The sequence below is a fragment of the Sphingobacterium paludis genome (assembly GCF_004364125.1).
Lineage (GTDB): Bacteria > Bacteroidota > Bacteroidia > Sphingobacteriales > Sphingobacteriaceae > Sphingobacterium > Sphingobacterium paludis.
In genome coordinates this window covers 634,386-692,056 of sequence record NZ_SNZV01000002.1, presented here as the reverse complement: position 1 = coordinate 692,056, position 57,671 = coordinate 634,386, and the positions used below count along the sequence as shown (strand labels likewise).

54 protein-coding genes and 1 tRNA gene (1 of these 55 only partly in view) are annotated in these 57,671 nt (G+C 43.3%); 23 read left to right on the top strand and 32 right to left on the bottom strand.

What is annotated here, in order from left to right:
* Window positions 1-37: 37 nt before the first annotated feature.
* A complete protein-coding gene (locus B0I21_RS05905) occupies window positions 38-1,162 on the top strand; it encodes an MFS transporter (protein WP_317130168.1) in 1,125 nt (374 codons plus the stop codon).
* A 24-nt stretch (window positions 1,163-1,186) separates the two neighbouring features.
* Window positions 1,187-2,464 (top strand): AI-2E family transporter, encoded by a 1,278-nt coding sequence (locus B0I21_RS05900; protein ID WP_133639527.1) that lies wholly within the window; start codon window positions 1,187-1,189, stop codon window positions 2,462-2,464.
* Here B0I21_RS05900 and holA read toward each other — a convergent pair.
* Window positions 2,461-3,471: a DNA polymerase III subunit delta gene (holA, locus tag B0I21_RS05895; RefSeq protein ID WP_133639526.1), complete on the bottom strand. Its 1,011-nt coding sequence runs from the start codon at window positions 3,469-3,471 to the stop codon at window positions 2,461-2,463. The genes B0I21_RS05900 and holA overlap by 4 nt on opposite strands.
* Before the next feature lie 82 nt (window positions 3,472-3,553).
* On the opposite strand from holA, the gene B0I21_RS05890 reads away from it, so the two are divergent.
* The 6 genes from B0I21_RS05890 to B0I21_RS05865 all read left to right on the top strand — a co-directional run bounded on the left by B0I21_RS05890 (window position 3,554) and on the right by B0I21_RS05865 (window position 9,112).
* Window positions 3,554-4,021, top strand: a complete 468-nt coding sequence (locus tag B0I21_RS05890) for a type I restriction enzyme HsdR N-terminal domain-containing protein (protein WP_133639574.1) — start codon at window positions 3,554-3,556, stop codon at window positions 4,019-4,021.
* Window positions 4,022-4,081: 60 nt separating this feature from the next.
* Window positions 4,082-4,780 (top strand): ATP-dependent Clp endopeptidase proteolytic subunit ClpP, encoded by a 699-nt coding sequence (clpP, locus tag B0I21_RS05885; protein ID WP_133639525.1) that lies wholly within the window; start codon window positions 4,082-4,084, stop codon window positions 4,778-4,780.
* A gap of 12 nt (window positions 4,781-4,792) precedes the next feature.
* A complete protein-coding gene (gene clpX / locus B0I21_RS05880; protein ID WP_133639524.1) occupies window positions 4,793-6,043 on the top strand; it encodes an ATP-dependent Clp protease ATP-binding subunit ClpX in 1,251 nt (416 codons plus the stop codon).
* Window positions 6,044-6,137: 94 nt separating this feature from the next.
* Window positions 6,138-6,953, top strand: a complete 816-nt coding sequence (locus B0I21_RS05875; RefSeq protein ID WP_133639523.1) for an AMP nucleosidase — start codon at window positions 6,138-6,140, stop codon at window positions 6,951-6,953.
* 39 nt (window positions 6,954-6,992) lie between these two features.
* A complete protein-coding gene (locus B0I21_RS05870) occupies window positions 6,993-8,357 on the top strand; it encodes a pyridoxal-phosphate dependent enzyme (RefSeq protein WP_133639522.1) in 1,365 nt (454 codons plus the stop codon).
* A 53-nt stretch (window positions 8,358-8,410) separates the two neighbouring features.
* Window positions 8,411-9,112 carry an FkbM family methyltransferase gene (locus B0I21_RS05865; RefSeq protein ID WP_133639521.1) on the top strand — a complete coding sequence of 234 codons (702 nt, stop codon included), beginning with the start codon at window positions 8,411-8,413 and terminating at the stop codon, window positions 9,110-9,112.
* A 33-nt stretch (window positions 9,113-9,145) separates the two neighbouring features.
* Here the strand turns inward: B0I21_RS05865 and B0I21_RS05860 are convergent, their stop codons facing one another.
* Window positions 9,146-9,448, bottom strand: a complete 303-nt coding sequence (locus B0I21_RS05860) for an FtsB family cell division protein (RefSeq protein WP_133639520.1) — start codon at window positions 9,446-9,448, stop codon at window positions 9,146-9,148.
* Window positions 9,449-9,712: 264 nt separating this feature from the next.
* On the opposite strand from B0I21_RS05860, the gene B0I21_RS05855 reads away from it, so the two are divergent.
* On the top strand, window positions 9,713-10,072 hold the full coding sequence (locus tag B0I21_RS05855) for a hypothetical protein (RefSeq protein WP_133639519.1): 360 nt from the start codon (window positions 9,713-9,715) through the stop codon (window positions 10,070-10,072).
* A gap of 99 nt (window positions 10,073-10,171) precedes the next feature.
* Here B0I21_RS05855 and eno read toward each other — a convergent pair whose 3' ends face one another.
* From eno to B0I21_RS05815, 8 genes are all read right to left on the bottom strand, one after another.
* Window positions 10,172-11,470, bottom strand: coding sequence for a phosphopyruvate hydratase (gene eno, locus B0I21_RS05850; protein ID WP_133639518.1), 1,299 nt, complete (start codon window positions 11,468-11,470; stop codon window positions 10,172-10,174).
* Window positions 11,471-11,694: 224 nt separating this feature from the next.
* Window positions 11,695-12,795 carry a glutamine-hydrolyzing carbamoyl-phosphate synthase small subunit gene (gene carA, locus B0I21_RS05845; protein WP_133639517.1) on the bottom strand — a complete coding sequence of 367 codons (1,101 nt, stop codon included), beginning with the start codon at window positions 12,793-12,795 and terminating at the stop codon, window positions 11,695-11,697.
* Window positions 12,796-13,117: 322 nt separating this feature from the next.
* A complete protein-coding gene (locus B0I21_RS05840) occupies window positions 13,118-13,321 on the bottom strand; it encodes a YwbE family protein (RefSeq protein ID WP_133639516.1) in 204 nt (67 codons plus the stop codon).
* Window positions 13,322-13,393: 72 nt separating this feature from the next.
* Window positions 13,394-14,713: an RIP metalloprotease RseP gene (rseP, locus tag B0I21_RS05835; protein WP_133639515.1), complete on the bottom strand. Its 1,320-nt coding sequence runs from the start codon at window positions 14,711-14,713 to the stop codon at window positions 13,394-13,396.
* 150 nt (window positions 14,714-14,863) lie between these two features.
* Entirely contained in the window at window positions 14,864-16,024 is a 1,161-nt protein-coding gene (locus B0I21_RS05830; RefSeq protein ID WP_133639514.1) for a 1-deoxy-D-xylulose-5-phosphate reductoisomerase, read from the bottom strand.
* A gap of 13 nt (window positions 16,025-16,037) precedes the next feature.
* Window positions 16,038-16,829 carry a hypothetical protein gene (locus B0I21_RS05825; protein ID WP_133639513.1) on the bottom strand — a complete coding sequence of 264 codons (792 nt, stop codon included), beginning with the start codon at window positions 16,827-16,829 and terminating at the stop codon, window positions 16,038-16,040.
* Between the two features lie 64 nt (window positions 16,830-16,893).
* On the bottom strand, window positions 16,894-19,014 hold the full coding sequence (locus B0I21_RS05820) for a S9 family peptidase (RefSeq protein WP_133639512.1): 2,121 nt from the start codon (window positions 19,012-19,014) through the stop codon (window positions 16,894-16,896).
* Window positions 19,015-19,136: 122 nt separating this feature from the next.
* Window positions 19,137-19,472: a DUF3276 family protein gene (locus tag B0I21_RS05815; protein ID WP_133639511.1), complete on the bottom strand. Its 336-nt coding sequence runs from the start codon at window positions 19,470-19,472 to the stop codon at window positions 19,137-19,139.
* Between the two features lie 272 nt (window positions 19,473-19,744).
* Here B0I21_RS05815 and B0I21_RS05810 point away from each other — a divergent pair, with 272 nt between their 5' ends.
* The 4 genes from B0I21_RS05810 to B0I21_RS05795 all read left to right on the top strand — a co-directional run bounded on the left by B0I21_RS05810 (window position 19,745) and on the right by B0I21_RS05795 (window position 23,992).
* Window positions 19,745-20,635 carry a LiaF transmembrane domain-containing protein gene (locus tag B0I21_RS05810; protein ID WP_133639510.1) on the top strand — a complete coding sequence of 297 codons (891 nt, stop codon included), beginning with the start codon at window positions 19,745-19,747 and terminating at the stop codon, window positions 20,633-20,635.
* Window positions 20,636-20,646: 11 nt separating this feature from the next.
* Window positions 20,647-21,684, top strand: a complete 1,038-nt coding sequence (locus tag B0I21_RS05805) for a sensor histidine kinase (RefSeq protein ID WP_133639509.1) — start codon at window positions 20,647-20,649, stop codon at window positions 21,682-21,684.
* Window positions 21,677-22,420 carry a LytR/AlgR family response regulator transcription factor gene (locus tag B0I21_RS05800; protein ID WP_133639508.1) on the top strand — a complete coding sequence of 248 codons (744 nt, stop codon included), beginning with the start codon at window positions 21,677-21,679 and terminating at the stop codon, window positions 22,418-22,420. Before B0I21_RS05805 ends, B0I21_RS05800 begins: the two co-directional genes overlap by 8 nt.
* 123 nt (window positions 22,421-22,543) lie before the next feature.
* Entirely contained in the window at window positions 22,544-23,992 is a 1,449-nt protein-coding gene (locus B0I21_RS05795; RefSeq protein WP_133639507.1) for a serine hydrolase domain-containing protein, read from the top strand.
* Window positions 23,993-24,201: 209 nt separating this feature from the next.
* Here B0I21_RS05795 and B0I21_RS05790 read toward each other — a convergent pair whose 3' ends face one another.
* A complete protein-coding gene (locus B0I21_RS05790) occupies window positions 24,202-24,684 on the bottom strand; it encodes a peroxiredoxin family protein (protein WP_133639506.1) in 483 nt (160 codons plus the stop codon).
* Window positions 24,685-24,801: 117 nt separating this feature from the next.
* Between B0I21_RS05790 and purN the strand changes: the two genes are divergently transcribed.
* The gene (gene purN / locus B0I21_RS05785; RefSeq protein WP_133639505.1) at window positions 24,802-25,377 is read left to right on the top strand and encodes a phosphoribosylglycinamide formyltransferase; all 576 of its coding nucleotides are present in this window, start codon (window positions 24,802-24,804) and stop codon (window positions 25,375-25,377) included.
* Window positions 25,378-25,407: 30 nt separating this feature from the next.
* Here the strand turns inward: purN and B0I21_RS05780 are convergent, their stop codons facing one another.
* Window positions 25,408-26,586, bottom strand: a complete 1,179-nt coding sequence (locus B0I21_RS05780) for an esterase (RefSeq protein ID WP_133639504.1) — start codon at window positions 26,584-26,586, stop codon at window positions 25,408-25,410.
* A gap of 191 nt (window positions 26,587-26,777) precedes the next feature.
* Between B0I21_RS05780 and purH the strand changes: the two genes are divergently transcribed.
* Window positions 26,778-28,304, top strand: a complete 1,527-nt coding sequence (purH, locus tag B0I21_RS05775) for a bifunctional phosphoribosylaminoimidazolecarboxamide formyltransferase/IMP cyclohydrolase (protein ID WP_133639503.1) — start codon at window positions 26,778-26,780, stop codon at window positions 28,302-28,304.
* A gap of 329 nt (window positions 28,305-28,633) precedes the next feature.
* Here the strand turns inward: purH and B0I21_RS05770 are convergent, their stop codons facing one another.
* The 7 genes from B0I21_RS05770 to B0I21_RS05740 all read right to left on the bottom strand — a co-directional run bounded on the left by B0I21_RS05770 (window position 28,634) and on the right by B0I21_RS05740 (window position 34,651).
* A complete protein-coding gene (locus tag B0I21_RS05770; RefSeq protein WP_133639502.1) occupies window positions 28,634-29,581 on the bottom strand; it encodes an MBL fold metallo-hydrolase in 948 nt (315 codons plus the stop codon).
* Window positions 29,578-30,180 carry a dephospho-CoA kinase gene (gene coaE / locus B0I21_RS05765; protein ID WP_133639501.1) on the bottom strand — a complete coding sequence of 201 codons (603 nt, stop codon included), beginning with the start codon at window positions 30,178-30,180 and terminating at the stop codon, window positions 29,578-29,580. Before coaE ends, B0I21_RS05770 begins: the two co-directional genes overlap by 4 nt.
* A gap of 10 nt (window positions 30,181-30,190) precedes the next feature.
* A complete protein-coding gene (locus B0I21_RS05760; protein WP_243835959.1) occupies window positions 30,191-31,078 on the bottom strand; it encodes a YbbR-like domain-containing protein in 888 nt (295 codons plus the stop codon).
* Between the two features lie 395 nt (window positions 31,079-31,473).
* On the bottom strand, window positions 31,474-31,794 hold the full coding sequence (gene yajC / locus B0I21_RS05755; RefSeq protein WP_133639499.1) for a preprotein translocase subunit YajC: 321 nt from the start codon (window positions 31,792-31,794) through the stop codon (window positions 31,474-31,476).
* A gap of 258 nt (window positions 31,795-32,052) precedes the next feature.
* Entirely contained in the window at window positions 32,053-32,487 is a 435-nt protein-coding gene (locus tag B0I21_RS05750) for a DUF1573 domain-containing protein (RefSeq protein ID WP_243835958.1), read from the bottom strand.
* Between the two features lie 55 nt (window positions 32,488-32,542).
* Window positions 32,543-33,457 (bottom strand): transcription antitermination factor NusB, encoded by a 915-nt coding sequence (nusB, locus tag B0I21_RS05745; RefSeq protein ID WP_133639497.1) that lies wholly within the window; start codon window positions 33,455-33,457, stop codon window positions 32,543-32,545.
* Window positions 33,458-33,580: 123 nt separating this feature from the next.
* Complete coding sequence (locus B0I21_RS05740) at window positions 33,581-34,651, bottom strand: Leu/Phe/Val dehydrogenase (RefSeq protein WP_133639496.1); 1,071 nt, start codon at window positions 34,649-34,651, stop codon at window positions 33,581-33,583.
* Window positions 34,652-34,812: 161 nt separating this feature from the next.
* Here B0I21_RS05740 and B0I21_RS05735 point away from each other — a divergent pair, with 161 nt between their 5' ends.
* The 5 genes from B0I21_RS05735 to B0I21_RS05715 all read left to right on the top strand — a co-directional run bounded on the left by B0I21_RS05735 (window position 34,813) and on the right by B0I21_RS05715 (window position 42,547).
* Window positions 34,813-36,588 (top strand): ABC transporter ATP-binding protein, encoded by a 1,776-nt coding sequence (locus B0I21_RS05735; protein ID WP_133639495.1) that lies wholly within the window; start codon window positions 34,813-34,815, stop codon window positions 36,586-36,588.
* A gap of 58 nt (window positions 36,589-36,646) precedes the next feature.
* Window positions 36,647-38,617, top strand: a complete 1,971-nt coding sequence (locus B0I21_RS05730) for a DUF3857 domain-containing protein (RefSeq protein ID WP_133639494.1) — start codon at window positions 36,647-36,649, stop codon at window positions 38,615-38,617.
* A gap of 89 nt (window positions 38,618-38,706) precedes the next feature.
* Window positions 38,707-39,993, top strand: a complete 1,287-nt coding sequence (locus tag B0I21_RS05725; protein WP_243835957.1) for a BamA/TamA family outer membrane protein — start codon at window positions 38,707-38,709, stop codon at window positions 39,991-39,993.
* 93 nt (window positions 39,994-40,086) lie between these two features.
* Entirely contained in the window at window positions 40,087-42,165 is a 2,079-nt protein-coding gene (locus B0I21_RS05720) for a TonB-dependent receptor (RefSeq protein WP_133639492.1), read from the top strand.
* Window positions 42,166-42,187: 22 nt separating this feature from the next.
* Complete coding sequence (locus B0I21_RS05715; RefSeq protein ID WP_133639491.1) at window positions 42,188-42,547, top strand: DUF4180 domain-containing protein; 360 nt, start codon at window positions 42,188-42,190, stop codon at window positions 42,545-42,547.
* Between the two features lie 392 nt (window positions 42,548-42,939).
* Here B0I21_RS05715 and tnpA read toward each other — a convergent pair whose 3' ends face one another.
* Both tnpA and B0I21_RS05705 read right to left on the bottom strand, forming a co-directional pair.
* Window positions 42,940-43,395, bottom strand: coding sequence for an IS200/IS605 family transposase (tnpA, locus tag B0I21_RS05710; protein ID WP_133639490.1), 456 nt, complete (start codon window positions 43,393-43,395; stop codon window positions 42,940-42,942).
* Between the two features lie 106 nt (window positions 43,396-43,501).
* Entirely contained in the window at window positions 43,502-44,680 is a 1,179-nt protein-coding gene (locus B0I21_RS05705) for a class I SAM-dependent methyltransferase (RefSeq protein ID WP_133639489.1), read from the bottom strand.
* A 139-nt stretch (window positions 44,681-44,819) separates the two neighbouring features.
* Here B0I21_RS05705 and B0I21_RS05700 point away from each other — a divergent pair, with 139 nt between their 5' ends.
* A complete protein-coding gene (locus tag B0I21_RS05700) occupies window positions 44,820-45,608 on the top strand; it encodes a Cof-type HAD-IIB family hydrolase (RefSeq protein WP_133639488.1) in 789 nt (262 codons plus the stop codon).
* An 87-nt stretch (window positions 45,609-45,695) separates the two neighbouring features.
* Here the strand turns inward: B0I21_RS05700 and trxB are convergent, their stop codons facing one another.
* From trxB to pyrE, 4 genes are all read right to left on the bottom strand, one after another.
* Window positions 45,696-46,658, bottom strand: coding sequence for a thioredoxin-disulfide reductase (trxB, locus tag B0I21_RS05695; protein WP_133639487.1), 963 nt, complete (start codon window positions 46,656-46,658; stop codon window positions 45,696-45,698).
* 11 nt (window positions 46,659-46,669) lie between these two features.
* Window positions 46,670-47,617 carry a 3'-5' exonuclease gene (locus tag B0I21_RS05690; RefSeq protein ID WP_133639486.1) on the bottom strand — a complete coding sequence of 316 codons (948 nt, stop codon included), beginning with the start codon at window positions 47,615-47,617 and terminating at the stop codon, window positions 46,670-46,672.
* Window positions 47,618-47,868: 251 nt separating this feature from the next.
* The gene (locus B0I21_RS05685; RefSeq protein ID WP_133639485.1) at window positions 47,869-48,267 is read right to left on the bottom strand and encodes an SRPBCC family protein; all 399 of its coding nucleotides are present in this window, start codon (window positions 48,265-48,267) and stop codon (window positions 47,869-47,871) included.
* Between the two features lie 19 nt (window positions 48,268-48,286).
* Window positions 48,287-48,931, bottom strand: a complete 645-nt coding sequence (gene pyrE, locus B0I21_RS05680) for an orotate phosphoribosyltransferase (protein WP_133639484.1) — start codon at window positions 48,929-48,931, stop codon at window positions 48,287-48,289.
* A 22-nt stretch (window positions 48,932-48,953) separates the two neighbouring features.
* Here pyrE and B0I21_RS05675 point away from each other — a divergent pair, with 22 nt between their 5' ends.
* Window positions 48,954-49,538, top strand: a complete 585-nt coding sequence (locus B0I21_RS05675) for an NUDIX hydrolase (protein WP_243835956.1) — start codon at window positions 48,954-48,956, stop codon at window positions 49,536-49,538.
* Between the two features lie 61 nt (window positions 49,539-49,599).
* Here the strand turns inward: B0I21_RS05675 and B0I21_RS05670 are convergent, their stop codons facing one another.
* The gene (locus tag B0I21_RS05670) at window positions 49,600-50,076 is read right to left on the bottom strand and encodes a hypothetical protein (RefSeq protein WP_133639482.1); all 477 of its coding nucleotides are present in this window, start codon (window positions 50,074-50,076) and stop codon (window positions 49,600-49,602) included.
* 251 nt (window positions 50,077-50,327) lie between these two features.
* Here B0I21_RS05670 and B0I21_RS05665 point away from each other — a divergent pair.
* Window positions 50,328-50,409 (top strand) — tRNA-Leu (locus tag B0I21_RS05665).
* Between the two features lie 181 nt (window positions 50,410-50,590).
* Here the strand turns inward: B0I21_RS05665 and B0I21_RS05660 are convergent.
* The 6 genes from B0I21_RS05660 to alaS form a co-directional block, all read right to left on the bottom strand.
* Entirely contained in the window at window positions 50,591-51,598 is a 1,008-nt protein-coding gene (locus tag B0I21_RS05660; protein ID WP_133639481.1) for an SDR family NAD(P)-dependent oxidoreductase, read from the bottom strand.
* A 327-nt stretch (window positions 51,599-51,925) separates the two neighbouring features.
* Window positions 51,926-52,945 carry an ABC transporter substrate-binding protein gene (locus B0I21_RS05655; RefSeq protein ID WP_133639480.1) on the bottom strand — a complete coding sequence of 340 codons (1,020 nt, stop codon included), beginning with the start codon at window positions 52,943-52,945 and terminating at the stop codon, window positions 51,926-51,928.
* A 10-nt stretch (window positions 52,946-52,955) separates the two neighbouring features.
* Window positions 52,956-55,124 carry a TonB-dependent siderophore receptor gene (locus B0I21_RS05650; protein WP_133639479.1) on the bottom strand — a complete coding sequence of 723 codons (2,169 nt, stop codon included), beginning with the start codon at window positions 55,122-55,124 and terminating at the stop codon, window positions 52,956-52,958.
* 301 nt (window positions 55,125-55,425) lie between these two features.
* Complete coding sequence (locus tag B0I21_RS05645) at window positions 55,426-56,115, bottom strand: response regulator transcription factor (RefSeq protein WP_133639478.1); 690 nt, start codon at window positions 56,113-56,115, stop codon at window positions 55,426-55,428.
* Window positions 56,116-56,210: 95 nt separating this feature from the next.
* The gene (locus tag B0I21_RS05640; protein WP_133639477.1) at window positions 56,211-57,305 is read right to left on the bottom strand and encodes a TlpA family protein disulfide reductase; all 1,095 of its coding nucleotides are present in this window, start codon (window positions 57,303-57,305) and stop codon (window positions 56,211-56,213) included.
* An 8-nt stretch (window positions 57,306-57,313) separates the two neighbouring features.
* Window positions 57,314-57,671 carry the final stretch of an alanine--tRNA ligase gene (gene alaS / locus B0I21_RS05635; protein WP_133639476.1) on the bottom strand. 2,255 nt of this gene lie beyond the right edge of the window, so the window shows 358 of its 2,613 coding nt (coding positions 2,256-2,613); the start codon falls outside the window, past its right edge — the gene reads right to left on this strand; the stop codon is at window positions 57,314-57,316.

Here is a 57,671-nt window from a genome sequence, read left to right as displayed (position 1 = left end):
AAAATCGATATATACACTACCTTTCGCCCTTCTTTGCATGAGTTCGCTTCTTTTTTCAGCGAGCTTTAATATGATCATCCCTGAGCTTCCCAACCACCTGAGTAAAATGGGCGGCGGAGAACACAAGGGGCTCATTATTGCGCTCTTCACGTTGACGGCTGGTATCTCGCGTCCCTTTAGTGGAAAGCTAACAGACCGTTGGGGCCGGGTGCCGGTGATGGCCGTTGGCTCTGTTGTTTGCTTTGTCTGCGGATTTCTCTACCCGGTAATCAGTTCGGTCGCCCTCTTTTTTTTACTTCGCTTGGTACACGGCTTTTCCACAGGGTTTAAACCCACTGCAACATCTGCCTATGTAGCCGATATTATTCCACAAAATCGTTGGGGTGAGGCGCTGGGGATGCATGGCTTATGCTTTAGTATAGGCGGTGCTATTGGCCCTGCTGTGGGTAGCTTTATCGCCCAAAACTACGGGATCAACCCCATGTTTTACAGCTCCTCGCTTTTCGCTTTGCTCTCCATCGTTATTGTAATAAACATGCGCGAGACCTTACAAAATAAAGAGCGTTTCTCTACCTCGATGCTAAAAATCAGGCGTACCGAGATACTCGAATGGCGTGTGTTGCCTGCCGCAGTCGTGACGCTCCTTTCGTATTCCGGCTATGGCGTGATCTTAACCCTTATACCCGACTGGAGCGAATATCTTGGCATTGGAAATAAGGGCCTTTTTTTTACCGCTTACACCCTGTCCTCTATCCTGATTCGCTTTATATCCGGAAAGGTAGCAGACCGCTATGGCCGTATACATGTCATGATTGTGGGCCTTTTTATCGTTGCGCTTGCTGTCCTTCTTATTGGCCTAGGAGACTCCATTGAAGGTTTAATTGCAGGAGCAATTATCTATGGTATCGGTACGGGCATCCTCTCGCCCGCAGTCAATGCGTGGACTATCGATCTCAGCCTACCGCAGCACCGTGGCAAAGCTATGGCCACCATGTACATAGCACTTGAAGTGGGCATCGGCGGTGGGGCGCTGTTGGCTGGATACGTCTATAGCGATAACGTAACGCGTATACCACACATTTTTATCGTCAATAGCTTCATTATATTGATCGCTTTCTTCTACGTTATTTTTTGGAATCAGAAAAACAAAAGCAGGACTTAACTGTTGTTTGAAAAAACATTTTTGATGGAAAATAATTCAAAGAAATTTCCCTACGCACTGGATTTGGCGGCAAGTCTTCTAGCGATGGCGTTGTTGTTGGGTTTTATGTACGCGACAGAGACCGTACTTGTGCCGCTGCTCTTTGCTATTTTAATAGCGATTTCTTTGTATCCGATGGCTCGCTTGTTTGAACGACTACGCTTAGGAAAAGCTACCGCGGCTATACTGTCTGTCATTGTCGCTATCGCGGTGCTTTATGTCATTGGCTGGTTTATCGTCCATCAAAGCATAATTATAGGTAAAGATGCTACCGCCATCACAGATAAAGTGATGTCTGTGCTGGAAAGAGCGCAGCGCTGGACCGAAGAATCATTTGGTATTCAGCGGAGCGCCCTGATGGATCAATTGCGCGATCAGGGAAACAAGATGATGTCTAACGCAGGGATGATGGCTTCTGCAACATTTGGGTCGATTGGCAATATTCTTGCGGGTGCAGTGTTGGTGCCTCTGTTTGCTTTTTTTCTACTCTACTACCGTGATTTCTTTCGGGAATTCTTTTTCAAGGCATTCAAAAGCGTGCCGCAATCTAAGGTCCACGAAACACTAAATAAGATCTATTACGTTGTGCAAAGCTATCTATTAGGACTGGTTACCGTGATGGGAATTGTCGCCATTTTAAATACGGTAGGTTTGATGGTTATGGGCATTGAATATGCTTGGTTTTTTGGAACCTTAGCTTCCTTATTGATGCTATTGCCTTATATCGGAATCGCCATCGGCTCCATATTGCCCGCCTTGTTTGCGCTGGCCGTGAAAGACAGTGCCTGGTACGCTGTAGGCGTCATTGCCTGGTTTCAGGTGGTACAATTTTTAGAGGGGAATGTCATTACCCCAAATATCGTAGGTAGTAAAGTCAGTATCAATCCCTTAATGGCGATCATTGCTATTTTATTGGGGGGCATGCTATTTGGCCTATCCGGGCTAATCTTAGCGTTACCGCTTACTGCAACAATCAAAGTAATATTTGACGCTATTCCATCTATGCAAGCTTTTGGCTTCCTTATCGGCGAGCCTGAAAAGGAGCATTTAAAAATAAACGCCACGCAGGAACTCCTGATCAAGTGGGGTGTTGTGCGTAAGCCTAAAATGGAGAAAAAAGTCAAGATCGACGTGGAAATTGATTCAAATAATCCCACGGCGCCCACTAAAGTTCATTACAAAGAAATACATGAATCCGAAATCAACCCCTATGAGGAGTTGCCTAACAAGGGAGAAGGGAAAGATGCTCAGGACAACGATTAGTTTAGTATCTTAAAGATCAATTCGCGCAGGATGTCACCACTACCTGTAAATGGCCCGACATCCATGCCTTTTGTCTTCAAGTCGCAAATACTTAAATCGTGAATAATAGCGAATGTTTTTTTTCGGTTGAAATTTCGCGCGGCGGCTTCATATTCTTTCAAAAAGAAGCTGTGTACACCAAGCTGCTTGGCGGCTACCTGCGGTGATTTATCCGGTAGGTAGTGGTATTTCAGTATTTTCGTGAAGTATGTGCCTAAGTTTCCAATAACCATGGGTAACGGATTTGATTTCGGGTTCGCGACGAAGTAATCTACAATCTGTATGGCTTTTACAGCATTCCGTTTAGCCAGGGCCGACTGGAGTTCAAACACATTAAAATCTTTGCTGATACCGATATTCTGTTCAATATGGAGCGCTTGAACTTCCTGATCTTTCGCTACATTGAGCAATAGTTTATCAATTTCATTAGCAATTTTAGAGAGGTCTGTTCCCAAGTAGTCCGCCATCATGGCTGCTGCTTGCGGATGTATCGTACGGTTGGCTGCACGAAATTGTTCCACGATCCATTCCCCTATCTTATTGTCGTAAAGTTTTGCCGACTCAATAACTACACCCACCTTCTCAAAAGCCTTGTAGATTTTTTTACGTTTATCAAATTTGCCGTACTTGTAGGCTAAGACCAATATTGTGGAAGGTGTTACATGCTCTAGATATTTCCGCAAAAGCTCTTCCTCGGATTTCCATTTTAGGTCTTGTGCTTCTTTAATGATGATAAGTTGGTGGTCGCTCATCATGGGATAACGCTTTGCAGCGTTCACGATATTGATTATGCTGCTGTCTTTTCCGTACAGGATCGTTTGGTCAAATCCTTTCTGCGCGTCGGTAAGCACTTCTTTCTCCAGCTTATCGGCTATGAGGTCTATGTAATACGACTCATCGCCGTGTAAAAGATATACAGGACTAAACTTTCTTTTCTTGATATCAGTAAGGATGGCATTCACATTCATACCCGACGAAAATACGAATTTCCCACGTTTAATTGCGGATTTGAGAATTTTGTTCTCCGCTAAAATTATCTTATTTTTGAGTATGTCTGAGCTTATTCCGCTGAACTTACCGGCTTACTCATCCAAGATTACGCAAAAACTGGATAAGCTGTTTATTTTTGATGAGTTGCGCAAGAAAGATCTGGTACTAACTCCGGAGGAGTGGGTCAGGCAACACTGGATCCATTATCTCCATCGCTATAAACATTATCCAAAAGCACTTATGCAGATCGAAGGCGGGCTTCGCTTGAACACCCTGAGGAAAAGAAGCGACCTATTGATTTACAATAATAAAGGCGAGAAGATCCTTTTGGCAGAGTTTAAAGCGCCAACTGTCAAAATTACCGACAAGGTGTTTCATCAAATTGCAAACTACAACAGTATACATAGAATCCCGCTACTTCTGGTTAGTAATGGTATAGAGCACCATTATTGCAAGATAGATTTTGCCGAGGGCAAGTTTTATTTTTTATCAGAACTGCCAAATTATAATTCGGCGCTTTATTTGTAGTTAAGATTTAAATCTTATTTTTATATTGGTCTTTATTATAACACAGAAAACACAACAGCAATGAACATAGATAAAAACGAATTCAGAAAATATGCCATCCAACATCATCGTATAGGTAGTCAGCATGTAGACGGTTATATCTCCCGTGTACAACAAACTATGCCGACAAACCTTACGCCTTACATTATCGAGGAGCGTCAAATGAATGTAGCGCAGATGGACGTTTTCTCTCGGCTGATGATGGATCGCATCATCTTTCTTGGTGATGGTATTAACGATCAAGTTGCTAATATTGTGCAGGCTCAACTTCTGTTTTTGCAGTCTACCGACGCGCAACGTGATATTCAAATTTACATTAACTCACCAGGAGGTAGCGTCTATGCGGGCTTAGGTATCTACGATACGATGCAATACATTTCTCCTGATGTAGCAACGATCTGTACAGGGATGGCAGCCTCCATGGGTGCTGTGTTATTGGTTGCAGGTGCAAAAGGAAAGCGTGCAGCATTAAAACACGCTCGTGTCATGATCCACCAACCATCCGGCGGTGCGCAAGGTGTGGCGTCTGATATGGAGATCAACCTTCGCGAAATGTTGAAGCTGAAGGAAGAATTGTATACCATCATTTCTGAGCACTCTGGTCAGCCATACGAATGGGTCGAAAAGTCATCCGATCGCGATTATTGGATGAAGGCGGCAGAAGCAAAAGAATTTGGTATGATTGATGAGGTACTATTGCCGAAAAAAGAAGTTAAATAACAAAATCAACCGATGAGTAAGATTAATAATAGAGATATCCGTTGCTCATTCTGCGGCATCAGCAAAAACGATGCACAGATGCTTATTGCTGGTGATGGTGCTCATATATGCGATCGTTGCGTGACCCAGGCAGGCGAGATTTTAGCGGAGGAATTGAAGCAGCGTAAAAGCAAGTCTTTACAAACCACGCTTAAACTGGTCCGTCCTATCGAGATCAAGCAACATTTGGACGAATATGTTATCGGACAGGATGATGCGAAGAAAGTGATTTCGGTCTCTGTTTATAATCACTATAAACGCCTGAACCAAAAAGTAGATAAGGACGAGATAGAGATTGAAAAGTCGAACTTGATTATTGTCGGCGAAACGGGAACAGGAAAGACCTTGCTTGCTAAAACTGTTGCAAAGATCTTGAATGTTCCTTTCTGCATCGTAGATGCAACCGTGCTGACGGAAGCTGGCTATGTGGGGGAAGATGTGGAAAGCATCCTGACGAGATTACTCCAAGCTGCGGATTACGATGTGGCTGCGGCAGAACGCGGTATCATATACATTGATGAAATCGATAAAATTGCACGCAAAAGCGATAACCCTTCCATCACAAGAGATGTTTCTGGAGAGGGTGTACAGCAGGCTTTACTGAAAATATTAGAGGGGACCAATGTAAACGTACCACCGCAGGGTGGGCGTAAGCATCCGGACCAAAAGATGATTTCCGTAAACACGAGCAACATTTTGTTTATCTGTGGTGGTGCATTTGATGGCATCCAAAAGAAAATTGCAAACAGATTACGGACGCAGACGGTCGGCTACAAGATGAAAGACGATGAGGAAGAAGTAGACTTAACGAACCTCTACAAATATATCACGCCACAAGATCTCAAAAACTTCGGACTTATTCCAGAGCTGATCGGCCGTTTGCCGGTGTTGACGTATTTGAATCCGTTGGACAAAGAGACCTTGCTCAATATCTTAACGGAACCAAAAAATGCACTGATTAAGCAGTACATGAAATTGTTCCATTATGAGGGGGTAGAGCTTACGTTTGATGAGGACGTTTATGATTTCATCGTTGAAAAAGCATGGGAGTTCAAGTTGGGCGCCCGCGGTTTGCGCAGCATCTGCGAAGCGATCATGCTCGACGCGATGTTTGAAATACCAACCTCCAAAGAAGAAACAGGCGACAAAATATTCCATATCAATTTGGAATACGCCAAGAAGAAGTTTGCTAAATCAGATATTAAGAAGCTTCAGGTAGCTTAAAAAAATCCCTCAGCGAGCTGAGGGATTTTTTGTATAAAATAAAAATGGATGTGTGCGCTACACAGTTCCGAAGGTTTAACGTAATAGAATGCATATGACAAAAAAGAAAACAGTAGAAACGCCAATTACGCCGGGTTTAAAATCGAAGAAAGATATCGTGAACAATTGGTTGCCGCGCTATACCGGGTGTCCGCTTGAAGAATTTGAACCATATGTGCTGCTAACCAATTTTTCAAAGTACGTGAAAATGTTTTCCGAGATGAACGACAATGCAGCAATCTATGGAGAAGACAAAGCCATGCAGGCCTGTACAGCGGGCGGCATCACCATTATTAATTTCGGCATGGGTAGTCCTATGGCCGCCACTGTGATGGATCTACTTTCTGCCATCAGTCCGAAGGCTGTGTTGTTTTTAGGTAAGACGGGGGGGCTGAAGAAAAAAATACCGGTAGGCGAACTTATCCTGCCCATTGCGGCCATCCGCGGCGAAGGGACATCTAATGATTACTTCCCACAGGAAGTGCCGTCACTCCCCTCTTTCGCGCTTCAAAAAGCGATATCGACTACCATTCGTGATTATTCGCGCGACTATTGGACGGGAACAGTTTACACCACAAACCGCCGCGTTTGGGAGCATGATAAGGCATTTAAAAAGTACTTAAAGACCATTCGCGCTATGGCGGTTGATATGGAAACTGCAACGATTTTCAGCGTCGGCTTTTCAAACAAAATACCCACGGGTGCGTTATTATTAGTATCAGATCAACCCATGGTTCCAGAGGGTGTAAAAACTTCTGAAAGCGATTTGGCGGTAACGGCAAAGTATGTAGAGACACATCTTAATATCGGCATCGATGCTTTGAAACAACTAAAGAACAACGGGTTGACTGTTAAACACCTTAAATTTTAAACGGATCGTGTGTCCTGATTTTGCGCTATAAAATAGACTATGTGGTATAACAATATTTTGGAAACCATCGGCAACACGCCCTTAGTAAAGCTAAACAAAGTAACCAAACACCTGAAAGGGACTGTGTTGGCAAAGATCGAGACCACGAATCCCGGGAACTCTATCAAGGACCGTATGGCCATCAAAATGATCGAAGACGCGGAGAAAGAAGGCTTACTCAAGCCTGGTGGAACAATCATTGAAGGCACATCGGGGAATACCGGTATGGGACTTGCTATGGCAGCTGTCGTGAAAGGCTACCGATGTATTTTTACGACAACCGACAAGCAATCGAAGGAGAAAATCGACGCCCTACGCGCCTTTGGCGCTGAGGTGATCGTTTGCCCCACAAATGTCGACCCTGAAGATCCACGCTCCTACTATTCAGTATCAAGCCGCCTGGTAAAAGAGGTGCCCAATGCTTGGAAAGCCAATCAGTATGATAACCTATCCAACGCCCAAGCACATTATGAACAAACGGGCCCCGAAATATGGGCGCAAACCGAAGGCAAGATCACACACCTCGTAGTTGGTGTGGGCACCGGCGGCACCATATCTGGCGCGGGTCGATACCTTCGCGAACAAAACCCGAACATCAAGATCTGGGGAATTGACACCTACGGATCAGTCTTTAAAAAATACAAAGAAACAGGCGTGCTGGATAAAGCTGAAATTTATCCCTATATCACCGAAGGCATTGGCGAAGATTTTATTCCCGCGAACGTTGATTTTGATGTTATCGATTTATTTGAAAAGGTATCTGATAAAGATGCCGCGTTAATGACCCGTGAACTAGCACGTCAAGAGGGTATCTTCGCAGGAAATTCAGCAGGTTCTGCCATTGCCGGATTGCTGCAATTAGGAAGATCTTTGCAAGAGGATGATGTGGTAGTCGTTATCTTTCATGACCATGGATCCCGATACATGGGAAAAATGTATAATGAAGATTGGCTTCGGGAACGGGGCTTTTTGCAAGATAAAAAATTAACGGCGCAAAGCATTTTGCAGAAGCGCGGCGATCAAGATACCGTTATGGCCGATGTAGGGCAATCCATACTCGAAACCTTTAACTTGATGAAGGCATTAAATATCTCGCAAATACCGGTAACCCAGCAGGGCATGGTCGTAAGTAAGGTCACAGAGTCCGACATCCTGAATGCCCTCTTAGATAATCCCTCCTTAAAATCGGCACCAGTAGAAACAATTGCGAGTAAGGTGTTTCCTTTCGTGGATCTTAATACCTCGATCGATAAAATTTCCACATTGATTGATAAAGAAAATCAAGCTGTACTGGTGGAAGATGCGCAAGGTAAAATAAACATCATTACCCAGTACGATATAATTAACGCTATTTCTGAGATCTAAAACCGAAATGCCTATTGCTCATCTATACGCTATATTAATTAATAAGGTTCTTTATGGAAAGAAACAGTAAACTGAAGCGATTCGAGTATTGGCTAAAAGCCAGGTTAGGAAAAATAGCGTTTATTGATATTGAAAAGCATACGAAAAAACGTTGGTATGGCAGCGATTATGGCGGCTTTTACGTTAATCCAGACCTTCTCCACGCACATTCTGTGGTCTATTCATTTGGCATCGGGCAAGACATTTCCTTTGATAAAGAGCTGATTGAGCAACACCAGTGTTCGGTATTTGGATTTGATCCCACGCCGAAATCAATAGATTGGGTTCGCGAACAACATCTTCCCCCTCAATTTCATTTTTACCCTTATGGGCTGGGGGTCCATACGGAGGAAGTCAAATTCCATCTGCCACGCAATAAGGACCACGTTTCCGGTAGCATATTTGATCATGGCCTTGTTAGTGAAGAAGATTATGTATCAGTTCCGCTAAAGAGCTTCTCCGATATTTTGATGGACACGGGACACACCAAGATCGACGTGTTGAAGATGGATATCGAAGGCTCGGAATATGTGGTCATTGATAGCATTTTGGAATCGGGGATTGAGGTTAGCCAACTCTTGCTTGAAACGCATGAACGCTTTTTTACCGATGGTAAAGCGAAGGGAACAAAGTTTTTCAACACCTTGCATCAGCATGGCTATCGGATATTTGCTATTTCTGACACGTATCAGGAAATTTCGCTTATCAAGGTTTAATGCTCGAGCGATAAGGGAAAGATTGCCTGCCGGCTATTCTTCTTTTGGCTCCACCTCTTGGATAACGTAAACGTCTTCGTTATCCTTTTTCATTTTGTAACGTTCTCGCGCGATACGTTGGATTTCTGTAGGACTAAACTGTGCATCTTTTATGGACTTCTCCATACGCTCGATCTCCGTTTCATAAAACTCCTTTTCGTTTTCCAGCTTACTTTTTTCTTGCTGATAAGCAAATTGCGTGCTTAAATCATAGCGATCGAAGAAACATATCCAAACGACAAATGCCATTCCGGCAATCAGATACTTATTCCGTATAAGACTCAGAAATCTATCCATACAACAAAGGTAAATATATCTGTCTAAACTTACGCAGAATTTTGCAGAGTTTCATCTTTGCATAACATACTTATAGCGGATAATGTTGCATTATCGACAAACAACTAATTATTACATGAAGAAATAAATTTGTAAAAATAAAAGATAATTGTAAATTAGATTACTATACGACGCAGCCAACATAAGTTGGCAGTAACCACAATTCTGGTCCAATGCCAGATACTGTCTGCCAATCCTATTAATGGACGAGTCATATCTAAATTGATGATGAAAAAAACAATAAAACGCGCCTTGCCAGCCCTGCTTCTTGGCATGAGCATGACACTTGCTCTCTGCGGTTATGCTAAACATCAGATCCGGCCTTTTAATGCACTGCATTCAACGATTGATGGAATGATAATGCTATCAGACACCACTCAAGCCATTACAATACCTAAAGGGAATGAATTCACTGGCGTTCTTGTTATCGACGACAAAGTTGAATCCAATCATAGCAAGATAAAGGATAAAGAATTTACAAAAAAAGTCAAGAAAATGGTGCTTAGAGAGAAAGCGACGCCCGAGGATGTGAAGAAATATGGAACAAATGCGTTGAATGGCATTATGTTTATTACGACAAAATAGATCTTCTGATCTGGTAGTATGACTCCTACAGTAAAAAATAATGTCCTTAGCAAGCCATAGCTACTAAGGACATTTAAAATATCACGAGATTGTGATTACTTATTTTTTGATTGCGTACTTAAAGTTTTTACCGATGAAACGCGCGTTTTCACCTAGCTCCTCTTCAATACGCAGCAATTGATTGTATTTTGCCATACGGTCTGAGCGTGATGCCGATCCTGTCTTGATCTGGCCACAGTTTAATGCTACAGCTAGGTCAGCGATCGTCGCATCTTCCGTTTCACCAGAGCGGTGAGACATTACAGAAGTATAACCAGAGTTTTGTGCAAGCGTTACCGCATTGATAGTTTCTGTCAACGAACCAATTTGATTTACTTTTACCAAGATCGAGTTTGCTGTAGCGTCATCGATACCTTGCTGTAAACGTTTTGTATTCGTTACAAACAAATCATCGCCTACAAGCTGAACGCGTGCACCGATTTTGTCCGTTAACGTTTTCCATCCTGCCCAGTCGTCTTCAGCCATACCATCTTCGATAGAGATGATAGGGTATTTTTCTGTCAATTCAGCAAGGTAAGAAGCTTGCTCTTCGCTAGAACGGATAGCGCCTTTATCACCTTCGAACTTCGCATAGTTGTAGCTTCCATCTTTGTAGAACTCTGAAGAAGCACAGTCAAGCGCTAAACAAATATCTGACCCTGGTTTGTAACCTGCAGTTTCAATCGCTTTCAATACCGTATCCAACGCATCCTCTGTACCGTCGAACGTTGGGGCAAACCCACCTTCGTCGCCTACTGCAGTAGATAAGTTTCTATCGTGTAAGATTTTTTTCAAGGTATGGAATACTTCTGTACCCCAACGCAATGCTTCAGAGAATGATGGTGCGCCAACGGGCATAATCATAAACTCTTGGAATGCGATAGGTGCATCCGAGTGCGAACCGCCATTGATAATATTCATCATTGGGATGGGTAACGTATTGGCGTTAACACCACCGATATAACGGTACAAAGGTTGATGAGACTCTTGTGCTGCAGCTTTAGCAACGGCTAAAGACACGCCAAGGATAGCGTTAGCACCCAAAACGCCTTTGTTCTCCGAACCGTCTAGATCAATCATGATCTTGTCTATCGTGTTTTGTTCGAAGACGTCTACACCTTTTAATGCCTCCGCAATTTTTGTATTTACGTTTTCAACAGCTTTTAAAACACCTTTACCTAGGTATTTTGACTTATCACCGTCGCGAAGCTCTACCGCTTCGTGAATTCCTGTTGAAGCACCTGAAGGAACAGCTGCACGTCCGACAAATCCGTTTTGTGTGGTTACATCTACTTCGATTGTAGGATTACCGCGCGAATCAAGAATCTGACGCGCATGAACATCAATAATTAAACTCATTTTTTTATATTGTCTTTTTCAATTTCCCAACTTAGTGTATAATCAACACTAAGATAACATTTATACTTAGTATATTCAAACTTAGATAAAATTTACCTACTAATCCACATTCTATTTAAAAAACAAATGCAGATTCAAAAGCCTTGGATTAGGAGGTTGTAAGCCGTGCCAAACCGCTGAAATAAAAGAGGCCAAACCAACGGTTTAGCCTCTTTTATGGGTGGCTATGCTTTAATCATAGCAATGAAGTCGTCGAATAGGTACCGCGAATCGTGCGGACCTGGTGAAGATTCCGGGTGATATTGTACCGAGAATGCTTTCTTGCCTTTCACGCGAATGCCCTCAACGGAGTTATCATTCAGGTTCACGTGCGTCACCTCTATTTTATCGGATTTTTCGATATCTTCCGCAACCACACTAAATCCGTGATTTTGTGATGTTATTTCGCAGCGATTAGAGATGATGTTTTTTACAGGGTGATTGATACCACGATGTCCATTGTGCATCTTTTGCGTGCGGATACCGTTCGCTAGGGCCAACATTTGGTGTCCTAGACAAATACCGAACATCGGTTTTTCGGCATCCACAATTTCCTTTATCGTCTCGATAGCATAGTCAATCGCCGCTGGATCACCAGGACCATTTGAAATGAAATAACCATCTGGATTCCACGCTTCCATTTCTGCAAAAGTAGTTTTAGCCGGAAATACTTTTGCATATACTTGACGCGAGTCGAAGTTGCGAAGGATATTCTTTTTGATACCTAAGTCTAATACGGCGACACGGGTTGGCGCACTCTCCTCGCCATAGAAATAAGGCGCTTTGGTGGAAACCACAGATGATAACTCTAGACCTTCCATAGAGGGCACACTAGCCAAACGTGCTTTAAGCTCTTCCACATCTAAATTTTCGGAAGAGATAATGGCATTCATAGCCCCCTTATCACGGATATGGCGCACCAATGAACGGGTGTCAATATCTGATATACCAACTAGGTTTTGTTCCTCAAAGTAGGTTTGTATCGAAGAATCTGCCATTTGACGACTGTAATTGATATTGTAGTTTTTACATACCAAGCCCGCAATCTGAATTTTTTCAGATTCGGTGTCGTCCTCGTCAATACCATAATTACCAATATGTGCATTCGTGGTTACCATGATTTGTCCGTAATAGGAAGGATCCGTAAAAATCTCCTGATAACCGGTTGTCCCTGTATTGTAACAGATTTCGCCCGTTGTCGTTCCAATTTTTCCGGCAGCCTTGCCATGATAAACCGTTCCGTCTTCGAGCACCAAAATTGCTGGTAATTTACTGTAGTTGGTCATTCTTGTATATTAATGTATAAGGTTCCTAATGTAAACGTTGGATACAAAAAAAGCCCAAACGGGCTAAAATCAAATCAAATATCCTATGCGATTCAATGTAAACACTGAATTCTTGCCACGCTGCAACGAGATATGTTACCCCATTTTTCACGAGAGACAAAGGTAGGTATATAAATTAAAAAGTCAAAATTAAAAAGTCAAAATTCAATGGAGAAGTCAGAGGCAAGAAGTGAAAAGTTAAAATTCTAAATTTAGAATTATCTTCGATGAGCTCGCTCCGCTCGGTTCAAAAGTGAAAATTTAACATTCAACAGTAGCAAAATTAAAAATCATCCTCTATAACTTCCTGCACCCTTCCAATCTGCCCATCTTGTAGGCGCACCTTGATACCGCGGTGGTGAAATGCTGCTGAGGTTAGCAGGTCCTTGACAATGCCTTCTGTCAGTGCTCCACTGCGTTGATCTTTTTTTAACACAATATTCACCAACATCCCGGGCTTAATATTCGCTCTTGTTTTTCCGTCCATTTCGTGTGCAAACTAGCGGCTACTTCCGACCTGGAATGACCAATATCAGGAGTAGCCGTTCTATAAACTAAATTACCATTTTATAATATCGTTGCCTAGGGTAAATATCATCAAGGCAATCAAGATAAAGAAGCCTACCATTTGGGCTTTCTCCAAAAAATTATCGCTGAGAGGCTTTCCTTGTATCATTTCTACAATGAGAAATATCACATGTCCGCCGTCCAATGCCGGGATGGGCAACAAATTCATAAATGCCAATGCCATAGAAAGCATACCCACCAAGCTCCAAAATTTGATCCAGTTGACCTCTGTACCAAACATTTTGGCTATCCCAACCGGGCCTGAGAGCGCTTTATCCGCGCGCACATCACCCTTAAATATCTTTCCGAAGCCTTTTATATTGTCGGTTACCACAGACAACGCCTTGTTCGCGCCTATCGGAAGCGACTCTATAAATCCGTATTTTTGCACGATGACAGGAAAATCAACTTCCCCTAGATTCAACCCAAGTGCCGCTGTAGAATCGACGTTTCCATTCACGACAACCTGTTCATCACCTCGCATCAACGTCACCTGTATGGCTTTCCCTACGTTATTTTTTAGCGCTGCAGTAAACTCATCGTAAAAAGGTGTTGCTTGACCATTCACAGCGATAATACTATCACCTTTCAGGATGCGCATCCGCTCTGCTTCAGAACCTTTACTCACCTCATAAACGCTATTCAAGAGATGCCGTGGGCTAACAAACTCATTTTTTTTATGCTCGGCCACCGCATTGAGTATATCGGCAGGAACCTTCAAATTCTGCTGTTTACCGCTGCGCTCAATGGATAATACCGCGTCGCCCATAAGCACTTCCGAGCTCATTACGTCACCAAAAAACTTCACGGCAGGCTTACCATTCACCGCAAGAATCTTGTCTCCCGCCTGAATACCAATTTCTTTTCCGATGATACCAGGCACCACACCGTACTGTAATTTTGAGTTGTCGATGTCATTTTCGCCGTAGCTAAAGGTCATCATCCAAAACACCACGATACCGACAATAACATTGACTATTATGCCACCAAGCATAACAATAAGCCTTTGCCAAGCGGGTTTTGAACGAAATTCCCAAGGTTGTGGCTCTTGCTTGAGTTGCTCGGTATCCATCGACTCATCAATCATTCCGGCAATCTTTACATACCCGCCTAAGGGTAACCAGCCAATCCCATACTCGCAGTCTTTATAGGTAAACTTAAATAGTTTTACACCCCAAGCATCGAAAAAAAGATAAAACTTTTCGACCTTTATGCCAAATGCCCGCGCAGCCAAAAAGTGCCCTAATTCATGTAATATAATCAAGATTGACAAGCCTAAGATAACTTGCCCGATCATTATCAATGTTCCCATTAAAAAGTAAAAATTAAAAAGTCAAAACTAAAAAGTGAAAAGTCAAAAGTAGTAAGTTAAAAATTAAAAAGTCAAATTGAAAATTTAGCCATTCAACTTATCCTTGCTTATCCAATTTCAACAGCTACATGTAAGACTTACGTTATGTATTTACACCTTATCTATTAAATCCCGTGCCACGATCCGCGCTTGCTGATCAACAGCCAGCAAATCGTTTAAAGACGGTTCCTCTATTTTATTTAGCTGACATAATGTCGCTTCGAGAAGATCACTCATGCCAAGAAAAGCGATCTTATCTTCCAAGAAAGCAGCTACTGCTACTTCATTAGCTGCGTTAAGTACACAAGCCCGATCTCCCCCATCCCGCAGGGCATCGTAAGCCAGCTGCAGATTGCGGAAGGTATGCAAATCAGGCTGTTCAAACGAGAACGTTGGATAATTTAAAAAATTAAACCGCTCGAAATCGTTTGCTTGTCTTTGCGGATATGTTAACGCATTTTGAATAGGCAGTTTCATATCGGGGAGTCCCATCTGTGCTTTCATTGATCCATCTCTAAATTGAACGATAGAATGGATAATAGATTGTGGATGCACGATGACATCGATTTGCTCAACGGAAAGATTAAAAAGCCATTTTGCTTCAATAACTTCCAAACCTTTATTCATTAGCGATGCAGAATCAATGGTGATCTTCGCGCCCATTACCCAGTTTGGATGTTTTAACGCCTGATGTTTGGTCACCTCTGCTAAAAAAGCACGGTCTCTTCCCCGAAACGGCCCGCCAGAAGCAGTCAAATAAATCTTTTCGATTGCTTCTTCCTCTTCGCCAAGTAAACATTGAAAAATTGCGGAATGCTCGGAGTCTACTGGTAACATGGCAACGCCGTGCTGTTTCACGAGGTTCATGATCAGTTGCCCGGCCACCACCAACGTCTCTTTGTTCGCTAGCGCAATGTCCTTGCCTTGTTTTATAGCGGCCACTGTGGGTCGCAAACCAGCAGATCCTACTATCGCGTTGAGAACAACATCAACCTCCGGACGTTGCACCACCTCTTCCAAGGCATTCTCGCCACAATACACGGCGATACCGGTATGCGCTAAGGCGCTCTTGACTTTAATATATCCTTCAGCTTGTAAGATAACGACTGCAGAAGGCAGAAATTCCAATGCTTGGGTGATCAATAGATCTGCGTTATGGCTAGCAGTCAAGACCGAAACTTGCAGGAGGTCCGGAAATGCACGCACCACATCCAAGGCTTGCGTGCCTATACTACCCGTGGCACCTAGTATGGCGATTATTCTTTTTTTCAACGTTTTACTAGAATTAAATAATGTTCTTTAGCAGCTCGGGATCATCACCGCCCTGATAATCCTTCATCATATCATGGTAGGCAACCGCCATCACCAAACTAACGGAAGGAATGATCACAAACGTATTGATAAAGCTAAAAGCCTTCGCCATAATGAAATAGCCTAAGTATTCGCAAGAGGCTTGCAACATATACGCCATTCCGATGACCATGAATAAGAGCAGTAAGCTTATCGTATTTCCCTTCGTTAGCGCCACACTAAGTTTACAGGAGCGAAATACATGAAAGTTTTTATCGACCATGAAGTAAGGAAAAAATGTAATTCGAATCAGTACAAACAACATGATAATCCCCGTTATAAAAGGATTTACTTCCATACTGAGGGTTTCCATATCTACATCTAGGTACAACAACGGAAAACTGATGATAGAGGACAGCAGATAAACCAAACCAACCAGAAACGAATAAAGAATAAATCCGAACAGAAAATTAAAGAACTGCTTAGTAGAGGGAATATAATCCTTGAAATCAGCATGTTCGATACCTCGAGCAAGTAGAAGTGATCGCTTAATTAATACCAGCTGTGTCCCGAAGAATAAGGTCAGAAAGATAAAGCACAGCAAAGCCTTAATGGCATAAGCACCCGTATCAGACAATGTCATAGCCAAGTATGAAGAAAGGTTTGAAGTCACGAACAACAAAAAGCATAATCCCGCTATTGAAAAGTAATGATTTTTCAATAGGGCAAGCGCTCTCAATACGACATCGTTGGCTTTAAATGTACTCTCCTTTAAATACTGTAGCATGCTAAAAAATGATTATGCAAATATGAGATTATTTTTGGTAGCGACACAACTATTGTATTCGACACTAATTAAAATCTGCCGGCACCGGTTTTTCCAAAAGATACTGATAATAAAAACGGACACGTTCTTTAAAATCGTACGCAGACTTAGATCGTGCAAATCCATGCCGGCTACCCGGGTAGATCATCAATTCAAAAGGAACGTTTCTATCCGTCAATGCATCAACCAACTGCGTTGTGTTTTGTAAATGCACATTGTCATCGATATCGCCGTGCATAATGCGCAGTCTTCCTTTGTATTGATCGACATAGCTTAACACCGATCCATTTTTATAACCGTCGGGATTGTCCTGAGGCGTATCCATCCATCGTTCGGTATAGTGGCTATCATAAAGTTCCCAGCTCGTTACCGGCGCTCCGGCTACACCAAAATCAAAGTAATCGGCGCCTTTTGTTAGTGCTAGGCAAGTCATATATCCTCCGTAGCTATGCCCGGTAATCAACAATTTGTTTTTGGCCACCCAAGGCTTCGCTTTTAACCATTTGGCGATACTGATGTAATCAATCATCTCCCACTTACCCAAATTTCGATGCATTAATGCAACGCCTTTCTTCCCGAAATGACCGGAAGCGCGGTGATCGCAAGCAATTTGGATAATACCTTCCTGAGCCCAATATTGATTAGACGTTCCTTTCCAGGTATTGCGCACGCTGCCCGCATCTGGACCACCGTAAATACTCATGACCACTGGATAGGCTTTACGCTCGTCAAAATTTACGGGGTAGGTTATAATGACCGGCAGTTGAAACTGGCCGTCTTCTGAAGGGATGGTAAAATATTCTGTCTTCCCAACATGGTAACGACCGAAATCCGCCGAGCGGCTATCCGCCAGTTCTTTTATCTGTTTCCCTTTATTGTCCAGCAATGCGACTTTTGTCGGCGTACTGACATTGGAATACGTGGTTATAAAGTACTTCCCATCGGGCGAGACCGATACGTTGTGGGAAAAGTCACCAAACGTTAGTCTCTTCATATTTTTGCCATTGTAGTCAACACGATAGAGATCTACTGTTGCCGAATTTTCTTTCCGTGCAGTAAAATAAACAACCTTGCTTTTTTCGTCTATGAACGCTAAGGAACTTACCTGCCAATCGCCCTGCGTAATGGCGTTCAACATCTTACCATCTAAGCTATAAAGATAGTAATGCGCCCATCCGGTACGATCGGACTTCAAGATGTAGTGCTTTTTGTCTGCCAAGTAGGTGATACGTTCATCGTGATCCAAATTGATCCAGCTCGGTTGCTTTTCGTCGTAGGTTTCCTTCTTCGTTCCGTCATTAGGGTTCACGGCGTAGAACTTCAGGTTATTTTGCTCCCGGTTCATCCATTGCACCATGATCGACTGGCTATCGAAGCTCCAATAGGGTTGACCAAAGTATTGATCAGTCTTGGGGTCGAAATCTGCCCACACAATAGCGGATCCTGATACCTCAACAATGCCAATTTTAACCGCTGGGTTTGGATCTCCGGCTTTCGGGTATCGGGTTTCTTCTAAATATCCATGCTGCCCTTTAGAGACGTAAATAGGAAACATCGGAACCTGACTGTCGTCGAAGCGCATGAAAGCAATCTTTTTACTATCAGGCGACCACCAAAAAGCTTTATAATTGGTCGAACGCCCTAAGATCTCCTCATAATATACCCAAGATGACCAACCGTTATAGATGACATCGGTGCCGTCATGGGTGTAGCGTGCCTCCTTACCTGAGGCCAGCTCCAAACTATACAAGTCATTTTTTCTGGTAAACGCTACATACTTTCCATCCGGCGATAGCGTCGGGTTCTTCTCCTCTACATCCGGCGATTGTGTAAGCTGCTTGGCAGGCTGTTCACCATAGCGAATAAACACATCGTTATCTTTTACGAAAACGGTAACGTCTGCCTTGGCCGGCGGCGTGTAGGCTGTACGGTTTCCACTTACAACGTCTACGCGGTAAAGTTTCCCGTCCTGCACGTCCCGTTCAATATAGTGCTGATTATCGGCCCAACCCGTATATTGATTTATTGGCTTGGTGATCGATGCCTCCTGCCCCCAAGACTGTTTAAACGACAAGTCTTTTTGTTGAGCGGATAGTTGCGAAATAAATAGTGTACTCAGGAATGCCCCTGCTATAATTTTATTCATCTTAGATTATTGATAAAGCTACGAAATTAACAATAATAAAAATTCCGGACGGGGATGCCGTGTAACATATTTAAAAAAAAAGCCACTTTAAAGTGGCTATGCTATCGTCATGTACAGAATACCTAAAAAGTAAAGTCGTCTTTTCTAGCGTATTCGTTGCTTTCATATGCTGAATCTTCTGGATTGGCTTCGTATCGCTTTTCCACGACATCTTGATTGGCTTTGATGTAATCAACAACCTCTGACAAACCTTCAGCAAATTTCTCAAAATCTTCTTTGTACAAGAAAATTTTATGCTTGATAAACTGACCGTCTTCAAAACGTTTTTTGCTTTCTGTGATGGTCACGTAATAGTCGTTCGAACGAGTTGCTTTAACATCAAAAAAATAAGTTCGTTTTCCAGCTCTCACCTTTTTTGAAAATACTTCTTCGCGCTCTTTGTTTTCAAAATCTCCCATTAGTATTGTAAGTATTTAAGTTTTAATCCTTTTTCAGCATAAATATATAATAATTTAATTCAATGCTCCAACTTTTTAGAAAAAAAAATTAGATTTCGCTATTTTTTTTGTAAACAGCATGGTTGAGGTGTTTTAGCCGCTAAACCGTATCGGGGAATTTTCACCGAAAAAATGCCGGCCTTTACCGAAAAAGTGTAATGTATTACCTATTTTGGCTTACTGATTCTCCTGTATTGCGGTACTTTTGAATCAAACAAATAACACACATAGTAATGGAAAGAGAAAGAGATTATAAAATAACAACGCCCCCACCGATACCGCCAAGAAACAACAAAAGCGCGAACATAGTCGGAGCGGTCATCGTTTTCTTAGGATTGGCCCTGTTGTTAAAAAACCTAAGTTTGGGCATTTGGTTTCCTCGCTGGATATTTGGATGGGAGATGATCTTAATCATCATTGGACTGGTGATCGGGGTCAACTCACAATTCAAGAAAAAATCATCGATTATCTTAATCTCCATCGGTAGTCTGTTTCTATTAAAGGATTTAATGGATCTATCTTTCGGACGTGTGATTGTCCCTTTAGGAGCAATTATCTTAGGTATTTATTTGATCATGCGTAACCGCAGCCACACGCCGCCACCGATTCCACCAATGCCGACGCCTACGCCAGAGAAAGATGAATTTGACTGGGATAAGCGTGTTACGGAAACCGATCGTGAGATAGACGGCAACTTTCAATCTCCTTTTGATCGTACAGAGACGTCTGCTGCACCAAAGCAGGCGTATGACCAAAAACAAGGTCAGGGCTATACGTATGAAGGAGAAAACTACATCAAGGTAGATTCTGTCTTCGGAAACGCGACAAAGATCATCTTCTCCAAAAACTTTTTAGGCGGCACCATGACCAATGTATTTGGGAGTACAAAAATCAACCTCTTGCAATCCGACATACAGCAGCCTGTAGCTTTGGATATATTTCAACTTTTTGGAAGCACGAAGATCATTGTGCCACCGCACTGGATCATCGCAACTACGGTGTCATCTATTTTAAGTGAGAACGATGATCGCCGGGTAATTTTAACCAACATTTCCGACCAAAACAAGTACCTGTATATTACAGGTACTTCGATCTTCGGAAACATCACCATAAAAAACAGTTAAAAAGGCGGTAGATGATATTTAAGCTGACATCCAAAAACCGCTTGATCCACGTGACGACGTGGACCATTTGCATTTTATACTTTTTTGTATCCTACTTTTTGTTGTGGTGGGATTGCAGACCGAAGCCTGTGACGCCTTACGAACCTATGATCGGCGCACTATCCATTACGATCTGTTGTTACCTCATCTATAGTACGCTGCAATATTATTTACCGCGTAAAAATCAGTATACCAAGATTATGCTGATTTGTGTTATCCTGACGGTGATGAGTGTGGGCTTATCCATTTTTTTGCTCAATCAATTTTTTGATCATTTCTCACTCTCCCATTTTTACGAAGTCCTTCCCTATCGATTTATCATAAACTTTCTGCTGTTACTATGCGTGATTATCATCAATATCTTCTGGAATATACAGGAGGAATACGAGGACAACAAGAAAAGAAAGGAAGAGTCTGAGCGCATACTGCGGGATGCGGAATTGTATAATTTAAGACAGCAACTGCAGCCGCATTTTCTTTTCAACAGTTTAAATTCGATCATCGCACTCATTGGCATTAAGCCAGATGAGGCACGCAACATGACCTTTCAATTATCAGATTTCTTGCGGGGCACAATGCGCAAAGATGATAAGCAATTGATCCCGTTAGCTGATGAAATTGCACATTTACGGCTGTATTTAGATATTGAAAAGGTGCGTTTTGGCCATCGGCTAACAACAACCTTTCACCAAGAAGAAGATGCCGGACGGGCAAAGGTGCCATCCATGATCATACAGCCTTTGCTGGAAAATGCGATCAAATTTGGCTTGTACAACGTTATTGGCGACGTCCAAATTACGGTGGATATCCGCATGGTTAATTACATGCTCCATATCACCATCACGAACCCATTCGATTCTGACCAGTTTGAAACAAAAAAAGGAACCGGCTTTGGACTCTCCAGTATAAAACGTCGTTTATTCCTATTGTATAGCCGCACGGATTTATTGGAGACATCAATTAAAGACCATATATTTACATCGACCTTAAAGATTCCACAATATGATTAAGACCATTGTTATTGATGATGAGCCATTGGCGCGCATGATAGTTATGGAGTATTTGAAACAACATGCTGATATTCAAATTGTAGCTGAATGCGGCGATGGTTTTGAAGGCGCAAAGGCTATCCAACAGCATCAGCCCGATTTGGTATTTCTGGATATACAAATGCCGAAGTTAACGGGCTTTGAAATGCTGGAGATTGTAGATGATATGCCGAATGTTATTTTCACGACAGCCTTTGATGAGTTTGCCATCAAGGCATTTGAAAAAAATGCCATTGACTATTTATTGAAACCCATAAGTAAAGATCGTTTTGAACAGGGCCTTCTGAAATTCAGAAACGCCTATAATAACAATAGTTCAACGCCGCAGCAAACCTCTTCTAAGGTGGCCGCCATCACGGAAGAAGAATCACTAGAACGCATCGTTGTAAAAAATGGCACGCAAATAAAAATTATTCCCGTGCAGCAGGTCACCTATTTGGAAGCGTACGATGATTACGTCAAGATCAACACAAAGGACGGTGTATTTTTGAAAAATAAAACCATGAGCTCTTTTGAAAAGCAACTTGATCCGAAGCAATTTGTTCGCGTACACCGCTCTTTTATAGCAAAGGTCGACCAACTCGCAAAAATTGAGCCTATGGAAAAAGAGAGCTACATCGCGACGCTGCTTACCGGTGAAAAGATTAGTATAAGTAAATCCGGCTACGCACGACTAAAACAAGTTATAGGTCTATAATTGTCTTTCGGTTAAGACTTCTAGCTCTAAAAAGGAAAGTTATTGATCATACTGTACTTGAGGGACAGAATATATGACTGTATGATAAGACTTATGTAAGTTTGTTTCCGTAATTTTGCGCTCATGAGGCGCAAATTATTTTTTATATTATTTCTGTTTTCCACGTTTACGGGCGTTTTCGGACAGAGTAAAGCCGAACTCATTAACCGAGCGGTATTTAACAAACTTGAATTCTTTATCAATACGCAGATGACAGACTCTATTTACAGCCTGGCATCTGACAATTTTAAAAAGCAGATTCCGGCCGAACAGATGGCATTTGTTTTAAACAAGCTCTATCAGCTGGGTACCGTAAAACAGGTCGATGTGGTAGATTTCAAACAGAATACGGCCACGTATTTGTTACAGTTTGATGAGCACGCTTTACATGCTAAGCTGGCCTTGGACAGCAGCTTGCATTATGAACTGCTCGCGTTTGTTCCCGCAGAAAAACCGATTGCAAAAAAAACCGAGAAGTCGGAAGTCATCAGCAATGTAGAAAAGGTTTCACCCTTAGATTTTTATATTGATTCTTTAGCGAACAGTTACGTGAAGAAAGGCAATGCGCAATCGCTATCCATTGCTATGTTTCATCAAAACAGCTACAAGACGTTTTTTTATGGCGAGACCGAGCAGGGAAATCAAACCTTACCGATCGAAACCAGCCTCTATGAAATAGGCTCGATCACCAAAGTATTCACCGCGGTGCTTTTGGCAGATTTGGTGACCAAAAATAGTGTACAGCTCGATGACCCCATCGGCAAATTTCTTCCGGACTCCGTTGCGCAGAATCCGGCCATACAAGGTATCACATTGAAGCAGTTAGCAAACCACACGTCGTCGCTTCCCCGCCTAGCCGATAATTGGAACACCGTAGCTGATTTTGACGAGCGCGATCCTTATGCCGCATACGATCGCAAAGCACTTTTTTCCTTTTTGAAACAGTTCAAGGGTGGTAAAAATCCGGGTGAAGAATATGAATACAGCAATTTGGGCTATGGTCTATTGGGTGAATTGATTTCCATCATAACCAAAAAGCCGTATATGCAATACTTACAAGAAACGCTATTATCACCTCTTCAAATGACAAGTACGCTGGAGAAGGCTGATCCAAAAAAGAAACAGGCCTTTCTGAAAGTCTATGACGAGGAGGGCAATGAAACGCCTGTTTGGAATTGGAAGGCCATGATAGGAGCCGGCGGGCTAAAATCCAATGTGAAGGATTTAACACTTTTCGCCGTGGAACAGTTCAAGATGCCATCCGACGATCTTCAGAAAGCCATGGCGTTGACGCGGCAATTTACGTTCTTCACCCCGAATAACATGGATATTGGTCTTGCTTGGCACATGAGTATGCTTGACGGAATTATCTATTACCGACACACCGGTGGCACGGCCGGAAGTAGTTCGTTCATTGGCCTGTCTCCAGACACCAAAACGTCGCTGGTGGTGCTTTCAAACCAGTCTGAAAGCGTCGAAGAGATCAGTGTAGCGATCATGGAGCGATTGCTTGAACAAGCAGAAAAAAATTAGTCGGTCCGCACACATGTTTCCCATGACAGAACGCTTAGTCCGTGAAAGCAGTTCTAATGGGCTTGGGCGCTGCAGACTACTTTTACACGGCACATGGGTAACGGCTATTCGTCTCAATAAAGATAGTCGCCTATTAACGTGCTGTGTTTATGGGTTATAGCGGCTTTTCAGTAAAATGCTAAAAAGCGGTCAGGCTCCGGCTTATGCTTTTACAAGAAAGGAATAATCGTCGACACCTTGCTTTCACCTTGGAAAGACTTCACGAGCTTCTTTGTAGCGGCGTCGTAGATATAGGTGGCAGGATAATTTTCAGGACTAAATTTTTCAATGAATTCCACACTTTCTTCCTTCCAGAACGATACATTTTTTCTATTTTTTAATCCTTTGGCATACATATTAATATAGCCATCTACATATTCTTTATCATTCATCGAGATAAAAAAGAGGGCAGCTTGTTGGAATTTCGTTATATTTTTGGCGATATCCTGACCCAGCTCTTGGCAATGGCCACAGCCCGGATCATAAAATACGAGTACTAGCTTGCCTTTCGTGGGTAGCATCTTTTGAAAAGTGGCGTCCGGGTTGTAGTGGTTCCGAAGAGTTGTTAGGGTTGGTAGCTGCGTAGGTTGCTTCTGTCCGAAGCAATAGGGCGCTAAAAGAATCAGGGCTACCAATAATCTTATTTTTGTCATTATTAGCGATTTGAGTGAACGATGTGCCCTTAATTCCTAATATGGGGGCCGATGTATGGGGAAAATAACATATATTTGGTTACAAATCAATATTTAAAAGACAAAAAATTCGATATTGTGAAAAAACGCATCGCTATCTTTGCTTCAGGCTCGGGTTCTAATGCACAAAAAATAATGGAACATTTCAAGTACTCCAATATGGCGGAGGTATCATTGGTGTTAAGTAATAACCCCGACGCCTATGTATTGCAGCGTGCAGATAACTTTGAAATACCATCGCATGTTTTTGATCGTAAAACATTCTATGAATCCAGTGAAGTGGTTGATATCTTGAAAAGATTGGAGATCGACTTAGTCGTTCTTGCTGGCTTTCTATGGCTGATTCCTGAAAATCTTTTAAAGGCCTTCCCAAATAAAATTATCAATATACACCCGGCGCTTTTACCCAAGTTTGGCGGTAAGGGGATGTATGGTGATCGCGTTCATAAAGCAGTGCTGGAAGCAGCGGAAGAAGAGCACGGCATTACTATACATTTCGTAAACGAAAATTTTGACGAGGGCGAGGTGATACAGCAGGCGAAATTTAAAATTGACGCGGACGATACCTTAGAAACCATCAAATTTAAAGGGCAGCAACTGGAACACCAGTATTTCCCAAAAGTGATTGAAAATTTATTGAAAAAATATAATTAAAAATGGGAGCCCTGCTCCCATTTTTAGTTCTTAAAATAATTGAGGCAAAAACTCCGTGAGGTACAGCCTCCAATTGGCCCAGGTATGCCCTCCGGCACTCTCTCGATACGTGTATTTCATATCAATAGCATCCAGTTTTTTGCGATACTGCTCGGCAGTCTTGTAAAGGAAATCGTCTTTTCCCATACCGATCCAATACAGTTTGTAGCCTTGTTTGCGCTGCTTAAGTAAGTTCTGATCGAAGTTGGCGAATACCGGACTGGAGGCGTCCTGACTCATCCGAAAGGCAGCGGAAAAAAGCCCCACATAATCGAAGGTATTGGCGAGGTAGGACGAAATAAACAATGTGTGCGATCCCCCCATAGACAGGCCGGCGATAGCACGGGATGCTTTTTCTTTTTTAACCCGGTAATTTTTTTCGACAAATGCCAGTACATCTTTGAAGGACTCTTCCATTTTGCCGGTTCCTACATCTGGAGTCGCAAATGCTATGGGATATTGCCCTTTACTGGACTCTCCCGGCGCCGCGGCGTTGGACACATGACCATTCGGCATGACTACGATCATCGGTTTAATCTTTCCTTCTGCAAGCAGATTATCCAAAATTTGCGAAACCCGTCCTAACGATGGCCAAGCTTCCTCATCGCCCCCCATCCCATGCAGAAGGTACAGCACGGGATAGCGCTGCTTGCTTTCTTCATAGCCTGGCGGGGTATAAATGGTTATCCTCCGATCCATCTTTAATGTCGGCGAATTATACCAGCGTCTTGTCATACTGCCGTGCGGAACATCTTGCACTTGATAGCGCTGTGCTTGCTCCCCACCCGTCAGGAAATAATTGAATGTATTGCTTACATCTCGTATTTGGTAGACATTCAAAGGGTCGTTCACTATTGCGCCGTCAATATCAATATTGTACAAAAAAAGATCGGAAGGCAACGCTTCACTTGTATATGACCAATATTTACCATCTTTCACCATGAATTGTTTGCCGCCAATTGGGCCTACGCGCTCCATCCAATTGCCGACTACCTGAACTTGCTTTGCATGGGGTGCAAACACCCGAAAGGTAACGCGGTTATCAGCCCCTACCTCAGGAGACAACACGCGCGTTTCTTGATTCAGCTTGATATTTTCTTGCGCCAAAACGTTCCCCAAGATACTGAAGCCGGACAGGAAGAAAAGTATAGACGATATTTTCACGTTCATAAATTCATATTTTATACACTAAATGTACAAAAAGTACAGCAGAAGGATGATAATTTATGCCATTGAACCTAAAGATAGTGCAGCGTAGCTACAGATGGACGATCATGAAGTTCCAAAAAACGATTTAATACGCGCAAAGGTGACGTTTGTTAGTCCAAAATTTGTATCTTTGCCGCTCCAAACATCATACAATGAATCATCCTGTTAAGATTAAAAATGCTTTGGTGTCAGTTTATTACAAAGACAACTTAGCCCCCCTCGTTCAACTGTTAAACAAATATGGAGTCACTTTCTACTCGACAGGCGGTACGGAAGCTTTTATCCGCGAACAAGGCGTTGATGTCGTGCCGGTTGAAGATCTAACGAGCTACCCCTCGATTTTGGGTGGACGGGTGAAGACACTTCATCCGAAAGTATTTGGCGGAATTTTAGCCCGTCGTCCCTTAGAAAGTGATCAACAACAACTTACGCAATACGACATTCCAGAGATTGACTTAGTTATCGTTGATCTTTATCCTTTTGAGGAGACTGTGGCATCGGGTGCGGCACAACAGGACATTATAGAAAAGATCGATATCGGTGGTATATCGCTTATCCGCGCTGCAGCAAAGAATTTCAATGATGTCGTGATTATATCATCAAAAAACGACTACAAGGAACTGGAAGCTATTCTGGCCGAGCAAGAAGGACAAACGAGCCTTGAGCAACGGAAAGAATTTGCAAAACGTGCTTTCAATACATCGTCTCACTACGATACGGCTATCTTCAACTATTTCAATGAGGAAGCGCCACTACCGGTATTCAAACAATCTGTTCAACAAGCCCAAAGTTTACGATACGGAGAAAATCCGCATCAAAAAGGAACATTCTTTGGCGATTTGGATGCGATGTTTGACAAATTAAATGGCAAGGAACTATCCTACAACAACCTCGTTGATGTGGATGCGGCGGTTGCTATAATTGACGAGTTTACGGCACCTACTTTTGCTATCCTTAAGCATACCAATGCTTGTGGCGTTGCTTCGCGTTCTACGGTTAAGCAAGCTTGGCTTGACGCATTGGCCTGCGATCCCGTATCTGCTTTTGGTGGGGTATTGATTACCAACGGTGAGGTGGACAAAGAAACGGCCGAAGAAATAAACAACCTATTTTTTGAAGTGTTGATTGCTCCATCATATACGCCAGAGGCGCTAAGTGTACTTACCGCGAAGAAAAATCGAATTATTTTGCGCCGCAAGTCTATTACACTGCCAAAAGCGCAATTTAAAACCTTGTTGAATGGGGTAATCTTACAGGATAAGGATAATACGGTAGAAGGGCCATCCGAAATGACAACGGTAACCCTTACGCAGCCAACCACCGAGCAGTTAGAAGATCTGCATTTTGCGAATAAAATCGTGAAGCACACCAAGTCGAACACGATCGTTTTTGCAAAAAACAGCACGTTAATCGCTTCTGGTGTTGGGCAGACCTCGCGCGTTGATGCCTTGAAGCAAGCCATTGAGAAAGCGCAATCCTTCGGTTTTGAGATTAAAGGAAGCGTTATGGCCTCCGATGCATTTTTCCCTTTCCCAGACTGTGTGGAAATTGCGGGCGAGGCCGGTGTGGCGGCTGTCCTTCAACCTGGTGGATCCATAAAAGATCAATTGTCTACCGACATGGCAAATGACAAAGGTGTCGCTATGGTTGTGACGGGTGTAAGACATTTCAAGCACTAATCTGGTGCCTTAAAAACAAATAAAAAACCCGATATATTGCTTTATATCGGGTTTTTCTTTTCAGCTTCTTTTATCCAGGCAGATCGTTGAAGTCGTTAACCTGGCGAAAATCGGCAATACGAGATCTTCAGGCGACGCGGGCTGTTATAAATAACCGAGCAGCCAATAGATGATCATAAACGCGATGATGGTCCCGAAACACCCAAAGCCCAGCTTTCGTGCTCCCCAGCCTGCAAACAATACTTTAAAAAATCTATTCATAATGCGTAAGTTTTAAGTTGATCTTATTTTCTACCGATCAACTTGCAAGAACAGTGCCGTGAAAGCAGTTATTGCTTAATAATATCACGAACCTGCAGCTTCCCGGAAAAGTGGGTGTGTAGGTGTCGCCCATCACCGTGTATGGTCCAGACTTCGCTGGGCTGTACCTTATCGATAAAATAAAGTAAATCATCCCAATCGATATGATCGGAAATGTAGAGTTCGATATCATTTTGCCGCTGCAGCCTTTCCCAGCCGGAAGCAAATGCCTTCAGTACATTTTTAGCCTTAAAATAACTGTTGAAGGTCAACGGTGGAACAAGATAAACCTTATTAGCAGGTCCTTCTTTCATAGCCTTTCTGTTGTACAAACTGTACTTCATCGGCGTGGGCCCTAGCTTTTCGTATAGTTTATGTATGGGATACATTTTATGGTGAACCAGCACCTCGCGTTCAGGCAGATATTGATTTATTAACGCAGTTAAACGCTGTGCTTTTCCCAACGTGTAGCACCCCAACATGATGTTGCTCGGTTTATCTTTTAATTTTAAAATTTCGGCTGTAACATCTGGATGTTTGACGCCCGGGTTAGCAAAGGTTGATTCGGTAATCAGAACGTCAGCTTGCACGATCTCGATCGCTTCACAAGTGGCATCGTCCTGCAACTTGTAATCGCCGGTATAGAGGTAACGCATACCTTTGTATTCCATTAAGATCTGTGCAGAGCCAAGCATGTGTCCGGCGGGTAAGAACGTAACCGCCACATCCGCTATGGTGAAGTGGCTTCCAAATGTTGCGACACGCAAGCTTTCCTCACTTATCTTGCCAAATTTGTTACGCATAAACGCGAAAGTGGCTGCTGTGGCATACATAAGTCGGTGGCCACTGGTCGCATGGTCGCCGTGCGCATGAGAAATCAAGTTACATGCTACCGGGAGCATAGCATCGATGTAGAATCCGCCATAGCGGCAATAGTAACCGTGTTCGGTTTTTACAAGAAAATCGTCTAATATCATTTTATGGTGGAGGAAGCTTCGATAAGAAATGCATGTAATTTCAGTACCTGTGGCAGCAGGGGCTGCTCGCCATTATTGATGATAACAAAATCTGCCAACGCTATTTTTTCGGTATCGGGCATCTGTTTATTGATTCGGTCTTTGACCTGTTCTTCTGTTGCATGATCTCGCGCCATAACACGCGCTATTCTGACCTGTTCAGGAGCAGTTACCAATAGGGTGTAGTCAAGGGATGTATAGGAGCCGCTTTCAAACAGTAGTGCCGCTTCTTTTAGCGAATAGGCCGTTGTCTGTTTATCTGCCCATACGTTTCCATGCTCGATCACCAGCGGATGAACGATGCTATTCAAACGAGCCAATTGCTCTTTATCTTTAAAAACGCGGGACGACAAATAAGCACGATCAAGCATATCATCCTTATCGTACACGGCAGCGCCAAAATTTTCAATCAGTGCCTGCCGAATGGCATCGCTGGTATTCATGAGTTCCTTAGCTTCCTTATCTGCGTTATAGAACGGCACACCCAAAGCCTGAAAGATTCTGGCCACATAGCTTTTGCCCGATCCGATTCCACCGGTAATGCCAACTTTTAATCCCATTTCTCTTTATTTATCGTCTTACAAAGAAGTCTACGTTTTGCGGCTCCACGCTAATAAGTTTGCAGTAATCTGGTATTTTGGTGATAATCACGGGTAAACTTTGCACGTTGTTTTTCTCCCAACTTTCCATATCTACAATTGCTTCAAAGTCTCGCGACGACCATTTATTATAGTCCTTCAGCGAAACTAAAAAAGCTACCTTCACCTTGCTGGGCAGTGTGCGCACAGATGTATAGCGATCTGCATTTTCTACTTTAAGAGGTAGCTCCACGACTTTTTCGGTGATCTCCCCGACCGGGATGCTGATCTCGGAAAACGTTGGATAGATCGTAATGTTGTTTTTTTGATGTTTATTCAAGTAGGCTACCGTTCGAATGTCAGCACCGACATTGACGCCTTTAATGGTGTCGGTCTCCAAGTATTCGATATTGGCCACGTCTTCCAAAGGGCCTGTTACGGTGACATACTCTGGGTTTGCCCGCGTATCGCCAATAATGCCGTACTGCTTTTTAAATTGCATGTTGTAAAGTGGGCGTACCGGGACTTTCCGTTGTGTTTGTTTGGAGAAATCGAAATACAGTGTATCTGGACTTACGGACACAACTTGGTTATCGCTTGGGAACTGCCGGTTTACGTAGCCCAGCTGATTGGTGAACACAATAAAATTTCTGGTTTTCAGACCGCTCAAATCAACTTGGATATGTGGCGTATCTGGGTGCAACCGCTTTAGGAATATTTTCCAACCACTTAACTTCATCCGGATGTTCACCGTATCAGATTGCAGCGGATGAAATGCTTTCTTCTCCGGGATATTTACGTAAGAAATACCCGCATTAATGGTGTACGTCTGAACGGTCGAAACGGCAAACAACAGCCAGGCGACGAAGGATATACCCATACATCGCAAAAAGATTGCTATTTTTCTTCGTTTTGCCTTGCTGATACGAGGTTGAGCCATAACGACAAAGGTAAATGTTTCCGTGCCATATCTCCAAGCTTTGGCTATTTAATCGTTTGCCAAGCATCTATTCTTGTTTAGTTGTGCAATCCACACACACGTTTGAGCCCTTTCAGACCAACTGGTGCATGCCCAGACTTTGCCTTCACCACTTTATCAACCTACAGAAGCCATCCCATTCATAGTGTTTCAATTTCGTAAATAAAACAGCTATTTATTTCATTCCATCAGTGTCTATGTAGGTGCCATGGTGCAATTTTTGGAACACACTTACCACACACAAAAAAGCAACCTGTTCGAGGTTGCTTTTGTTTTTCTATGTATAATTGCTATCGTTATTTCTTTACCGTATCGTTGTTGGCTGCTCGTGAAGCGTCCAACGCAATCGCTGTTTTGTCAAAGCGAATGCGAACACCTGACCCTACATCAATCAAGAATGTGGTCTCACTCACCTCAACAATGCGTCCGTGAATGCCTGCGTTTGTCACTACTTTCGAGTTGACGCCAAGTTCTTCGATATATTTTTTATGATCTTTCTGCTTCTTCATTTGCGGTCTGATCATGAAGAAATAAAAAACCACGATAATTAAGATCATTGGCAAAAAGCTCATTAAGTTGCTTCCACCGGGTGCTGCTTGTAATAGTGTTGTAATCATATTTTAAAGTAAAAATTAAAAAGTCAAAAGTCAAAAGTTCAGTTAAGACTTTTCAAAGTAAAAAGTAAAAATTATCTTCAATGAGCTCACTGCGCTCGGCTAAAAAGTCAAAAGTCAAAAGTTCAGTCAAAACTTTTCAAAGTAAAAATTGAAAAGTTAAAAGTCAAAAACCAAAAGTGAGCAGTCAAAAGTAAAAATTGGAAAGTTAGAGATCATCATCAAGAAATCAAACTTCGCAATTAAAACTAGTTCTCTACCCTATTTCTTCAGTACTTCGCCTTTCAGTTGTATCGTCGTTACGTTGTTTTCTGCATTGGAAACAACCGTTACAATCTTCTGTTGCTTACCTACTTGGCCATTGCTATCGAAGCTTACTTTTATCTCTCCGGACTTTCCGGGAAGAATAGGCGTTTGTGTATAAGATGGCGTTGTACAGCCGCACGATGCGGATACTTGTGAAAGAATAACGGGCGAAGTACCGGCATTGGTAAACGTATAGACATGCTCTACGGTTTCTCCCTCTTTAACCTGTCCAAAATCAAAAGCCGCTTCGGCAAACTCTATCTTGCCCGTTCCTGAAGCACTCGCTTCATTGTTGGCAACACTATCGGCGTGCTCCGCGTCTTTTGTCCCTGAATTACCACAAGAAACAAGTACGGAGGCCGCAACGCAGAAAAAAAACGTTTTCAACATATTCCTAATCATTTATTGTTTATGAGCTCTAATGCTCGGTTTGTCTGATAAAGAATTAATCTTTTAAGCCTCTACCCTGTTTTTGAATACGTCCGTCTTGCGATAGATCCGCAAGAATCTTATCCAAAATACCATTGATAAAGGTATTACTTTTATTGGTACTGAATGCTTTGGAAAGCTCAATATATTCGTTAATCGTAACTTTAACCGGAATAGTCGGGAAATTCACTAACTCACATATAGCCATCCGCATCAGTAGGGTATCGACCAAAGCGATACGATCGGCTTCCCAATTTTTTGTTTTTTGGGAAATCAGGTCCTGATACTCTTTGCCGTAACGAATCGTTTGTTTTAATAAATCGATAATAAACTCACTATCTTCCTCCCAGCTCGGTGTAAGCTCGGCCAGCTTATTATGTACAGGGCTTTCGCTACTGAAGTTCTTGAACGTTTTGGCAATCATTGCCTGTAACACTTCCTTATCGACAGTCCAGTTGATAAACTTCGTATCGAAAACTTGATCTATTTCAGTGGATTTTAAAACGATTTTCTTGAAGATGAATTTGATGATATCTTTTTCACCAGCGATCGAGTGGTCTTCTTGTTTGAGATAAGCCAAATACTCTTCGGACTCTTTCAGCTGGGCAAAGATAGATCGAACAATTTCAGGGTCAAACGTCCAGGAAACGTTATACTTCTTCACACTTTCCAGGTACGCGCGGTTTTGACGAAGCGACTCAATAAAACTGTTATTATTCAGCTTTGTTGTATAAATTTTATCCTTCTCTGTCGGTAAAAACTTGTTTGCTCGCCCTTCAGCATCAGTTAGCACATACTCGGCTACCTCATCCAATAGGTTCAATGTCCAGATATACATCTGGTTCACCTCATCTACACTCTTTAGCAGTGCTTTCTCGAAATCTCTCACTTGTTTATCCTCTGATAAACTAAACGCGTAAAGCGTTTGCATTACTTTTACCCTCAGGTGCCTTCTGTTAAGCATAATTTAATTTAAAGAACGATTGTATATAAATAAGAACGTATTATACTTGTTATGATGCAGAGCGCAAGGCTTTAACCGCCTTGTGTTCCTTTATCTTTTTAATTTTTTGATGTCAAAGATACGTTTTTCTGCCAATTGTTTCGCGGCATCAAAGGTCGTAATGTTTTCTTCTTTTGATCGTTGGATAACGTTGCGTGTGGCGTTATAAATGTTTTTCACCAATGCTTCTGTGCGTTCATTGCCATATCCTTCAATTTCCGAATAACAGCTTATCAAAGCGCCCGAATTGATTAAAAAATCTGGATTGTACAGAATATTGTGTTCCTGCAATAACTTGTTGGTCAATTCTTCGTCCTTCAATTGATTGTTGGCCGACCCGGCTATGATCTTACAGCGCATACGGGGCACGGTTTCCGGATTGACGGTTCCGCCCAATGCGCAGGGAGCATAGACATCAGCATCCAATTCAAAGCTGGTGGAATAGGTGATCGGTTCAGCCTTGTATTTAGCCGCGATCTTCATTTTTCGCTCTTCCGTCATATCGGATACGTAGACCCGAGCATTCTCTGCACGCAACATACCGACCAACTGTTCGCCGACGCTCCCGACACCTTGTACCGCAACTTTACGACCAGCAAGGCTATCGTCGCCATAAAGCTCTTTTATTGCTGCTTTGATACCGTAGAAAACACCTCGAGCGGCAAACACGGTGGTATCTCCGCCACCATTAAGCGATGCTGGCAAGCCCGCTACATACTGTGTTTCAGAAAGCATGTATTCCAGATCCTTCTGTGTGGTGCCAATATCCGTAGAGGCAATGAAATTTCCATTTAACCCTTCTACAAATTGCCCAAAACGACGCATCAACACCTCCGTCTTATCGGTGCGGTTGTTTCCTATAATGATAGCACTGCCGCCTCCTAAGTTAAGTCCGGCTAATGACGCTTTGTAGGTAATCGCCTCAGAAAGCCGCAACGCATCGTCAATAGCTTCGGGAAGCGATTCGTACGGCAGCATGCGTACGCCACCTATCGCTGGCCCCAACGTGGTGTCGTGTATGGCAATGATAGCCTGCAATCCTACCGCCTGATCGTGACAAAAGAATAAATTTTGATGGCCTGAAATGCCCATCTTTTCAAAAACCGAATTGCTTGCCGCCATAGTCTATAATGCCTGTGCTTACCAATAACTTTTGCAAAAGTAGGAAATATTTCTCGCACCCAATTTCTATAATTTGCTTTATTTACACAATTGCAATATGTTGACACAAGTGCGCGCTTTGCGCGGCCATATTTGAAATTTTAGCCTTACATTTGTGGCTGATGAAAGAACTCGCTTACCTCAATAAATATTTTTATAAGTATCGTTGGAAATTGATCCCGGGCGTACTGTTTGTTATCATTTCGAACTACTTTGGCATACTACCTGCCAAAGTAATACGGGAAGCGTTTGACTTGGTCAAGGAGAACATTGATCTGTACCGCCTTTACGACGGTTTCGCACGCCAAGAACTTGTCTATGAGGTATTCGGTAGCAGCCTATTATTTTTTGGTATCGTCGTACTTATCTTGGCATTGCTACGGGGGATTTTCCTGTTTTTCATGCGGCAAACCATCATCCTCACTTCCCGCCATATCGAATACGACCTTAAAAACGAAATTTACAACCATTACCAACAATTGGACTTCTCTTTCTTTCGGAAGAATAATACGGGTGATATGATGAATCGCGCAACAGAAGACGTCAACCAAGTTAGAAACTACCTGGGACCCGCGATTATGTATGCCATCAACACTGTGGTGTTATCCATCATGGTCATTTATGCCATGTATGATGTGAATCCAAAATTAGCGACGTATTCGCTCTTACCTATTCCGATACTTTCTGTCATCATTCTTTACGTCAATAAAATTATCAACCACCGTAGCGAGAAGATCCAGCGACAGCTCTCCACCCTATCGTCTTTTGTGCAGGAGACGTTTTCAGGCATCCGCGTGATAAAAACATATACGCGCGAGCAGCAAAAGATGGACGTCTTCGCAGAAGAAAGCAACGTGTATAATCGCGTGTCGCTAGACTTGGTTCGGGTTCAGGCCATCTTTTTCCCATTAATTATTTTCCTTATCGGGTTTAGTACCATTATCACCGTCTATGTGGGCGGCATTGAGGTAAATAATGGCACGATAACCGGGGGCAATATTGCGGAATTCATCTTGTACGTGAATCAGCTCACCTTCCCAGCGATGTCGTTGGCATGGGTCACATCGTTGTTCCAACGTGCTGCCGCATCACAGCAGCGTATCAATGAATTTTTGAAAACACGCTCCGAAATTCCAGATGGTACTGTGGATACTAGCTTGCAAGGCAGTATCCGGGTAGAAAACCTTAGTTTCACCTATCCCGAAACAGGAATTATGGCGATCGACAACCTGTCTTTTCACATTCCCCAAGGGAAAACGTTAGCGATCATCGGCAAGACAGGTTCCGGAAAATCTACGCTGGCCAATTTGCTATTGCGGATGTATGATGCTGATGCCGGGCATATTTATTACGACAATATCCAGATTCAGGATTTAAAAACAGAACAACTACGATCAGAGATTGGCTTCGTTCCGCAACAGGTATTCCTATTTTCTGATACGATCGCCAATAATATAGCCTTCGGACAGGATACACTGGATCTAAGCAGAGCCGAACAAGCGGCTAAGGATGCCGCTGTTTATGACAATATTATGGATTTTGATGAAGGCTTTCAAACCGCCATCGGTGAACGCGGCATAACCCTTTCCGGTGGCCAAAAGCAACGCGTATCCATTGCCAGAGCATTGATAAAAGATCCACAAATACTGATATTCGACGACTGCCTGTCTGCTGTAGACACCAAGACCGAAGAAGAAATCTTACACAATCTTGGCCGTATTATGAAAGATAAAACCACCATCTTCATCGCCCACCGTATATCGACCATCAAAAACGCAGACCATATTTTAGTACTGGATCAAGGAAAAATTATCGAGCAAGGCACCCATAATGAATTGATGGCTGCAGGCGGAGAATATTTTGAATTGCACGAAAAACAATTACTTGAATCCGAATAATTAATTTCTCAAAATATTCTCGATTTTATGTATCTTGCTGGAGTTATTAACTCCTGTTATGCGCCTTTTATTCGTCATCATCTACTGCTTCCTTGCAAATATAGTGCTTGGACAAACGACTGAACTTCCTGCTATCAGCCACAGTGCTTTTACCGCAGCGGTGCCTGATGTTGGTAAGGACAAAGAAGCCTTGGTTCTTATCGAAGTTGGCCGATCAAGTCTGGAAGTTGTCGAATCCGAAAAGGCCTTGCTGGTGGTGCATGATTACAAAGCACGGATCAAAATCCTAAAGAAAGAAGGTGTAGAACAGGCGAACTTTGAAATTCCACTTTATGCTTTCGGAAAAGCCTTTGAAAAAATTATCGAAATTAAAGGGACAACCTACAATCTTAACGATAACCGTATCACGGAAACCGAGATGACAAGCAAGGCCATATTCTTGGACAAAGTATCACCGTTCCTGCATTTGGCTCGTTTCACCCTGCCTCAGGTCGAAGAGGGATCTATTATTGACATATCGTATCGAATCTTATCACCGGATATCCTGAATTTCCGCAGTTGGCAATTCCAGCAGGATATTCCGAAGCTTTCCAGCAGCTACACTGCGATCATGCCGGCAACGTACCTTTATCAGGTGAGTCTGCGAGGCCCTTACCCGCTGAAAGACACCAAGAGAGAAATTCTTTGGGAATATTTCCTACTCAACGGCGTGCGTAACGATTGCTCAAAGATCACGTATCTCATGGATAATATACCAGCATTTGAGGAAGAAGAATACATGCTGGCGCCGAAAAATTACAAATCGGCCATCAACTTCGAACTGGAGCAATACTACTCAACAAATGGTTCAAAAGTCCGTGTTACGAAAGCATGGAGCGACGTAGACCGCGAATTATTAACGGAGAAATCTTTTGGGGGCCAGCTTAAGAAAGAAGATGTTTTCACAAAAATACTACCGCTGCTCCTGAAGGACAAGAACAGTAGCGTGGATAAAGCACGTGCGATCTACAGCTACATACAGAAAAATATAAAATGGAATGAAGTGTATGGAAAAAACACGCAATATGGTATAAAGGAAAGCTTGGAGCAGCATCAGGGTAACGTTGCTGATATTAACCTCGCCCTTATAGCGGCATTGCATGCGGCCGAAATACCGGCTTATCCCATCCTTGTGTCAACCAGACAAAATGGAATCCCCAACAATTTACATCCGGTTATTTCCGATTTCAACTACGTCATTGCGGGTGCGGAGATAGATGGTAAAATCATTTTGCTCGATGCGACAGATCCGTTTCTTCCTTTTGGTGAGCTTCCTTTGCGTTGCGTTAACGACAGAGGTAGAATTATCTACTCCAAAAAATCATCTGAATGGATCCCTTTGGTTAATGAACAACCGTCATTGGTGAATGTTACCATTGTGGGCAAGATCGATAGCGCCGAAAACATCGTTGGCAAATTATGTATCAGTTATAAGGGGCTAGACGCCCTCCGCAAAAGAAACGAAATCCGTGCGTTCAACACGGAAGAGGAGTATTTAGAAGATATCGAAGTAAAGCTACCGAACATGCACTTGAAAAATGGGTCGATTTCCGATTTGTATAACACTGATGGATTTTTAACAGAAGAATTTGACATGGAACTTCCACTTCATGATTACTTACGCCATAGCGTGCTTAGCGTTAATCCAATCTTCCTAAACAGAGTGGAGAAAAACCCGTTCAATTTGAACGAACGCCTCTATCAAGTGGATCTAGGTGCTCAACGCCAGATGATACATAATGTGATTATTGAAATACCCGAGCGCTACCAAGTGAAGCAGTTGCCGAAGGATCTCCATATGAAACTGCCAGAAGAAGCCGCGAGATACAGCTATAAAGCAGTAGTCGATAACAATCGTTTGGTTTTTAAACAGGCCATCTCGTTAAATAAGGCTATCTATTCTGTGGATGAATATTTTCATCTCAAAGAGTTTTATTCTAGAATCATTCAGCAACAGAACCAAGAGCTTGAGCTTCAGAAAATGCGATAGCGCATTGCTGGAAGAACGGTTAAAAAATGTTATATTCGCAAACAAGTATATTCCGTCATTGTTAAATGATGCAAAGGAAATTCATATTCATGCGAAGTTATCTAATCGTCTTCTTTTTCTTTATCAACATCCTTCAGCTTGCTGCGCAAAAAATCATTATCAAAGATACCATTACGAACAAAGCGAAAGATACGGTTCACTTTGTCGATCAACTCTACGATATTGGCGATGGGTTTCGGGATATCAGCCGTTTTGTGCGGCGCGATACATCCAAGAAGGTGCAGGGAAAACGATCGGGAATCTCTATCCTTCCTAATATCAATTATAATCCGAGTATTGGCTTTCAGATTGGCGCAAAAGTCGTAGGGGGAGTCTATTTGGGCGACCGGGAAACCACAGCAATGTCGACCTTTGCCACTGCGTTGAGTTATACCACTCGAGGAATCATGGTGGGCTATGTTGCCCATGACACCTATACCCGCTATAACAAATGGAATATCAAGGGCGGGGTGGTGGTCGCACGCATGGTCGCATTGGATTACGGGATGGGGATGGGCAATACCGTTCCTACCGACATTCCGGAAGAAGAGGTGCTCAACAACCCGCAGCGTAATCGTTATGTCAACCAGTATACGGTTTACGGATTTAATGAGCGACTTTATAAGCGCCTATCGCCCGGCATGTTTGTCGGAGCGGGTGTTTTTATCGAGCTGAAACGCAATATCCGTACGGTAGGTGATTACGAGACGACCCCGTTGGATGTGTATAGCGAATTGACCGACTACAATGCGAGCCGATACAACAACAACGGCCTTCAGTTTAACTGGCAGTACATGACCCGAGACAATCCCAACAGCGCGTATAATGGGATCTATGCCGACGTTGTATTGCGCATGAGCCAACCTTGGATGGGTAGCGAACAGGCGGCGTATCAGTTGCAAACGGATTTCCGTAAATACTGGCCGCTGTCGTCGACACGCCCGAACCATGTTTTAGCATTTTGGCATTGGGGTTCGTATAACGTCGTCGGACGTTTAGGATACTTAGATTTGCCCGGCACAGGGCGCGACACCTATTCACGTATAGGCCGCGGATATACGGCTGGATATTTCAAAGGGAACTCTTTCTTTTACTCAGAAGTGGAATACCGCTATCCCATCCTTCGTAACCAATTCTTGAGCGGTGTGGTATTCGCCAATATACAAACGGCCGATGACCGTCTCGGAACGAAATTATTTCAACGATGGCAACCGGCCGCCGGCACTGGACTTCGCGTACTCTTCAATAAATCAACCCGAACAAATTTATGTATAGATTACGCCTTCGGAAGATTTGGCCAACGAGGCCTTTTTCTCGGTCTGAATGAAGCGTTTTAAACGCTTTAATGCTCCAGCAACGGTATAAAAGATCTACTTCGACAACCAACTATGCTATTTCACTTTTACTTAGATACACACAAACTCCATTCTATGCGCTCTACTTTGTTTCTTGCCTCCTTGATTATGGCCATGATGGGCCCAGCGACAACATTACGTGCGCAGGATAATAACGACACTACTGCCCTAAAACCAGTAACCATTCACGCTTACTTTCGGGAACAACCCTTGCTTGGGCTAACCGCATCCGGGCACACGATAGATGCCCAACAGATACAAAGCCAACAAACTACAACCTTGCTTCCTGCCATAAACACGATAGCAGGTTTACGGATGGAAGAACGTTCTCCGGGGAGTTACAGGCTGGCTATGCGCGGTAGTTTGATTCGGTCACCTTTTGGCATCAGGAACACAAAAATCTACGTTGGTGAATTCCCGCTGACCGACGCCGGCGGCAATACGTACCTGAATTTAATTGACCCTGCTGCGATCGCCTCCGTTAGCGTGCTAAAGGGACCCGACGGTTCCTTGTATGGCGCAAATTCGGGCGGGGTGATTCGCATGCAACCGAAGGGCTTCGACGTTTCCGAAAACACACGGGAATTGCTGCTTTCTGGCGGGTCCTACGGCCTATTCCAGCAGCAACTATCTCTGCAACAAAAGATCAACGATGCGTACTCGTTCTCCTTGGACCAGTCGTTCACGCGGTCTGATGGCTATCGTGAAAATACGGCCCTCAATAAAAAAACTTTTCAAACGGCACATCAATGGCATTACAATGCAACGAACAGCCTGCAATTATTTTTGCTATACACCGATCTTGGCTATCGCACGCCTGGAGGGCTAACCGAAGCACAGATGCAAGAAAATCCCCGACAAGCGCGGCCGGCAGGCGGGCCTAATCCTGGGGCGAAAGAACAACAAGCAGGAATTTACAATAAGACCTTTTACGGGGGGCTTGCTCATCATGCTAAAATAAGCAAGAAGCTGGCACACTCGGTGAGTGTATTCGGGTCAAACACCGATTTTGAAAATCCATTCATCACCAACTACGAGATCCGATCCGAGAAAAATCTGGGCTTACGCACATTCTTCTCCTTTGTTGAAGAAGACAATGAAGCTTTTATGTGGCAAATGCAGTTGGGTTTTGAAGGACAAAAAGGGTGGAATACAATCAATAATTTTGATAATGACGCTGGCCAGGCAACTGATGTGCAGTACAAGGACGATCTTACCAATCTTCAATCCAGTTTTTTTTACAGAGCTTCCGCAACGTTCTTCCGCAAGCTCCACGTGGAAGCTTCTCTAGGCCTTAATAATGCCCAGATCGACTTTACACGCCTTTACCCGGTGACGGACCTGAACAGCGGCAACATTGATTTTGGCAATATTTGGATGCCGCGCGTTGCCGCCTCCTATACACTACATGAGCGAATGACCGTACGGGCATCGATTTCGAAAGGGTATTCCGCGCCTACATTGGCAGAGGTGCGCTCATCAGATAACAGCATCAATCTAGACTTAGATGCCGAGACGGGTACAAACTACGAAGTAGGATTTCGCATGGAAGCGAGTAATAGACGATTTGTAGCAGACTTCGCTGCATACAGCTACCAGATGAACAATGGCATCGTGCGGCAGCTGCGTGATAATGGGGCGGAATATTACGTCAATGCTGGAGAAATGGATCAAAAGGGACTAGAGGCAACACTGCTCGCCTATCTTATTGAACCATCAAGCAGCAGCTTTATCAAAAGCTTAACCTACCAAGGCGCTGTAGCCCGCAATTTTTACACTTTTGGCGATTATGTGAACGGTGATGATGACTTTAGTGGTAACGAGATGACCGCCGTGCCTGATTGGACTCTTGCTAACACTGTTCAAGTTCGTTTACCACGGGGTATATTTGTGAATCTCTTTCATCATTACGTTTCTCGAATGCCATTGAACGATGCCAATACGGTATACGCCGAAAAGTATCATCTTGTACAAGCAAAAGCGGGAATGGATATTCCTTTAGGAAGCAGCACAGTAGTTCAATTCTTTATCGGGGCAGATAACGTGTTAAACGAACGCTACAGTCTGGGAAATGACATCAATGCGTTTGGAAACCGCTTTTTTAATCCGGCTCCACCACGAAATTATTATGCCGGTATAAAGTTAGGTTTGTAGTGAATTGTGTAGCTTTAAAGCTATGCATATCATCGAACACATCGTTAATCAAAAACTCATTGCGTCAATAGCGAGTGATATCCCTGTCATACGTGATGTGGAATCTGGAACGGATTTCGTAGGAGAGATCTATTACTTGGGTTATGATGCAGTGATTCTGGACAAAACACATCTTGTTGCGGATTTTTTTGATCTAAAAACAAAACTCGCCGGCGAAATTCTGCAAAAGTTTAGCAATTATCGCCTGCGCCTGGCTCTCGTCGGCAATTGGGAGCAGGAGACTTCCTCTAGTTTGCAAGACTTTATCCGCGAAAGCAATGCGGGAAGACTTATTTATTTTGCCTCCAGCACGGAGGATGCTTTAAAGAAATTTTGTTCGTGAGCATCAACCACCATGGGTCGTGTCCAAACCTACCAACTAATAGGCTATAGATATGTGACCTCTACGAGCTCAATACGCTGATGCTGGTATTAACGCGATTTCCATAATTTATTCGGAACACTTTACTACTCTCTACACAATAATGATAAAGCGGGCTATGCTAACGCTTCACTTGCATGACCCCAAAGGGGTCAAATGTCTATAGCACAAAAATACGCCATAATGTTCGACCCCAACGGGGTCGCATACCCAACACAAGATTGCTATTTTTTATACGACCCACCATGGGGTCGTTTCCAAACCTATTAACTAATAGGCTATAGATATGTGACCTCTACGAGGTCAATAGCGTGTTTTAAACCCGTTTAGATAGCAAGACAAGATCGATATATCTATCTTTCAAATAGAAAATCTTCTCGATAATCCACTTCATATCGATCTAACAATGCTTGGTATTCCTCCTGGAAAGAGCGGCGTTTGTGATGTGCTTTTTGATTATTAATATAGGTAATAACTTTTTTTAACGTAGAGTGACTGCAAGAAAAAGCCCCATAACCTTCTTGCCATTGGAACTTAGACGTTGATTTTTTGTTTTGCCTAGTAAATTCGGAAGATGCTTTTTTAATTTCACGGACTAAGTCAGACACACAGCAACTCGGCTTCATCCCAATAAGAATATGTACATGATCTGGCATCCCATTAATCGCTAACATCTTTTGGCCTTTGTTTCGAACTATTCCGGATATGTACATGTACAACTCATTTTCCCACGAGAGATGCAACATAGCATTCCTATCTTTAACGGAAAAAATAATATGAATGTAGATCTGCGAAAAAGTAGAAGGCATCTAACTAGTTTATAAAGTATATTTACGAATATACAAAATTTCGTAACGCTTCAAAAAAAGCGACTAAAAACCTCATGATGTGCTTCTAGGAATTTAAACAATTCCCCTACCCCAGCAGCCGCTCCAGATGATGATAACTAACTCCAAAATAACGTTTAGTCTCTTCAATTTTCAATCGTATCTCGGCCTGTCTTGCGGTATTGATATCTTTTTTTACGCCCACCACCAAGACATTCTTTGGCGTATGCGCATCGGAAACAAATTCGAAAACTTTGGTTTGGTAGCCGTGATACTCCATCAACAATGCGCGTAAACCGTCGGTAAGCATTTCGGCCTGTCTTTCTAGGAATATACCATGCTTCAACAAAAAATCTAGCTCGTTTTTTGTTTTTCCCTTTTCGATTTCGCGTCGAATTTGCTTATGGCAACAGGGAGCAACAACAATCAGGTCGGCGTTGTTTCTAATGCCTTTCGCAATAGCGTCATCTGTCGCCGTATCGCAAGCATGTAGGGCGATTAAGACATTTAGCCCGCTTTCGGGCGTATACGATTCGATGGTACCTTCCGCAAACGACAAGCCCGCGAACTCCGAACGCTGCGCTACTTGGTTGCAAAATTCAACCAGATCACCCCTGTACTCTACACCAGTAATGATAACATCCCGTTGAAGAACATTGCGCAAATAATCATACAGCGCAAAAGTGAGGTACCCCTTCCCTGCCCCCATATCAACGACGCGTAGCATTTCATTTTCAGGCAAAGCCTGCAACATACTGCTCAAGATTTCAATGTAATGGTTTATCTGCTTCCATTTATCTTGCATGTTTTTGAACACCTTACCCTCCGCATCCGTCAGCCGCAACTCTTGTAGGTATCGTTTGGAGTCTGCTTGTAGTTTTCTTGCCTTCGGCTCGTCGTGGCTTCTTGAAGCCTCTTTCTTTATCGTAGATTTTTCCTGACGGATAAGCCATTCTCCACGATTGCTCAATTGAGCGAATACATGTACAGACGTCGTGAAAAGCGTCGCAGCACGGAAATTATCCTTGCCCATTAGCCTTTCAATCTCTGCTACACCATCCGCTACGGCATAATTCCGCGTAATATCCTTTGTTTGATAGCGGTAGGTGAACGACAGCATGAATAGGCGTTTAATAATGACCAACTTAACGTAGATATTTTTTAGCGCCTTTTCTTCTCCTTTATAATGACCGAGGGATAGCTTCACAAAGTCGCCATTTTTTATAGCTTCAGAAAGTTGTGTGATAAATGCAGTGTGATTGTCCATATGATAAAACGTTTCCGGATGGCAAAGATACGGATTTGTAGATAGAGAGTGGGGCCGACAGGCGGTTCGCGAATCTTATTTTATCGTGATTGCAGCATTACTGTTGATGGATGCCTACGATTTCATTAAATTTGTTTATATGCAGTATCCAACAATAAAAGCCGTTTTTTTCGATATCGACGGCACGCTCCTTAGCTTTAAAACACACGAAGTTCCTCCATCCACCAAAGAAGCGATTGCGCTACTTCAAGCGAAAGGCATAAAAGTTATCGTCTCTACCGGGCGCTCTATCAATAGCATTGATCATATCAAGCACTTAGACTTCGACGGTTTTATCACCTTTAATGGAGGCTATTGCCTAACCACTACGGGTGAAGTACTTTTCCGGCAGGCCCTAGCCCCTACCGATATACAGGCCGTATTGGACTACGCAAAAAAGCATCCGCTTAGCTTTTCGTTTATGTCTGAAAAGGAAATTACAATCTATGACGTGACGCCCGAGATCGCCGGCATGTATGCCCATTTAAATTTGCCCGTGCCCCCGCTCGTTGACTTGGAAAATGTCGATGTAAACAGCGTACTGCAAACCAATATCTTCTTGGGTCCAGAAGATGAGAAAGGATTTATGGACGCTATTATGCCCAATTCTGTTGCGTCACGCTGGACACCGCTGTTTGCCGATGTAAACCCGAAAGGACAGAGCAAGCAAGTGGGCATCGATATTTTCTGTAAACATTTTGGGATCGCAATTGAACAAACCATGGCTTTTGGCGATGGCGGTAACGACATCACCATGCTAAAGCATGTCGCTGTTGGTGTAGCCATGGGCAATGCAAATCCAGAGGTAAAGGAGATTGCAGATTATGTAACGACGGATGTCGACGATGACGGTATATGGAATGCGTTGAAGAAATTTCAGGTGATATAAATATCCTCCTTAATAGCCGATACATGACGGGGATAAAAAAAGCGAGACCTGATATTGCGTCTCGCTTTTCCTCTACATGCTGTTGAATTATTCGCCGCTTTCTTTGGCAGCAAGATAACGTTCGGCCTCCAATGCAGCCATACATCCTGTTCCAGCAGCCGTGATTGCTTGCCGGTAGACATGATCTTGCACATCTCCACAAGCAAACACGCCCGCTACATTCGTAGCTGTACTATCGGCACGTGTAATTAAATAGCCGGTTTCATCCATCTCCAATACACCTTGAAAAAGTTCGGTATTTGGTTTATGGCCAATAGCTACGAAAAATCCAGTAACATCCAGTATCTTTTTCTCATCGCTCACGTTGTTGACCACACGAACGCCATTGACACCCTGCTCATTACCTAAGATTTCTTCTGTCTCGGTATTGTACAATACCTCGATATTGGCGGTATTATTGACGCGGTGCACCATAGCTTTCGATGCGCGAAATTCATCGCGGCGAACCAACATGTATACCTTGCGACATAATTTAGCAAGATAAGTTGCTTCTTCCGCGGCAGTATCGCCAGCGCCTACAATGGCTACGTCCTGCCCTTTAAAAAAGAAACCATCACAAACGGCACAGGCAGACACACCAAAACCGTTATATTTCTCTTCTGAAGGAAGGCCTAACCACTTTGCTGTAGCGCCCGTCGCAATAATGATCGTTTCCGCACTAACCCACTTTGCACCGTCAATCTGCACCTTGTGCAAGCCACCGTCAGATGAAAATTCTACTTTAGTCGCGTAACCAAAGCGTACATCTGTACCAAAACGTTCGGCTTGCGCCTTCAGGTCGTCCATCATCACTGGCCCCGTGATACCCTGTGGATAGCCTGGAAAATTATCGACTTCTGTCGTTTGCGTCAGTTGCCCACCGGGAACAATGCCTGTGTATACCACAGGTTTCATATCAGCACGCGCAGCGTATATAGCGGCCGTGTATCCCGCAGGTCCAGAACCAATTATCAGGCATTTCAAATGCTCTAATTCTTCCGTATTCGTCATGTATTATTTTTTTATTTACCAAATTTTCCCTGAAGCTGTTTCAGCATATCCGTAGTAATGGGCTTCGCTTTTTGTTCAGTTTTGGGACTTTGCTCTTTTCTAATTTCCTTCTTTTTATCATCGACCTGTGCGGCTGAGGCCCTCTCTTCTTTCTTCTTGTTTTTGAAGTCATTCCAAAGGCGCTCTAATACTTTTTTGGTATACAATGGGAAATCACCGTTTTGCATCCAGGCATAATAGCTTGGCTCCACCTCGAAAACCTGGGTAACTTTTTTGCCTTTATGCTTCCCAAAATTTATACAAGCATCGCCATCTTCGTCATACACCAAGCGACCTGCAAAATCAACCGGGTTGCTTAAGTTTGTAAACTTATGCAACGCCTCTACATCGTTCACCACGGGTATAGAAACATTGCCGTGTTTATCCTCATAAGTCATCCCTTCATACTTCGATAGCTGTGCCTTCAGCACCTCAAAGGTAGCGCGTACATCTGCTTCTGCTGTATGGGCATTGTCTAAGTTCGTATCGCAATAAAATTTGTAAGCGGCTTTCAATGTGCGCTGTTCCATTTGATGGAATATATTTTGCACATCCACGAATGCACGGCCGTCCAATGAAAAATCGATGCCTGCACGCAAAAATTCCTCCATAAGCATGGGCACATCGAATTTGTTGGAATTGTACCCCGCCAGATCAGCATCCGCAATAAAGTCACGAACTTCGGCAGCACGGGCGCGGAAAGGTGCTAAATCTTTGACATCTTCATCATAAATTCCGTGAAACATAGAAGACTCTGCTGGTATAGGCATCTCTGGATGTATACGCATCGTCAGTACCTCTTCTTCTCCATCCGGCGATACTTTCAATACGCACAGCTCAACAATACGATCTGTTGCTATATTAACCCCTGTCGTCTCCAAATCGAAAAAGGCCAACGGTCGTTTTAATTTTAATTCCATCTAATAAAGATTGATAAAAAACTTGAACAACAAAAATACAAAACTCTTTTGGTGTTATCTTATCGGCTTACAATTAATGACACTATTCTCACGTAGGGGAAGTCTACTTTCCATGCAACAATCTCGTCTCCTGACGTGCTACAACTTTTCGTCCGTCGAGGACAGAGATGTGCCAACCGCGCTAACGCTGGGTAATAAAAAAGCCGAAGTCTGGATTGACTTCGGCTTTTCAATATGTTGCCGGTTTTGGGCTAACCTAAGATTTGTTTTAACGTGTGTACTTGATGATCGACAAGCTTTTGTAAAGGGCCGGAGGCCATCATCTTCATCATCATGTTAAGCTCGGCTTCAATGACAAACGTGGCAGTTGTCTGGTTCTCACTGCTTGTCGCCAATTTCCATCGCAGTGTCATCGCAAAGGGTGTATCTGTTGTTGGAACACAGACCAATTCTTTGTTTTCGATACGTTGGCTCATCTTGAGCGCTAGCTTGGCCATGTTCTTTATGGTAAAGCTAGCTTCATCAGCTGTCGACGTCCAATTATAGATGTTTTCCGGCATCAACTGTTCATGGTTATTTAAGTCTGTTAAAAATCCATAAACCTCGGCTACGGGCTTATTGATATCAATCGTGTTTTGGATAATAGTCATAAGCGATATAATTTTTGAATTATTCCCCAGTCCACGCAGATGGATCTCTTCTCCACTGCTCCAACAAAGCCACGTCGGATTCCAGCACATAGCTATTGGTGACAGCCACTTTTATAAGGGCATCATAATTACACAGGCTGAAAAACGGGCATTTAGCTTCAGCAAAGTTGCTTATGGCTGCATCAAACCCATAGGTGAAGATGGAGACGAGACCAACCACATTACAGCCTGCCTCACGCAATGCTTCCACCGCTTGTAAGCTACTTTTACCTGTAGAAATGAGGTCTTCAATCACGACGACACGTTGGCCACTCACTACTTCTCCCTCGATCAAGTTTTGCCGGCCATGCCCCTTCGCACTGCTGCGCACATAGGTAAAGGGTAAACCCAAATCTTGTGCGACTAACACACCCTGCGGAATTCCGGCCGTCGCAACGCCAGAAATCATTTCTACTGTTCCAAATTCTTCTTGGATAAGCTGGGAAAGTTTTTGACGGATATACGTACGGATAGCGGGGTATGATAAGGTAATACGATTATCACAATAAATTGGAGACTTCCAACCCGATGCCCATGTAAAAGGGTTTTTAGGTTGTAATTTTATTGCTTTAATTTGCAATAAGGATTCTGCAACTTTTTGTTCAACCTCATTTAAATTATTCATGGCACAAATTTATAAAATTTATATGAACGAATCTCAGCTAATTTTAGCTGATTTTGTCCCTAAAAAACTATCCATTGTCCAAACAATTGGTTTACAAGATATTGACCTCGAAAAACTTTTCCAGGCCTCGAAAAATAAGGCTACGAAAGACATCACCTACCTCTACGTACATCCTGATGCAGAGCGGGTTTTTAAGAGTCTTATTCAAAAAAGCAATATCATCAAAGCTGCCGGCGGTATTGTAAAAAATGGCCATGGCGAATACTTGTTTATACACCGGTTAGGAAAGTGGGATCTGCCGAAAGGAAAAGTAGAAGAAGATGAAAAGATGCGAGACGCCGCTCTTCGTGAAGTGGAAGAGGAATGTGGTATTCGTGTGGATTATCTGGGAAAGAAGCTTTACACGACCTATCACACCTACCTGATGCGTGGAAAATTTGTGCTCAAGCAGACAAAATGGTATGACATGGGTGTTAATAAATCGCCCAACCTTGTACCGCAGTTGGAAGAAGATATAACTGATGCGCGCTGGATCAGCAAGGATGATCTGGACTTGGTGCGAGAAAACACCTATCCGCTAATCGAACAAATCGTCAAAAATCTATAAATAAGAAAGGGGGTGTCCTGCCCCCTTCCATCATATAAACATAAAACTTAACACTTACCTCTTATCCGGCCACATGGCTATCCCGCTGCGGCGTCACGTCTGTTTTACTTTTGCCTTTAAATCCACCCGGTTTGCGCATAACACGACTCTTTTTTCCTTCTTCAACCTTCTCTTTAAGCAGTTCTTGCTGCTCTGCGGTCAAGACGCTAGCCATTTCTTGATGCATACCTTTCGAGGTCTCGCGCCACTTTTCCTGCATCTCTTTCATCGCCGCGCGGTGTTCTACCTGCCGCTTTGCCTGTTCCAATTGAATGCTGTATACCTCATTGCGCTGTTTATCTGTAAACTTCAATTCTTTGTCTAAGCGCTCGGTTTTTAACTTCGCAATTTCTTCGGGATTCCGATTTTCAAAGCTGCGCTGATGGCGTATATGTTTCCGCTCTTTGCGAACAGGACGCTCTGTACTTTGTTGCTCCTGAGCGAATGTTGCTAAACTGATTCCTGAAAACAGGATAGCTAAGGATAGGATCTTTTTCATATTCGACTGTTTTAAATATAAAATCTAGTTCTTGTTTCTTTATTAGGATAGATTAGCAAAAGAGTCAAACGTTTAAATCAAGCCCCGTTAAATTATGTTAAGGGATGATAATGCGCTAGGTTTATCGCTATAGCAGTAGAATAAAAAATAAAGAAGTTAGAAATCAATGAGTTTACAAAAACATCAATAATATATTTTGGAATCCATGAAACAACTTCTATATTTGCAACGTCAAACAAGGATAACAGCAAGCCCAGCTGGCGGAATTGGTAGACGCGTTGGTCTCAAACACCAATATCTTCGGATGTGCCGGTTCGACTCCGGCGCTGGGTACTTAAAAAAAGCGAGCCAAAAATGGCTCGCTTTTTTTGTGCAATAAACCCTTTACATGTGTATGTGGAAAAGTTACCAGTTATAGGACTCTGCTGGCGATGCTTACAAAAAAAAGAGCGCGCATCTTAACAGAGCCAAGGATCAAATAGGCTTTCGACAAGTACAACATATTCGCACGTTATTAAATCAACTTCTTATTGACTTCCGTAAGAGATTGTTTAGCGATCCATTCCAATGTTGGCATTTCTTTTTGGTCCACAATCTCATTTATAATTCGTTGCTCGAGCGGGAAAGTAATTTCAAAAGCGTCTGCAAGCTGCCCACGTTCGTTTACTGTCCCCATTATCTTACCGATATTGTCGCGTACATCTTCCGGCGTCAATCCATCTTTGTAGTAGCCCAGTGTCGAAGCAAAATAAACCCTTCCAATGCGTCCTCCCTGTACCGTTAACGCTTCCCCCGTGATATTGCAGTCTTCATGAAGGAAATAAAGTATACCATTCGAAACACTTTCTGCTGTCAGGTTTTCTTCCATCCACTTCCCCATATCCGTATCTCCGATGTTGTCTTTCACTATTTTACTAAAGGCAGCTGGCATAAGTATGTTTGCATGAATATGATCGCCAAGACCTTCCCCGGCTGTCTGTCGCCCCAGCGCAAAGATGGCGGCTTTTACAATGGCGTAGTTCGGGTCGAATCCTGTCGCTGAGGTTTGCAACCAGCCCGTAGCGGCACTGGATCCAACAAATAATATCTTCCCGTATTGCTGGCGTACAAAATGTGGCCAAGCGGCTCTGTTAAGCTGCATGGGCCCTTTGACATGGATATCAACAAATCTGTCGAAACTATCGGATGGGGCGGTTTTTATCTCATCCGAAATAACGTTGGGAATTCCCGCGTTATTGATCACAATATCGATACGACCAAACTCGTTAATTGCCGCTTGCACCATTCTTTTCGCATCGTCGTCAACGCCTACGGCTCCTGCAACCGCCATTGCTTTTCCGCCGGCCTCTGTTATCTCCCTGACGACATCCTCTGCAAAGTGAATGGAGCGGGGAAGCTCATTTACCAAAACTGCCGCTCCTCTGGAAGCCAGCAATTTCGCATGGGTCCTCCCCATACCATTTCCGGCACCTGTAATCAATGCCACGCGACCGTCAAATCTTAATTCTTGATAGCTCATCATACGTGTATTTATATGGTTATAAAATTGATTATTCAGGGCATCCACAACGACATGCTAGACCTTCATTTCATGACCTGAACGAATATTATCAATGATGTAATCAATATGTATTATCGAGTTTATAACAGCTACATTAACCCTAGGCAAATGAAAAATAGCCTACAACGGAACAGTGCCATTAGCATCATTGACGATATAAAATTATAAAAATTTGTTATTCGAAACAAAGTTTAGTAAAAAATATAATTTTAATAAAACCTATTATCAAAATTACAACCAAACAAGTAATCAAAAAGAAATATAATATTCAACAGTTCTACCTATCTATTACCAGTACGCCGCGAGCCTATCGGCTTTATCCTTTCCGTATAAGGTTTGAAGAATGTTTGTAACAAGTTGCCGTGTATCGACCTGTGCATCCGGATAGGCCCATTGGTTAATAACGGCGGCGGTAGCCAGTACTTTTAAGGTGTGCGGATTATACAGAAACATCGGCCGGAGATTGAAGATCTGCTTATCACGAATAGCATGTATACCTGTGAACTCTTTTTTATCGTAAAATACGTCTGGACTATCGTTCCACATGACGATCATATCCGGGCTCCAATGTATAAGTGTTTCAGCGCTAATGTTGGGTTGATCCACTTCAAAGGGACACACATTTTCGACGCCTGCCATCTCCAAACAGGAATGCATCATACTGTTTGTGCCCGTCGTTGCAAACACACGCCCATACGCCCAGGCAAAATACACGCGTCTTTTTGTTTGCTTTGGATCTACGCGCGCTTGCATCGCCGTGATTTCCTTTTTCACGTAGGAAACGAGCTCTTTTGCGCTATCTGCTGTGCCGGTAAGGATTGCCATATCTTCCACTGTTTTAAAAACGTCGTCATATAGTTCGGCCTTCACAGCATAGACCCGCAAGCCTGCTTGGCGAAGCGCATGCACCAAGTCTTCATGAGCCGCGTACAGGACCACCAAATCTGGCTTTGCCTGTATGATTTGCTCCAGGTTCGCCATATTGCCCATACCAAATGAAGGAAGCTCTTTATTGCGAATCCGTTCATCCATACTTCCGAAATATGGAAACAGTTCCTCACTTCCATATACATCATTAAATATGCCCACAATCTTCTTTTCGGCCTGCAACATGTATAAGGCATCGAGCGCCGGTTCATACAGGCAAATGATTCGTTCCGCAGGTTTGCTCAAGGCGACGTGCACACCAGAAGCGTCCTCAACCGATAGCATCTCACTATTGTCAGCCTGTTGCGTAGCCAGATTTGTACAGCTGATTGCCACAAAGGCCACCAGCAACATAAGCGTTATTTTTATTCTTGTTATCATATCGTCAATATTATAAGTTCATACCTAAAGAAAGCCGCGCGTGAATCGGAGGCAATTGAACCCAATAAAACATATCATTTGTTGCGTTTCGCCAGGCGGTGGAATACAGTTTTGCATCGAGCACATTATTCACCATCAAATTAATGCGATATTTCTCATTGCTCCAGCCTGCGCCTAGATCTAATCGAAAAAAATCGCGCAGAGGTACTTGGTCGCTGTAGATAATGCGTTCACTCCTGCCCGAAAGCCATTGATATCCAGCGGAAATCGTAACGCCCTTTATGCGCTGCAAAGGCAGTTGGTAATGGAGCCAAGTGTTTTGAATGTGACGTACCCGGTTTATCGTTGGCAGGCCAATATTTTCCAGATTTAATTCATCCGCGCTGATTTTGGAGTCAGTATAGGCATAATTGACGACGGCATGTAAGCCTTTGGCCAATTGCCCTTTCATGTCAAACTCGACCCCCCGCGATATACTTGCTCCCGTCTGCAAAATCAAATTCGAGGTGGGATCTGTAGTCACCAATCGGTTGCGCTGAATATGATAGACGGCAAGTGTGCTGTTCCAGCGCCCATCCATCCAGTCGCGTTTTAAGCCGATCTCGTAGTTCACGCCGCGCAGTGGCTTTAACGAGCCTCCATCTGCCGCCATTCCGGACTGGGGAAGATAGCTCTGATCATGCAGGAAGTAAAGCGCCGTTTGCGTATCAACAGTGTAGCTCAACCCAAACCGGGGCGTCAGAATCACATCTTTGGTTTCCGTTTCAGTACCATAATCGTTCGATCTTCCATCAGACGCTGTCAGCCGTAACCCCAACGAGACACGTATTCTTTCCTTGAAAAACAGCATTTCATCCATGGCATAGAGCGAAGCGTAAAACATCTGTCTGTGGATTCGGTTTTCTGCCGTTGACAAGTGATTTTCGGAACCAAAGTCGCCCCCCACCCCATTATTCATAACCGCGTTGGAATATGTTGGATTTGAAATGGAAAGTGGATAAATGGCGCTGGCAGTGCCCCAACTATCCAAGCTGCGGGACGATTTATTATTTACATCCAACCCCGTCAGCATATGATGCTGGATTTGCCCGGTCTTAAAACGACCGTTAACATAGGTTTGCAAGGAAAAGACGTTGTACGTATTCGAGTCGAAAATCAAGTTCCGATCGAGAATATCTTCGTCTGCCTCGTTTTTTCCATTTACCCAAAATAAGGTTCCGTTATACCCGCTGTTGATATAGGAAAGCCTCGTCGAGAGTTGCCAGCTATGGCTTATTCGATTTTGGTAAGTCAAAAACACATTATGGTCGTTGCCCACAAAGGGGCGTATGCTAGGATCGGTAATGGTGAAATCTCTCGGTAATGTACCAAATCCGTAGGGCGACATTTGTGCTTCGCTAAGCAATAGGTAGTTTAGCTGCTGGTAAATGTATTCCACGGTCAGTGACGATTGTTTGTTTAATTTGTACCGCAGTGAAGGAGCAAAAAGCAGGCGATTGCTGCGATCATGCTGTAAAAAGCCATCGGTCTTCATGCCCATTACGTTTAGGCGGTATTGGAGGTTATTTGCGCTGTCGAGCTTCCCATCCATATCCACGGCGGCGCGCAGTAGGCCAAAACTGCCTGTAAGAAAGTCAACCTGACGTCGCGTTTCACCCGTAGGCTTTTTCGTCACGATATTGAAAGAACCCGACGGATCACTCATAGCGTTCATAAAACTACTGGGCCCTTTTTGAAATTCAACACGATCGATGATCGCGACATCATCCCCTATGGGGCCTTTTCCCAGCGGGCGCAGATCGACGCCATTTCGCTGCGCGCTGATATAACCACCACGTGAAAAAATATCTGGAGAAATTCCGTTGTGCAGCTCTTCGCGAAAAGTCCCGCTCACGTTTCGGGTCACATTTTCATTTAAGTTACTGATCACTTGGTCCCGAAAAACCTCGCCATCCAGCACCTGAATGTTTTGTGGCAGGTTAAGCAGCGAGGTTTCCAATCGCAGTACTTCCGACATTTGCTTGGGATGGTATCTTTTGTAATATTTCGAAGATACGTTAACTTCTTGTATATGATATGCCTTTACACTATCGGCAGGTATTTCTGCAGACGGTGTTTGCGCACGAACTAGCCAGGGAATAAAAACAAGTAGACAGATGACAACTTTTTTGAGCACCATAATCGCAACACGATGAGATAAATAATTATACTGCCGTGAATATAATTTGCGATCCTTAAAATTTGATAAGGATAATATTAGAATAATCTTAAAGGGAGCTATGGATGAAAACGCAATGAAGCGCAGGGGATTAGGCGATCGTGCGTAGCGGAATTTGCGCGATTTATGCAGAAACGAAAAAAGCAAGCGTTTTGCTTGCCTTGGCTATTTCTATGTAATTACGTTATTGAATGGCCTCGTGCCATATCCAGATGACGCGTATCTGTTTCGGCATTGGCGGGTCGCTTACCGTTCTATGGTATTAGTTGAGCTCGAATTTATAGCCCACACCCTTAACCGTGGAGACATAGTTCTCGCCGATTTTCTCCCGGAGCTTACGAATGTGTACGTCGATCGTACGATTCGTTACGACAACGGAATCTTCCCATATCGCTTTCAATATCTGCTCGCGCGTAAACACCTTATTGGGTTTGGAAGCTAATAGGTAAAGAAGTTCGAACTCTTTTTTCGCCAATGTTATACGGTCGGTATCGCGGTATACCAGAAAAGAATCCCGATCAATCACCAAATCCATAATTTCCAATTTATCACTACTACTGATTTCGGCTTCAGTCGTGTTGCGCCGTAATATCGCGTTGATACGACTCATCAATGCCCTAGGTTTGATAGGCTTGGCAATGTAATCATCCGCTCCTACATTAAACCCTGCAATTTCAGAGTATTCTTCACTACGCGCCGTCAGGAAGACCATAAACGTATGCTTAAACTCCGGCATTGAACGCATTAGCCGGCAGGCTTCAATACCGTCCATCTCTGGCATCATGACATCGAGGATGATCAAATCAGGATTGACTTGCTTGGCCATCTCTATACCTTCTTTGCCATTATGGGCTTGGTAAACTTGATACCCTTCCTTGGTAAGATTATATGATATTAAATCAACGATATCATGCTCGTCATCTACCACTAGTATTTTTTGATTGGCGCTCATTGCTGTTTTTTTGCTAAATTATGTACTAAATGGTAAAATAAAGTTAAAGCAACGTTATCAAATTGTTAATAGTTAACACTAGTTAAACATAAAATTTAATTTAATGTTTTTTGCAGGAAATGCTGCAATTCTTTCCCGCGCAGATTCTTAGCGATAATTTCCCCTTTCGGGTTAAGAAGATACGACGTTGGGATGGATTTAATACGGTAATCCGTTACCAAAGGTGATTTCCAAGCCTGCAAATCAGAAACCTGTGTCCATGCTAATTTATCTTCCTGTATGGCTCGCATCCAGCTCCCAGGATTATTGTCTAACGACACACCGAGTATGGTAAAGCCTTTATCTTTAAATGCATGATATTGATGCACGATGTTGGGGTTTTCTTGACGACACGGCGCGCACCACGAAGCCCAAAAATCCACCAATACATATTGACCATTAAAATCAGATAGCTTCACCACTTTATTGGTTGGCGTGAATGAGGTTATTTCTGGTGCAGGTTGCCCAACGGCTAAGCGCTTCAATTTTTTCGTTTCCTCTTTGAATTGCGTCACGTATCTATTGTCCGGAAACTTATCGGCAATCTCGTCAGCATAGGCGACAATCTCGGCTTCCGCCACTTCGGGATCGAGCGTACTGATCGCATAGAAGCCCGCTAAATTTTTATGCTCGTTAGCAAAGGCCAACGCTTGCTGCGTGTAGAGCGATAGTTTGGATTTGAATTCCGTCAGGTAGTCGAAGCGTAAGCTTTCTATTTCCTCAGCGGATTTATTGAGCGTAGCCTTTGCAAAGGCGCCCTGCAAGGAGTCCTGCACAAACTCTTTGCGTCTTTTAAACGGTGCAAAATCTTTCAGGGCAAGTGTGAGTTCAGAACCTTCCACCTGATAATCGTCCGGTTCGTGCATGTCGGCTGTAAATGTCAACTGCTCGCCCGGCGTCAGTATGATAGGATACTTGTTGTTTCCCACGGCCAAGGATAGCAACCGCGGTTGTGTCGCTTCTCGTTCAAAAGCGAACTTATTCCCATCGGCCAAAAACACCGAGTCTAGCTTGCGATCGCCTTCGTAAAAAGCGACCACTTTTACATTACCCGGGTTATCAATATGTCCGGAGACATGAATTACATCTTTGTTTGAGCAGCCCCAGATTGCGGCTACTCCGATTAACCATGCACCTAAAATTCGTCTCATTGTTTCTCCTATTTTACAAAATCTTTTGCGCGTGCTATTGCTGTGGACAAACCGCTGCTCAGTTTTCCGCCCGCCGTGGCGAAGAATGGCTGTCCACCACCGCCCCCCTGAATGTCTTTCGCTAGGTCTTTGACGATATTGCCAGCATTCCATCCCCGCTCTTTCGCCAGCTCGTCCGAAATAGCTACCGTTAGGTTTGGCTTCCCGTCGAAGTCAGCACCCAAAACCAGAAATAAATTTTCCATCTGCCCTTTCAAGGCATATGCTAATGTTTTTACGGCGTCTGCATTCGGCAAATCTACCTGAACGGCTAAAAAATTGACCGTTCCGATAGTTTCGAACTTGGACTCCAGCTCGTTTTTCAAT

Coding starts and splice junctions, on each gene's coding strand:
- B0I21_RS05840 (WP_133639516.1), bottom strand. CDS start 13,321: ATGGACGGAAAAACAAGAGCGAATATTAAGCCCGGGATGTTGGTGAAT.
- B0I21_RS05795 (WP_133639507.1), top strand. CDS start 22,544: ATGAGGCGCAAATTATTTTTTATATTATTTCTGTTTTCCACGTTTACG.
- B0I21_RS05700 (WP_133639488.1), top strand. CDS start 44,820: ATGCAGTATCCAACAATAAAAGCCGTTTTTTTCGATATCGACGGCACG.
- clpP (WP_133639525.1), top strand. CDS start 4,082: ATGAACATAGATAAAAACGAATTCAGAAAATATGCCATCCAACATCAT.
- B0I21_RS05760 (WP_243835959.1), bottom strand. CDS start 31,078: ATGGGTATATCCTTCGTCGCCTGGCTGTTGTTTGCCGTTTCGACCGTT.
- B0I21_RS05820 (WP_133639512.1), bottom strand. CDS start 19,014: ATGAATAAAATTATAGCAGGGGCATTCCTGAGTACACTATTTATTTCG.
- B0I21_RS05810 (WP_133639510.1), top strand. CDS start 19,745: ATGGAAAGAGAAAGAGATTATAAAATAACAACGCCCCCACCGATACCG.
- yajC (WP_133639499.1), bottom strand. CDS start 31,794: ATGATTACAACACTATTACAAGCAGCACCCGGTGGAAGCAACTTAATG.
- clpX (WP_133639524.1), top strand. CDS start 4,793: ATGAGTAAGATTAATAATAGAGATATCCGTTGCTCATTCTGCGGCATC.
- B0I21_RS05790 (WP_133639506.1), bottom strand. CDS start 24,684: ATGACAAAAATAAGATTATTGGTAGCCCTGATTCTTTTAGCGCCCTAT.
- nusB (WP_133639497.1), bottom strand. CDS start 33,457: ATGCAAACGCTTTACGCGTTTAGTTTATCAGAGGATAAACAAGTGAGA.
- B0I21_RS05855 (WP_133639519.1), top strand. CDS start 9,713: ATGATGAAAAAAACAATAAAACGCGCCTTGCCAGCCCTGCTTCTTGGC.
- B0I21_RS05720 (WP_133639492.1), top strand. CDS start 40,087: ATGCGCTCTACTTTGTTTCTTGCCTCCTTGATTATGGCCATGATGGGC.
- tnpA (WP_133639490.1), bottom strand. CDS start 43,395: ATGCCTTCTACTTTTTCGCAGATCTACATTCATATTATTTTTTCCGTT.
- B0I21_RS05750 (WP_243835958.1), bottom strand. CDS start 32,487: ATGTTGAAAACGTTTTTTTTCTGCGTTGCGGCCTCCGTACTTGTTTCT.
- B0I21_RS05645 (WP_133639478.1), bottom strand. CDS start 56,115: ATGAGCGCCAATCAAAAAATACTAGTGGTAGATGACGAGCATGATATC.
- B0I21_RS05870 (WP_133639522.1), top strand. CDS start 6,993: ATGTGGTATAACAATATTTTGGAAACCATCGGCAACACGCCCTTAGTA.
- B0I21_RS05705 (WP_133639489.1), bottom strand. CDS start 44,680: ATGGACAATCACACTGCATTTATCACACAACTTTCTGAAGCTATAAAA.
- B0I21_RS05865 (WP_133639521.1), top strand. CDS start 8,411: ATGGAAAGAAACAGTAAACTGAAGCGATTCGAGTATTGGCTAAAAGCC.
- B0I21_RS05875 (WP_133639523.1), top strand. CDS start 6,138: ATGACAAAAAAGAAAACAGTAGAAACGCCAATTACGCCGGGTTTAAAA.
- carA (WP_133639517.1), bottom strand. CDS start 12,795: ATGACCAACTACAGTAAATTACCAGCAATTTTGGTGCTCGAAGACGGA.
- B0I21_RS05900 (WP_133639527.1), top strand. CDS start 1,187: ATGGAAAATAATTCAAAGAAATTTCCCTACGCACTGGATTTGGCGGCA.
- B0I21_RS05655 (WP_133639480.1), bottom strand. CDS start 52,945: ATGATAACAAGAATAAAAATAACGCTTATGTTGCTGGTGGCCTTTGTG.
- B0I21_RS05675 (WP_243835956.1), top strand. CDS start 48,954: ATGAACGAATCTCAGCTAATTTTAGCTGATTTTGTCCCTAAAAAACTA.
- B0I21_RS05905 (WP_317130168.1), top strand. CDS start 38: ATGAGTTCGCTTCTTTTTTCAGCGAGCTTTAATATGATCATCCCTGAG.
- B0I21_RS05640 (WP_133639477.1), bottom strand. CDS start 57,305: ATGAGACGAATTTTAGGTGCATGGTTAATCGGAGTAGCCGCAATCTGG.
- purH (WP_133639503.1), top strand. CDS start 26,778: ATGAATCATCCTGTTAAGATTAAAAATGCTTTGGTGTCAGTTTATTAC.
- B0I21_RS05860 (WP_133639520.1), bottom strand. CDS start 9,448: ATGGATAGATTTCTGAGTCTTATACGGAATAAGTATCTGATTGCCGGA.
- B0I21_RS05735 (WP_133639495.1), top strand. CDS start 34,813: ATGAAAGAACTCGCTTACCTCAATAAATATTTTTATAAGTATCGTTGG.
- B0I21_RS05770 (WP_133639502.1), bottom strand. CDS start 29,581: ATGATATTAGACGATTTTCTTGTAAAAACCGAACACGGTTACTATTGC.
- B0I21_RS05780 (WP_133639504.1), bottom strand. CDS start 26,586: ATGAACGTGAAAATATCGTCTATACTTTTCTTCCTGTCCGGCTTCAGT.
- B0I21_RS05650 (WP_133639479.1), bottom strand. CDS start 55,124: ATGGTGCTCAAAAAAGTTGTCATCTGTCTACTTGTTTTTATTCCCTGG.
- B0I21_RS05725 (WP_243835957.1), top strand. CDS start 38,707: ATGCGAAGTTATCTAATCGTCTTCTTTTTCTTTATCAACATCCTTCAG.
- holA (WP_133639526.1), bottom strand. CDS start 3,471: ATGAATGTGAATGCCATCCTTACTGATATCAAGAAAAGAAAGTTTAGT.
- B0I21_RS05660 (WP_133639481.1), bottom strand. CDS start 51,598: ATGATGAGCTATCAAGAATTAAGATTTGACGGTCGCGTGGCATTGATT.
- B0I21_RS05740 (WP_133639496.1), bottom strand. CDS start 34,651: ATGGCGGCAAGCAATTCGGTTTTTGAAAAGATGGGCATTTCAGGCCAT.
- B0I21_RS05715 (WP_133639491.1), top strand. CDS start 42,188: ATGCATATCATCGAACACATCGTTAATCAAAAACTCATTGCGTCAATA.
- B0I21_RS05730 (WP_133639494.1), top strand. CDS start 36,647: ATGCGCCTTTTATTCGTCATCATCTACTGCTTCCTTGCAAATATAGTG.
- trxB (WP_133639487.1), bottom strand. CDS start 46,658: ATGACGAATACGGAAGAATTAGAGCATTTGAAATGCCTGATAATTGGT.
- B0I21_RS05890 (WP_133639574.1), top strand. CDS start 3,554: ATGTCTGAGCTTATTCCGCTGAACTTACCGGCTTACTCATCCAAGATT.
- B0I21_RS05690 (WP_133639486.1), bottom strand. CDS start 47,617: ATGGAATTAAAATTAAAACGACCGTTGGCCTTTTTCGATTTGGAGACG.
- pyrE (WP_133639484.1), bottom strand. CDS start 48,931: ATGAATAATTTAAATGAGGTTGAACAAAAAGTTGCAGAATCCTTATTG.
- coaE (WP_133639501.1), bottom strand. CDS start 30,180: ATGGGATTAAAAGTTGGCATTACCGGTGGAATCGGATCGGGCAAAAGC.
- B0I21_RS05825 (WP_133639513.1), bottom strand. CDS start 16,829: ATGCTACAGTATTTAAAGGAGAGTACATTTAAAGCCAACGATGTCGTA.
- B0I21_RS05815 (WP_133639511.1), bottom strand. CDS start 19,472: ATGGGAGATTTTGAAAACAAAGAGCGCGAAGAAGTATTTTCAAAAAAG.
- B0I21_RS05670 (WP_133639482.1), bottom strand. CDS start 50,076: ATGAAAAAGATCCTATCCTTAGCTATCCTGTTTTCAGGAATCAGTTTA.
- eno (WP_133639518.1), bottom strand. CDS start 11,470: ATGAGTTTAATTATTGATGTTCATGCGCGTCAGATTCTTGATTCGCGC.
- B0I21_RS05805 (WP_133639509.1), top strand. CDS start 20,647: ATGATATTTAAGCTGACATCCAAAAACCGCTTGATCCACGTGACGACG.
- B0I21_RS05800 (WP_133639508.1), top strand. CDS start 21,677: ATGATTAAGACCATTGTTATTGATGATGAGCCATTGGCGCGCATGATA.
- B0I21_RS05685 (WP_133639485.1), bottom strand. CDS start 48,267: ATGACTATTATCCAAAACACGATTGATATCAATAAGCCCGTAGCCGAG.
- rseP (WP_133639515.1), bottom strand. CDS start 14,713: ATGGGAACATTGATAATGATCGGGCAAGTTATCTTAGGCTTGTCAATC.